General features: G+C 53.8%; 52 protein-coding genes, 1 tRNA gene and 1 other annotated feature (1 of these 54 running past the window's edge). Of the genes, 30 read left to right on the top strand and 23 right to left on the bottom strand.

The window, feature by feature from the left end:
* The 14 genes from galF to wzzB all read left to right on the top strand — a co-directional run.
* On the top strand, window positions 1-684 hold the 3' portion of the coding sequence (gene galF, locus F3J39_RS06810; protein WP_065648921.1) for a UTP--glucose-1-phosphate uridylyltransferase GalF. It extends 213 nt beyond the left edge of the window; 684 of the gene's 897 nt are visible here — the last part of the coding sequence; its start codon lies beyond the left edge, outside the window; its stop codon occupies window positions 682-684.
* A 44-nt stretch (window positions 685-728) separates the two neighbouring features.
* Entirely contained in the window at window positions 729-1742 is a 1014-nt protein-coding gene (galE, locus tag F3J39_RS06805; RefSeq protein WP_094111755.1) for a UDP-glucose 4-epimerase GalE, read from the top strand.
* A gap of 429 nt (window positions 1743-2171) precedes the next feature.
* Window positions 2172-3257 (top strand): dTDP-glucose 4,6-dehydratase, encoded by a 1086-nt coding sequence (rfbB, locus tag F3J39_RS06800; RefSeq protein ID WP_166713995.1) that lies wholly within the window; start codon window positions 2172-2174, stop codon window positions 3255-3257.
* Entirely contained in the window at window positions 3257-4144 is an 888-nt protein-coding gene (rfbD, locus tag F3J39_RS06795) for a dTDP-4-dehydrorhamnose reductase (protein WP_108569537.1), read from the top strand. Before rfbB ends, rfbD begins: the two co-directional genes overlap by 1 nt.
* A 46-nt stretch (window positions 4145-4190) precedes the next feature.
* Window positions 4191-5066 (top strand): glucose-1-phosphate thymidylyltransferase RfbA, encoded by an 876-nt coding sequence (rfbA, locus tag F3J39_RS06790; RefSeq protein ID WP_108569538.1) that lies wholly within the window; start codon window positions 4191-4193, stop codon window positions 5064-5066.
* 5 nt (window positions 5067-5071) lie between these two features.
* A complete protein-coding gene (gene rfbC, locus F3J39_RS06785) occupies window positions 5072-5629 on the top strand; it encodes a dTDP-4-dehydrorhamnose 3,5-epimerase (protein ID WP_108569539.1) in 558 nt (185 codons plus the stop codon).
* Between the two features lies 1 nt (window position 5630).
* Window positions 5631-6668 carry a glycoside hydrolase family 99-like domain-containing protein gene (locus F3J39_RS06780; protein WP_166713994.1) on the top strand — a complete coding sequence of 346 codons (1038 nt, stop codon included), beginning with the start codon at window positions 5631-5633 and terminating at the stop codon, window positions 6666-6668.
* Window positions 6665-7870, top strand: coding sequence for an oligosaccharide flippase family protein (locus F3J39_RS06775; RefSeq protein ID WP_166713993.1), 1206 nt, complete (start codon window positions 6665-6667; stop codon window positions 7868-7870). The genes F3J39_RS06780 and F3J39_RS06775 overlap by 4 nt, the downstream gene beginning before the upstream one ends.
* Window position 7871: 1 nt before the next feature.
* The gene (locus F3J39_RS06770) at window positions 7872-8870 is read left to right on the top strand and encodes a stealth conserved region 3 domain-containing protein (RefSeq protein WP_247648238.1); all 999 of its coding nucleotides are present in this window, start codon (window positions 7872-7874) and stop codon (window positions 8868-8870) included.
* A gap of 10 nt (window positions 8871-8880) precedes the next feature.
* Complete coding sequence (locus F3J39_RS06765) at window positions 8881-9948, top strand: EpsG family protein (RefSeq protein ID WP_166713992.1); 1068 nt, start codon at window positions 8881-8883, stop codon at window positions 9946-9948.
* A 3-nt stretch (window positions 9949-9951) separates the two neighbouring features.
* Window positions 9952-10707, top strand: a complete 756-nt coding sequence (locus F3J39_RS06760) for a glycosyltransferase family 2 protein (RefSeq protein WP_108569544.1) — start codon at window positions 9952-9954, stop codon at window positions 10705-10707.
* Complete coding sequence (locus tag F3J39_RS06755; protein ID WP_166713991.1) at window positions 10707-11789, top strand: glycosyltransferase family 4 protein; 1083 nt, start codon at window positions 10707-10709, stop codon at window positions 11787-11789. Before F3J39_RS06760 ends, F3J39_RS06755 begins: the two co-directional genes overlap by 1 nt.
* Window positions 11790-11889: 100 nt before the next feature.
* Window positions 11890-13299 (top strand): NADP-dependent phosphogluconate dehydrogenase, encoded by a 1410-nt coding sequence (gene gndA, locus F3J39_RS06750; protein WP_039385340.1) that lies wholly within the window; start codon window positions 11890-11892, stop codon window positions 13297-13299.
* Window positions 13300-13367: 68 nt separating this feature from the next.
* The gene (gene wzzB, locus F3J39_RS06745; protein ID WP_166713990.1) at window positions 13368-14375 is read left to right on the top strand and encodes an LPS O-antigen chain length determinant protein WzzB; all 1008 of its coding nucleotides are present in this window, start codon (window positions 13368-13370) and stop codon (window positions 14373-14375) included.
* Between the two features lie 39 nt (window positions 14376-14414).
* Here the strand turns inward: wzzB and F3J39_RS06740 are convergent, their stop codons facing one another.
* The 14 genes from F3J39_RS06740 to hisL all read right to left on the bottom strand — a co-directional run bounded on the left by F3J39_RS06740 (window position 14415) and on the right by hisL (window position 25970).
* Entirely contained in the window at window positions 14415-15530 is a 1116-nt protein-coding gene (locus tag F3J39_RS06740; protein ID WP_039385336.1) for a succinylglutamate desuccinylase/aspartoacylase family protein, read from the bottom strand.
* 111 nt (window positions 15531-15641) lie between these two features.
* Window positions 15642-16439: an ABC transporter substrate-binding protein gene (locus F3J39_RS06735; protein WP_039385333.1), complete on the bottom strand. Its 798-nt coding sequence runs from the start codon at window positions 16437-16439 to the stop codon at window positions 15642-15644.
* A gap of 64 nt (window positions 16440-16503) precedes the next feature.
* A complete protein-coding gene (locus tag F3J39_RS06730) occupies window positions 16504-16980 on the bottom strand; it encodes a YbaK/prolyl-tRNA synthetase associated domain-containing protein (protein WP_039385330.1) in 477 nt (158 codons plus the stop codon).
* On the bottom strand, window positions 16967-17302 hold the full coding sequence (locus F3J39_RS06725) for a helix-turn-helix domain-containing protein (RefSeq protein WP_039385326.1): 336 nt from the start codon (window positions 17300-17302) through the stop codon (window positions 16967-16969). Before F3J39_RS06725 ends, F3J39_RS06730 begins: the two co-directional genes overlap by 14 nt.
* Complete coding sequence (locus F3J39_RS06720) at window positions 17299-18615, bottom strand: HipA domain-containing protein (RefSeq protein WP_166713989.1); 1317 nt, start codon at window positions 18613-18615, stop codon at window positions 17299-17301. Before F3J39_RS06720 ends, F3J39_RS06725 begins: the two co-directional genes overlap by 4 nt.
* Window positions 18616-18733: 118 nt before the next feature.
* Window positions 18734-19345, bottom strand: coding sequence for a bifunctional phosphoribosyl-AMP cyclohydrolase/phosphoribosyl-ATP diphosphatase HisIE (gene hisIE, locus F3J39_RS06715; protein WP_071667989.1), 612 nt, complete (start codon window positions 19343-19345; stop codon window positions 18734-18736).
* Window positions 19339-20115, bottom strand: a complete 777-nt coding sequence (hisF, locus tag F3J39_RS06710) for an imidazole glycerol phosphate synthase subunit HisF (protein ID WP_039385316.1) — start codon at window positions 20113-20115, stop codon at window positions 19339-19341. The genes hisIE and hisF overlap by 7 nt, the downstream gene beginning before the upstream one ends.
* Window positions 20097-20834, bottom strand: coding sequence for a 1-(5-phosphoribosyl)-5-[(5-phosphoribosylamino)methylideneamino]imidazole-4-carboxamide isomerase (gene hisA, locus F3J39_RS06705; protein WP_166713988.1), 738 nt, complete (start codon window positions 20832-20834; stop codon window positions 20097-20099). Before hisA ends, hisF begins: the two co-directional genes overlap by 19 nt.
* The gene (hisH, locus tag F3J39_RS06700) at window positions 20834-21424 is read right to left on the bottom strand and encodes an imidazole glycerol phosphate synthase subunit HisH (RefSeq protein WP_039385312.1); all 591 of its coding nucleotides are present in this window, start codon (window positions 21422-21424) and stop codon (window positions 20834-20836) included. Before hisH ends, hisA begins: the two co-directional genes overlap by 1 nt.
* Entirely contained in the window at window positions 21424-22491 is a 1068-nt protein-coding gene (gene hisB, locus F3J39_RS06695; RefSeq protein WP_039385309.1) for a bifunctional histidinol-phosphatase/imidazoleglycerol-phosphate dehydratase HisB, read from the bottom strand. The genes hisH and hisB overlap by 1 nt, the downstream gene beginning before the upstream one ends.
* Window positions 22488-23564 carry a histidinol-phosphate transaminase gene (hisC, locus tag F3J39_RS06690; protein ID WP_108569548.1) on the bottom strand — a complete coding sequence of 359 codons (1077 nt, stop codon included), beginning with the start codon at window positions 23562-23564 and terminating at the stop codon, window positions 22488-22490. The genes hisB and hisC overlap by 4 nt, the downstream gene beginning before the upstream one ends.
* On the bottom strand, window positions 23561-24868 hold the full coding sequence (gene hisD / locus F3J39_RS06685) for a histidinol dehydrogenase (protein ID WP_145338958.1): 1308 nt from the start codon (window positions 24866-24868) through the stop codon (window positions 23561-23563). Before hisD ends, hisC begins: the two co-directional genes overlap by 4 nt.
* A 3-nt stretch (window positions 24869-24871) precedes the next feature.
* On the bottom strand, window positions 24872-25771 hold the full coding sequence (gene hisG, locus F3J39_RS06680; protein ID WP_039385304.1) for an ATP phosphoribosyltransferase: 900 nt from the start codon (window positions 25769-25771) through the stop codon (window positions 24872-24874).
* Between the two features lie 54 nt (window positions 25772-25825).
* Window positions 25826-25947, bottom strand: a sequence feature (His leader region).
* On the bottom strand, window positions 25923-25970 hold the full coding sequence (hisL, locus tag F3J39_RS06675; RefSeq protein WP_100396937.1) for a his operon leader peptide: 48 nt from the start codon (window positions 25968-25970) through the stop codon (window positions 25923-25925). (Overlaps the previous feature by 25 nt.)
* Window positions 25971-26151: 181 nt before the next feature.
* On the opposite strand from hisL, the gene F3J39_RS06670 reads away from it, so the two are divergent.
* Complete coding sequence (locus F3J39_RS06670; protein ID WP_039385302.1) at window positions 26152-26979, top strand: SDR family oxidoreductase; 828 nt, start codon at window positions 26152-26154, stop codon at window positions 26977-26979.
* Between the two features lie 33 nt (window positions 26980-27012).
* On the opposite strand, the gene F3J39_RS06665 is transcribed toward F3J39_RS06670, so the two are convergent.
* The gene (locus F3J39_RS06665) at window positions 27013-28290 is read right to left on the bottom strand and encodes an FAD-binding oxidoreductase (RefSeq protein ID WP_166713987.1); all 1278 of its coding nucleotides are present in this window, start codon (window positions 28288-28290) and stop codon (window positions 27013-27015) included.
* A 10-nt stretch (window positions 28291-28300) separates the two neighbouring features.
* Window positions 28301-29062, bottom strand: coding sequence for a gamma-glutamyl-gamma-aminobutyrate hydrolase (gene puuD / locus F3J39_RS06660; protein ID WP_166713986.1), 762 nt, complete (start codon window positions 29060-29062; stop codon window positions 28301-28303).
* Between the two features lie 209 nt (window positions 29063-29271).
* Here puuD and F3J39_RS06655 point away from each other — a divergent pair, with 209 nt between their 5' ends.
* From F3J39_RS06655 to F3J39_RS06645, 3 genes are all read left to right on the top strand, one after another.
* The gene (locus tag F3J39_RS06655; protein WP_039385294.1) at window positions 29272-30687 is read left to right on the top strand and encodes a glutamine synthetase family protein; all 1416 of its coding nucleotides are present in this window, start codon (window positions 29272-29274) and stop codon (window positions 30685-30687) included.
* A gap of 370 nt (window positions 30688-31057) precedes the next feature.
* Window positions 31058-32416 (top strand): APC family permease, encoded by a 1359-nt coding sequence (locus F3J39_RS06650; RefSeq protein ID WP_104085170.1) that lies wholly within the window; start codon window positions 31058-31060, stop codon window positions 32414-32416.
* Window positions 32417-33619: 1203 nt separating this feature from the next.
* Window positions 33620-36160: an autotransporter outer membrane beta-barrel domain-containing protein gene (locus F3J39_RS06645; protein WP_166713985.1), complete on the top strand. Its 2541-nt coding sequence runs from the start codon at window positions 33620-33622 to the stop codon at window positions 36158-36160.
* Between the two features lie 63 nt (window positions 36161-36223).
* On the opposite strand, the gene sbcB is transcribed toward F3J39_RS06645, so the two are convergent.
* Window positions 36224-37645: an exodeoxyribonuclease I gene (gene sbcB / locus F3J39_RS06640; RefSeq protein ID WP_166713984.1), complete on the bottom strand. Its 1422-nt coding sequence runs from the start codon at window positions 37643-37645 to the stop codon at window positions 36224-36226.
* A 198-nt stretch (window positions 37646-37843) separates the two neighbouring features.
* On the opposite strand from sbcB, the gene dacD reads away from it, so the two are divergent.
* The 3 genes from dacD (at window position 37844) to F3J39_RS06625 (ending at window position 40735) form a co-directional block, all read left to right on the top strand.
* Entirely contained in the window at window positions 37844-39010 is a 1167-nt protein-coding gene (gene dacD / locus F3J39_RS06635; RefSeq protein ID WP_186368973.1) for a serine-type D-Ala-D-Ala carboxypeptidase DacD, read from the top strand.
* Between the two features lie 174 nt (window positions 39011-39184).
* On the top strand, window positions 39185-40243 hold the full coding sequence (locus F3J39_RS06630) for an FUSC family protein (protein ID WP_039385281.1): 1059 nt from the start codon (window positions 39185-39187) through the stop codon (window positions 40241-40243).
* A 171-nt stretch (window positions 40244-40414) separates the two neighbouring features.
* Window positions 40415-40735 carry a DUF496 family protein gene (locus F3J39_RS06625; RefSeq protein ID WP_039385998.1) on the top strand — a complete coding sequence of 107 codons (321 nt, stop codon included), beginning with the start codon at window positions 40415-40417 and terminating at the stop codon, window positions 40733-40735.
* A 36-nt stretch (window positions 40736-40771) separates the two neighbouring features.
* On the opposite strand, the gene F3J39_RS06620 is transcribed toward F3J39_RS06625, so the two are convergent.
* On the bottom strand, window positions 40772-41839 hold the full coding sequence (locus tag F3J39_RS06620; protein ID WP_039385279.1) for a LacI family DNA-binding transcriptional regulator: 1068 nt from the start codon (window positions 41837-41839) through the stop codon (window positions 40772-40774).
* A 68-nt stretch (window positions 41840-41907) separates the two neighbouring features.
* A complete protein-coding gene (locus F3J39_RS06615) occupies window positions 41908-42693 on the bottom strand; it encodes a PhnD/SsuA/transferrin family substrate-binding protein (protein WP_166713983.1) in 786 nt (261 codons plus the stop codon).
* Between the two features lie 216 nt (window positions 42694-42909).
* On the opposite strand from F3J39_RS06615, the gene F3J39_RS06610 reads away from it, so the two are divergent.
* Window positions 42910-43932, top strand: coding sequence for an LLM class flavin-dependent oxidoreductase (locus F3J39_RS06610; RefSeq protein ID WP_166713982.1), 1023 nt, complete (start codon window positions 42910-42912; stop codon window positions 43930-43932).
* 170 nt (window positions 43933-44102) lie between these two features.
* Here F3J39_RS06610 and F3J39_RS06605 read toward each other — a convergent pair whose 3' ends face one another.
* From F3J39_RS06605 to F3J39_RS06595, 3 genes are read right to left on the bottom strand one after another with little or no spacing between them, the layout of a single operon-like run.
* A complete protein-coding gene (locus F3J39_RS06605) occupies window positions 44103-44930 on the bottom strand; it encodes a glycosyltransferase family 8 protein (RefSeq protein WP_104085166.1) in 828 nt (275 codons plus the stop codon).
* A 20-nt stretch (window positions 44931-44950) separates the two neighbouring features.
* Window positions 44951-46333 (bottom strand): D-arabinono-1,4-lactone oxidase, encoded by a 1383-nt coding sequence (locus F3J39_RS06600; protein WP_094112142.1) that lies wholly within the window; start codon window positions 46331-46333, stop codon window positions 44951-44953.
* A 60-nt stretch (window positions 46334-46393) separates the two neighbouring features.
* Window positions 46394-47053 carry a TetR family transcriptional regulator gene (locus tag F3J39_RS06595; RefSeq protein WP_104085360.1) on the bottom strand — a complete coding sequence of 220 codons (660 nt, stop codon included), beginning with the start codon at window positions 47051-47053 and terminating at the stop codon, window positions 46394-46396.
* Window positions 47054-47235: 182 nt separating this feature from the next.
* On the opposite strand from F3J39_RS06595, the gene F3J39_RS06590 reads away from it, so the two are divergent.
* A complete protein-coding gene (locus F3J39_RS06590) occupies window positions 47236-48111 on the top strand; it encodes a hypothetical protein (protein WP_166713981.1) in 876 nt (291 codons plus the stop codon).
* Window positions 48112-48235: 124 nt separating this feature from the next.
* On the opposite strand, the gene F3J39_RS06585 is transcribed toward F3J39_RS06590, so the two are convergent.
* Window positions 48236-48311: transfer RNA gene (locus F3J39_RS06585), tRNA-Asn, on the bottom strand.
* Window positions 48312-48829: 518 nt separating this feature from the next.
* Between F3J39_RS06585 and F3J39_RS06580 the strand changes: the two genes are divergently transcribed.
* The 7 genes from F3J39_RS06580 to F3J39_RS06550 all read left to right on the top strand — a co-directional run bounded on the left by F3J39_RS06580 (window position 48830) and on the right by F3J39_RS06550 (window position 57439).
* The gene (locus tag F3J39_RS06580; protein WP_039385265.1) at window positions 48830-49753 is read left to right on the top strand and encodes a sugar ABC transporter substrate-binding protein; all 924 of its coding nucleotides are present in this window, start codon (window positions 48830-48832) and stop codon (window positions 49751-49753) included.
* 33 nt (window positions 49754-49786) lie between these two features.
* Entirely contained in the window at window positions 49787-51271 is a 1485-nt protein-coding gene (locus F3J39_RS06575) for a sugar ABC transporter ATP-binding protein (protein ID WP_039385263.1), read from the top strand.
* Between the two features lie 14 nt (window positions 51272-51285).
* A complete protein-coding gene (locus tag F3J39_RS06570; protein ID WP_104085164.1) occupies window positions 51286-52317 on the top strand; it encodes an ABC transporter permease in 1032 nt (343 codons plus the stop codon).
* A gap of 341 nt (window positions 52318-52658) precedes the next feature.
* A complete protein-coding gene (gene nac, locus F3J39_RS06565; RefSeq protein ID WP_108569555.1) occupies window positions 52659-53576 on the top strand; it encodes a nitrogen assimilation transcriptional regulator NAC in 918 nt (305 codons plus the stop codon).
* Between the two features lie 123 nt (window positions 53577-53699).
* Window positions 53700-54659: an HTH-type transcriptional regulator Cbl gene (cbl, locus tag F3J39_RS06560; protein WP_108569556.1), complete on the top strand. Its 960-nt coding sequence runs from the start codon at window positions 53700-53702 to the stop codon at window positions 54657-54659.
* 60 nt (window positions 54660-54719) lie between these two features.
* A complete protein-coding gene (locus tag F3J39_RS06555; RefSeq protein ID WP_166713980.1) occupies window positions 54720-55553 on the top strand; it encodes a GNAT family N-acetyltransferase in 834 nt (277 codons plus the stop codon).
* Window positions 55554-55657: 104 nt separating this feature from the next.
* The gene (locus F3J39_RS06550; protein WP_166713979.1) at window positions 55658-57439 is read left to right on the top strand and encodes a thiamine pyrophosphate-requiring protein; all 1782 of its coding nucleotides are present in this window, start codon (window positions 55658-55660) and stop codon (window positions 57437-57439) included.
* Window positions 57440-57671: the final 232 nt, after the last annotated feature.

Here is a 57671-nt window from a genome sequence, read left to right as displayed (position 1 = left end):
GAGCTGGAAGCCCTGCTGGAAGCGCGCGTTAAGCGTCAGCTGCTGAGCGAAGTGCAGTCCATCTGCCCGCCAGGCGTTACCATCATGAACGTGCGTCAGGCCGATCCGCTGGGTCTGGGCCACTCCGTACTCTGCGCGCGTCCGATGATTGGCGACAACCCGTTTGTAGTTGTGCTGCCAGACGTACTGCTGGATGACTCTACTGCCGATCACCTGCGCTATAACCTGGCCGCCATGGTCGCGCGTTTTGAAGAGACCGGCCGCAGCCAGGTTCTGGCAAAACATATGCCGAATGAAGATCTCTCTGAGTATGGCGTGCTGACCACCGAGCAGCCTATCGACAACCCGGGCGATATCAGTACGATCACCAGCATCGTTGAAAAGCCGGAGCATGCCGCTGAGCTGAACTCTGACCTGACGGCAGTGGGTCGCTATGTTCTGTCTGCAGACATCTGGGCTGAGCTTGAGAAAACTGAGCCAGGCGCATGGGGCCGTATCCAGCTGACTGACGCCATCGCGTCGCTGAGCAAAACCAAACCGGTTGATGCCCAGCTGCTGACCGGTACCAGCTTCGACTGCGGCCGTAAACTCGGCTACATGCAGGCGTTTGTCTCCTATGGCCTGCGCAGCAACGCACAGGGCCGCGACTTCCGCGAAGCGATTCATAAGATTCTGGATAAGTAAGCATTCCCATACCGCGCAGCCTGCGCGGTTTCCAAGGAGTAGACATGGCTATTTTGGTAACGGGCGGGGCAGGGTATATCGGATCCCATACGGTACTGGCGCTGCTGGAGCGCGGTGACGACGTGGTAGTTCTGGATAACCTTTGCAATGCATCACGCGAAGCGATTAACCGCGTTGAAAAACTGGCGGGTAAAAAAGCGGTATTCGTTGAAGGCGATATCCGCGACCGCGCCTGCCTGCGCGATCTGTTTGCCAGCCACAGCATCTCTGCTGTGATCCACTTCGCTGCGCTGAAAGCCGTTGGGGAATCCACGCGTAAGCCGCTGGAATACTACGAAAACAACGTAGCCGGCACCGTGGTCCTGCTGGAAGAGATGCGTGACGCGGGCGTCTGGAACTTTATCTTCAGTTCATCAGCCACCGTATATGGTGCTGACGCCCCGGTTCCTTATGTGGAAACCACGCCGATTGGCGGCACCACCAGTCCTTATGGCACCTCCAAGCTGATGACCGAACTCGTGATGCGCGATTTCGCCAAAGCGGAACCCAAATTCAAAGCTATCGCGCTGCGCTACTTTAATCCGGTAGGCGCGCATGAGTCTGGCGAGATTGGCGAAGACCCGACCGGTATCCCGAACAACCTGCTGCCGTACATTGCGCAGGTGGCGATTGGCCGTCTCGACAAGCTCGGCGTATTCGGTAACGACTATGAGACGCCAGATGGTACCGCTCAGCGCGACTATATTCATGTTGTCGATCTTGCAGAAGGGCACCTGAAAGCGCTGGATCACCTCAGCAAGGTTGAGGGCTATAAAGCCTATAACCTCGGCGGCGGCGTCGGCTTCTCTGTGCTGGAGATGATCAAAGCGTTCGAAGCGGCTTCCGGCAAAGCGATCCCGTTTGAGTTCAAACCGCGCCGTGACGGCGACCTGCCCGCCTTCTGGGCCGATGCAACGCTGGCGAACAATGAACTCGACTGGCGCGTCACGCGCGGCATTGACGCGATGATGCGCGATACGTGGAACTGGCAGTCGAAGAATCCGAATGGATTCAGATAACTCTATAAGCCGGTAAGGCATATACAGTTAACAGAGACTTATGAATGGGGTAACTGCGGGTTAAGACCAACTCAGCGGTTATCCCATTTTGCGTTTCATAGATGCTAACAACCTGAAGCTGGACCCGATGCATATTTTTATTAACATGCAGTAAAAAAGCTGTTTAATAAATAGTCTGTTAACGCGTTCTGGCCTAATTTTTATTCAGCCACCTGACAAACTAACTCTTTAGCGCTTGTAACTCGTGTATCAACATACGAAAATCGAATCACTATTTTTAAACTGCGCCTTAACAATCGACATTTGTTAAATATGTTCTGTGCTTTTTGCCGGCTGCGCTGAAAGCAAAAGCGTATGAGTATTCTGGTAGCTGTAAGCCAGGGGCGGTAGCGTGGTTTTTTTCAGGATCGGCCAGGAGAGACGACAAGCGTGAAAATATTAGTTACAGGCGGTGCAGGCTTTATTGGTTCTGCCGTAGTGCGTCACATCATTGATGCTACGCAGGATTCTGTCGTCAACGTCGACAAGCTGACCTATGCCGGCAATCTGGAGTCGCTGGTCACCGTGGCAGATTCAGCGCGTTACGCTTTTGAGCAGGCCGATATCTGTGATGCACAGGCAATGGCAGCTATCTTTGCAAAACATCAGCCAGATGCGGTCATGCACCTCGCGGCTGAAAGTCATGTTGACCGCTCAATTACTGGTCCAGCAGCGTTTATCGAAACCAATGTCGTCGGAACTTACACGCTGCTTGAAGCTGCGCGTCAGTACTGGAACGCGCTGAGCGCAGAACGCAAAGCGGCTTTCCGCTTTCACCATATTTCGACTGACGAAGTCTACGGGGACCTGCCGCATCCGGACGAATGGCAACAGGATGCACCGCTGCCGCTGTTTACTGAAACCACTCCGTATGCGCCAAGCAGTCCTTACTCTGCGTCTAAAGCCTCCAGTGACCATCTGGTCCGCGCCTGGCAGCGCACCTATGGCCTGCCGGTACTGGTAACCAACTGCTCAAACAATTACGGCCCTTATCACTTCCCGGAAAAGCTTATTCCGCTGGTTATTCTCAATGCGCTTGAAGGTAAAACGCTCCCGGTATACGGCAAAGGCGATCAGATCCGTGACTGGCTCTATGTAGAAGATCATGCGCGCGCGCTTTACACCGTAGTCACGGCGGGCAAAGTGGGGGAAACCTATAACATCGGTGGTTATAACGAAAAGAAAAATATCGATGTGGTATTGACCATCTGTCAGCTGCTGGATGAGCTGATGCCTAAAGCAGGCTCGTACAGAGATCAGATTAGCTACGTCACCGATCGTCCGGGTCATGACAGGCGCTATGCAATCGATGCCAGTAAGATTACCCGCGAGCTTCACTGGAAACCGGCAGAGACGTTTGAGAGTGGCATCAGGAAAACGGTGGCGTGGTATCTGGCGAACAGCGAGTGGGTTGATAACGTTAAAAGCGGGAACTATCGCGAATGGTTGTCAGAGAACTATAAGGATCGCAACTAATGCACATCCTTCTCTTTGGTAAAACCGGACAGGTAGGCTGGGAGCTGCAACGTGCACTTGCGCCACTGGGAAAAATCACTGCATTAAGCACCCGTTCAACTGAGTGGTGTGGTGATTTGACGCAACCGGAAGAAATTCGCAAAAGCATACAAAACCTGCGTCCCGATATCATTGTCAATGCTGCTGCTTATACTGCAGTTGATAAAGCTGAATCTGAACCCGATCTCGCTGAACTGATCAACAGTATCAGTGTTAAAGTCATGGCTGAAGAAGCGAAAAAGCTTGATGCTATTCTGATTCACTACTCTACTGATTATGTCTATTCAGGAGAAGGGCAGAACCGGTGGCGAGAGAGCGACAAACCTGAACCACGTAATGTATATGGTAAAACAAAACTATCCGGTGAGCAGGCTATAACTGCAGCAGATATACAATACCTGATTTTTCGCACCAGCTGGGTATATGCGTCACGAAGCAATAACTTTATTAAAACGATGTTGCGACTGGGCAGTGAAAAAGAAGCACTCAACATCATCAACGATCAAATTGGAGCACCTACTGGCGCTGCGCTTATTGCTGACATTACGGCTCATGCATTACGCATGATTCAGGCTAATCCGGAACTGAGTGGAATATATAACCTCGCTGCAGCCGGTGAAACGTCCTGGTTTGATTATGCATCATTAATTTTTACAGAGTCAGAAAAATATAGCACCGGGCTTAAAATCAGGAAATTAATTCCCATCAAAACTGCTGAATATATCACTCCGGCAAAACGGCCACTCAATTCTCGCTTAGATTTATCAAGGCTTGAAAAAAGTTTTGGTTTGAATATGCCCCCCTGGCAGGATGGCGTACGCTACGTTATTCAAGAGATTCTTACGTAAGATACGTATTCATTAAACAGATCACATCAATACTCTGAGAAAAAATATGGCTCGTAAAGGTATTATCCTCGCTGGCGGCTCTGGCACGCGTCTGTATCCCGTAACAATGGCCGTGAGTAAACAGTTGTTGCCTGTCTATGACAAGCCTATGATTTACTATCCGCTTACTACACTGATGCTGGCCGATATCAGAGAGATATTGATTATCAGCACCCCGCAGGATACACCGCGCTTTGAACAGCTACTGGGCGATGGCAGTCAATGGGGATTGAAGCTTCAATACAAGGTGCAGGAGAACCCGGATGGTCTTGCACAGGCATTTATCATTGGTGAAGAGTTCATTGGCGATGACAGTTGTGCCTTAGTTCTGGGCGATAACATATTTTACGGACACGACCTTCCAAAAGAGCTAATGAAAGCGGTTGATCAAACTTCAGGAGCAACCGTATTTGCTTACCATGTCAACGACCCGGAACGTTATGGCGTTGTTGAGTTTGATGAGAATGATAAAGCTATTTCTCTTGAAGAAAAACCGAAAACGCCAAAAAGCAATTATGCAGTAACGGGTCTCTATTTTTACGACAACGACGTTGTCAGACTGGCCAGGAGCCTTAAGCCATCACCTCGCGGTGAGCTGGAAATTACAGATATCAATAATCTTTACATGCAACAAGGTAAACTTTCGGTTGCGATGATGGGAAGAGGCTTTGCATGGCTGGACACGGGTACGCATCAGAGTCTGATCGAAGCAAGTAATTTTATCCAGACAATTGAACAGCGACAGGGTTTGAAAGTGGCATGTCCTGAAGAAATTGCATACCGCAGCGGTTTTATAGATAAAAATCAGGTGGAAAAACTTGCTAAGCCATTGTCAAAAAATAGCTATGGGCAATATCTTCTTAAAATGATTAAAAGTGTATAAATAAGATGAATGTAATCAAAACTGAAATTGAAGATGTGCTTATCCTGGAGCCTAAAGTGTTTGGTGACGAACGCGGGTTTTTTATGGAGAGTTTTAATCAAAAAATTTTCAATGAGATTGTAGGTAAAGAAATTAATTTTGTTCAGGATAATCACTCCAGATCTGTTAAAGGCGTTGTCAGAGGATTACATTTCCAGGCGGCCCCTTATGCGCAGGGTAAGCTGGTTAGATGTGTTGCCGGAGAAGTTTTTGATGTTGCTGTGGATATCAGGAAGAACTCCAAAACTTATGGTAAGTGGGTGGGGGTAATGCTTTCTGCTGAAAATAAAAAGCAACTGTGGATACCTGAAGGATTTGCACATGGTTTTCAGGTAATCAGCGAAAGTGCAGAATTTGTTTATAAAGCAACTAATTTTTATAATGCTAATGCAGAGCATGGAATATCCTGGGATGATAGTGATTTAGGGATAAAATGGTTTGAAAACGGAAACGTGATGCTCTCTGCCAAAGATAATGAAAATATGTCATTTGAAAGTTACACAAAAATGGAATTGTGGGGTTAAGATGCCAAATAAAAAAATAATTGCTTATTATCTCCCGCAATTTCACGAAATAAAAGAAAATAATGAATGGTGGGGGCCTGGTTTTACAGAGTGGACGGCGTTAAAAAAAGCTAAAACTTACTTCAAAAACCAGGAGATTAGAAAGCCAGTTGAGCCACTGGGATACTATTCATTAGATAATAGTAAAGTAATGGAACAACAGTATGAGCTAGCCTGTGAAAATGGCGTAGAGGCTTTCTGTATCTGGACATACTGGTTTGGCAAGGGAGAGACTATACTTCAAAAACCATTAGAGAACATTTTAAAAGATAATGCCAGGGTTAAATACTGTATCGCTTGGGCTAATCATAGTTGGTTTAATAAAACTAAAGGTGTTTTATTGAAAGAGCAAAAATACCTAGGTGAAAAAGATTACAAAAACTTCTTTAAATATGTTTTGCCGCATTTTAAAAATGAATTTTATATAAAAAATAATAATAGACCAGTGGTTACTATCTTTGATCCGAATTCAATACCTGATTTAGATGTTTTTATCAATTGCTGGCAAGTGTTAGCGAAGGAAAATGGCTTCAATGGTATTTACTTCATTGGGGATTTTACAAAAGAAAATGATTCACATGCTAAGAAGTTGAATGCATTTTTAGATTCAAGAGTAATGTACAAAAATAGAACGTTAAGCCAGCGTATATTAGAAAAGTTGGTCCGTAAATACAAGTTCTCTTCATTAGGTCCAGTAAAGTATGACTATGAGAAAATGATAACGCCATTATGGAGTGATAAACCAACCGCTAAGAATGAAATTCCTATAATATTTTCAGGTTGGGATACAACTATTCGTCACGGTAGGTTGGGAGTTTATTACGATAAGTTTAACATGTCTAACTTTGAGAAAAATGTGCGCTCTGCACTAAAATATAATGACGAAGAAGAATATGTTTTCTTGAAGTCGTGGAATGAATGGGCTGAAGGCAATACAGTTGAGCCAGATAGTATTAACGGTAATAAGCCACTTGAAATCATAAGCAAATATGTTAAATGAAAAAGAATTTATTTTACCTTTTCATAGTTCAGGGGGTAAATTACTTATTCCCTTTAATTACGCTTCCATATTTAGTAAGGACTTTAGGTGAAGTTCCATACGGCCATTTGATTTTAGGGCAGGCATTAATCCAGTATTTTATAATTATTACTGATTACGGGTTCAACTTAAGTTCTACTAAAAAGATAACACAAGCAACAAACCATGATGAGCTTAGCAAGATATTTACAATTACAATTAATGCGAAGATTGTTCTTTTAATCTCATGCTTTCTTTCATTAATTGTTGTAGTAACGTTTGTACCAATGTATCAACATATTAAAACAGTATGCTTTATCCTTTTTCTGGCTGTTGTAGGCAGTGTTTCATTTCCTCTTTATCTATTTCAGGGGATGGAATTGATGCGAGGGATTACCTGGATATCTATTTTGGCGAAAATGATATCTTTTTTAATGCTAATCCTTACTGTAAAAGGGCCTGGTGATATTAGGTATGCCGCACTAGCTTTTTCTCTGGCATATCTCTCTATGGGCTTAATTAGCCTTTATATAATACGTAAAAGAAAGCTGGTAAAATATACAGGTTTTTCTCTCAGGCATAGTTTGATTGAATTAAAGTCAGGGTCGCATATATTTATCTCTCAAATAGCCATTAGCTTTTATACGACTTTTAATGTAATACTGGTCGGGCATTTTTACGATGCGCGTTTAGTAGCGATTTATTCAGCTGCTGACCGGCTTCGGGGTGCAGTTCAGGCTTTATTTATTCCGGTTCAGCAAGTTATCTTCCCGCGAATAAATAAAGATAGTAAACCCATAGGAGAAAAGCTTAAAAAATATGGCGGGATGTTCATTTTATTTTCACTTGCCATTTCCTTAGTGGTTTTTTTTGCAGGTGAAAAAATTGCAATATTATATTTTGGGGGGAATTTTTCTTATTCGGGCACATTGTTTAAGTGGAGTTCAGTTTTAATTTTCATAGTGTCGATTTCAATTGTGGTGGCGCAATGGGGGCTAATTACAATTGGTAAAGAAAAGAGCCTGCTAAAAATATATTGTCTTGGGGCTGTTTTCCATTGCATGTATACTCCTCTCATAACCATTCAATATGGTCTAATCGGTATGTTAGTATCGGTTATAATAACTGAGTTTATTTTGGTTTCAATAATGAGTCATACATTATTGAAATATATCAGAAGGTAATATGGATAAAATGATACAGGAAATAGATTTCATCATACCTTGGGTTACTTCCGATGACGAAGAATGGCAAAAAGATTTTAAGCTAAATTTCAAAGATGATAGCGGTGCTGATGCGAGAATATTGAGATACAGGGATAACCATTTATTAAAATATTGGTTTAGAGGTATTGAGAGTTTTGCTCCATGGGTCAGGAAAGTTCATTTTGTCACGTATGGCCATTTGCCTGATTGGTTAAATAAAAATCATAAAAAATTAAATATTGTTAGGCATGAGGATTATATAGATAAGAAGTTTCTGCCGACCTTTAACTCTCATGTGATTGAAAATAATTTGCATCGTATAACAGGACTAAGTGAAAAGTTCGTATATTTCAACGATGACACATTTTTGATAAACAAAATAGATGATTCATTTTATTTTAGAGATGGTTACCCTAATGATTGTGCAATACTTAATGCAGTAACACCTGGGGGATTATCACACATCATTTTAAATGATCTGGAAATTATAAATAGGCATTTTTCTAAAAACAAAGTCATTAAAAATAATCTGCGCAAATGGTTTAACATTAATTATGGAGTGAATTTATTAAGAACAATTTGTTTGTTAGTATGGCCCAGTTTTATTGGCATTAAAGATACACACTTACCTATACCGTACTTAAAAAAAACTTTTCAAGAGGTATGGGCGGCTGAAGGTAAATTATTAGATCAAACTAATAATTCAAAATTTAGAAATTTGAATGACGTTAACCAGTACTTATTTAGATATTGGCAGTTGGCAAGTGGCTCTTTTATTGCGAGGAATACGATGTCAGACTCGATTTATATGGACATAAGCACCAATAGTATTGAGCAACTCAAAGAGGCATTAAATGACAAAAGGCATAAACTTTTAGTGATAAATGACGGAGAAGTAGAGGATTTTGAATTAGTTACTAAAAGTCTCGACCTTATGTTTTCTGAGAAGTTCCCTCATAAATCAGCATTTGAAATATAATGGTTGTTCAATGTTTGAAACTTATAGTACATATATTTTAATATTATTCTTTTCATCGCTATTTGCATTTTGCTATCAAAAATCGAAAAGCCCACTTTCCTTTTTTTTCTTAATTTTAACTTTTCTTTGTTTATGGATTCCTGCTGCCATCAGGTTTGGTGTAGGTACAGATTACTTTAGATATCTCGGAATGGTGCAGTCTGTCAGGCTCGGATATATAGCAACAGAATACGGTTACTATATCATCAACTATATAGTTATGTATTTAAATATCAGTCCACAATGGGTTATGGCAATTACTAGTTTTTTAATTGTCTTCTTTGTCTTTCTGGCGATAAAAAAAGAACATTTTTTTATTGCAATTTTCATATTTGTTTGTCTTTTTTATTTGCCATCCATGTCTTTAATAAGGCAAGCCATTGGTGTTTCTATAATAGCCTGGGGTGTTAGTGAATATTTAAAAAGCAAAAAGAATACGTGTTTTTTTGCAATCATTATTGCTAGTTTTTTCCACATTTCGATGTTGATCTTGTTGCCAGTATATTTTGTATCAAGGTTAGGATTAAAAGCCAGACCCCAACTTTTGATTCCAGTTATTTTGGCTATGTTTTTTTTGTCAAATGAAATAATAAACTTCTTAAGTTTTCCATTTGTAGCACAATCAAAATATGGGTTTTATTTGAATAGCTATTTTGCGGAAAAACCAGAATTAGGTAGCGGGATAGGTGTTTTAATTAAAATATTTTTGCCTCTATGTTACCTTGTCAGAGCCAGGCATTTTCAAAAAATCCATAAAAATCATAATATTCTTGCGTGGTTAAGCTTTACTGTAATTGCTGCTAATCTAATATCTATTAATATTCATATATTTAGCAGGGTGGCAGATGTCTTTCTTTTTGTGAGTTTTGTTGCAGGGCCTTACGTTCTTCTTGGTTTTGATAGAAAGGTCATTAAGCAGTTATTTGTTTTTTTTACTATAATATTATTAACTGCGTTTTATATACGCACTGTTCAGGTAAGTATAAATAACGACGAAGGCGGCATTGGTATCTCCCCTTACCAAACTATATTCCAGTAAAATATGAAAAATGAATTGATTTCAATAGTAATGCCAGCATTTAATGCTGAGAAAACCATAATGGATTCTATACAATCTGTTATTGAACAAAGCTATACTCATTGGGAGCTGTTAATTTGTGATGATTCATCAACTGATAATACGAAAAGTATAGTCAATTCATTTAAAGATTCCAGAATAAAATTAATTGAAAATTCATTTGCTAAGGGAGCTGCCGGCGCAAGAAATTCTTGTCTTGAGAAAACTGCTGGAAGATTTGTTTCTTTTTTAGATAGTGATGACTTATGGCATAAAAATAAACTAAAGCGACAGTTATCTTTTATGATTGCCAGGCAGTGTCATTTTTCTTTTTGCAACTATAATGTTCTCGTTGATGGAAGGGTAAAAGGATGTTTTTTAGCTCCCGCTAAAATTAGCTATAATGATCTGTTAAAAACATGCTCTATTGGATGCTTAACAGTAATGCTGGATAAAAAATTTTTCCAGGAAGTGCTTTTTCCTAATACAGCTAAAGAAGATTATTACTTGTGGCTAAACTTACTACAAAACAAAAAAGTATGTGCTTACAATGTTAATGAAGTGCTCGCTACATACAGAATTTCTGAAAAATCTATTTCTGCTAATAAATTTAAAGAGATATTTCGTCAGTGGAAGGTCTTGTCGAGATTCGAATCAAACTACTTTAAGCGCGTTTATTATTTATGTTGCTACATAGTAAACGGATTGATGAAACAGCGTAAATACAGAGGCAGAAAATAATGAATAAAAAAGTTACATTTTTGATTGCCGATGTTACTTTTATTGGTGGGATTGAACGAGTCAATTCCCTACTCGCAAATAAATTTGCTAAAGATGATTTCGAAGTTAATATAGTTTCTCTGTATAATACTAATAATGTTATAAATTATACTCTCGATGCGGGGGTAAATTTAAGCTTTATAAATAATAAGCCATATTCAGGTAAGCCAAAGAGTCTTACCAGATTTTTTTCTCATATCAAATCATTATTCCGCTTGTATCGTAATATGCTGAAATATAAAGAGGGCGTGTTTATCATTAATACGTTCCCTCTTGCTTTTTTATTATATCCTTTTGCGTTTTTTCGTAATTGCGTTGTCATAGAGCATGTTCATTATTCTTATTATGGGAAAAAGGTGCAACTAATAAGAAATTTTATTTATAGGAAGTTTAAAAAAGTCGTATGTGTTAATAAAAATGACGTGTTATTATTCTCAAAATATCTTGATAATGTTTGCTTTTTACCTAACCCGCTAAGTTTTACCGCAGAAAAATGCACATCTCTTGATGAGAAGAAAATTATTGCTGTTGGAAGATTAGAATATCAAAAAGGTTTTGACCGGCTTATTGATATATTTAGCCAAGCCAATAAAAACGTTGCGGGATGGCAATTGCATATTTATGGGGTTGGCAATTATAAAAATGAGCTTAAAGATAAAATTCAAAGCTATGGCCTTGAAAACGTCAAGCTGATGGGTAGTGTTGATAATCTGGAAAAAATATATCCTGATTATTCTATCTTTGCCTTTAGCTCGAGATTTGAAGGTTTTGGCATGGTCCTCACTGAAGCAATGGAATGTGGTTTACCATGTATATCATTTGATTGCCCCACAGGTCCGGGAGAGATTTTAGAAAATGGTAAGTACGGGGTTTTGATACAAGATAATGATATTAAAGGCTACCAATTAAAATTAGAGCAGTTGATGCAAAGTAAGCCTTTAAGAGTTGAGTATTCTTCATTGTCTAAAATCAGATCGGCTGATTTTAATTTGGATCCAATTTTCGATAAATGGAAGTGTCTGGTTTCAGAAGCTAATAAATAGTAAGTGTATAATTTCTGTGTTCGTATATGATATATTGATTTAGCGTGTATCGAATAGTTTTTAAGAATTAAAACTATTCATTAAGACTTAAGGAGTCAAAATGTCTAAGCAACAGATCGGCGTAGTAGGGATGGCAGTAATGGGCCGTAACCTGGCTCTCAACATCGAAAGCCGTGGTTACACCGTTTCTATCTTCAACCGCTCACGCGAAAAGACCGATGAAGTCATTGCTGAGAATCCGGGTAAGAAACTTGCTCCGTTTTACACCGTAGAAGAGTTTGTTGAGTCACTGGAAAAGCCGCGCCGTATTTTGCTGATGGTGCAGGCGGGCGAAGCGACGGATAAGACCATTGCATCGCTGACGCCGCATCTGGATAAAGGCGATATTCTGATTGATGGCGGTAACACCTTCTATAAAGACACCATCCGTCGTAATCAGGAGCTCAGCGAGCAGGGCTTTAACTTCATCGGTACCGGCGTCTCCGGCGGTGAAGAGGGCGCGCTGAAAGGTCCTTCTATCATGCCTGGCGGTCAGAAAGAAGCTTATGAACTGGTTGCTCCTATCTTCGATAAGATTGCTGCCCGTGCAGAAGATGGCGACGCCTGCGTGGCGTATATCGGCCCGAACGGCGCTGGTCACTATGTGAAGATGGTGCATAACGGTATCGAATATGGCGATATGCAGCTGATTGCTGAAGCTTATGCGCTGCTGAAAGGTGCGCTGGGTCTGAGCAATGAAGAGCTGGCTGAAACCTTCACCGACTGGAACAACGGCGAGCTGAGCAGCTACCTGATTGACATCACCAAAGATATCTTCACCAAGAAAGATGAAGAGGGTAACTACCTGGTTGATGTGATTCTGGATGAAGCAGCAAACAAAGGCACCGGTAAGTGGACCAGTCAGAGCTCGCTGGATCTGGGTGAGCCGCTGTCGCTGATCACTGAATCTGTATTTGCCCGCTACCTCTCTTCACTGAAAACGCAGCGCGTTGCTGCCTCTAAAGTCCTGAGCGGTCCACAGGCGCAGGCAGTAAGCGGTGATAAAGCGGAGTTCGTTGAGAAAGTGCGTCGCGCACTCTACCTGGGCAAAATTGTCTCCTATGCGCAGGGCTTCTCACAGCTGCGTGCGGCATCAGAGCAGTACAGCTGGGATCTGCAGTATGGTGAAATCGCGAAAATTTTCCGTGCCGGCTGCATCATTCGTGCACAGTTCCTGCAGAAAATTACTGACGCCTATGCTGCCGATGCCAATATCGCCAACCTGCTGTTAGCGCCATACTTCAAAGATATCGCTGACCAGTATCAGCAGGCGCTACGCGATGTAGTGGCTTATGCAGTACAGAACGGCATCCCGACCCCGACCTTCTCCGCAGCTATCGCGTACTATGACAGCTACCGTTCAGCGGTGCTGCCTGCTAACCTGATTCAGGCGCAGCGCGACTACTTTGGTGCGCATACCTACAAGCGTACCGATAAAGAAGGTGTATTCCACACCGAGTGGTTAGAGTAACTGTCCTTAACACCTCCCGTCCGGGAGGTGTTTTTTTATGCTGATAATGATTGGCGAGTAATGAATTTATGAATGCAAACAATAAGCCCGGACTGAATAACGATCCGGGCGTTCTGGCTTCAAACAATAATGATGAAATAGATTTGCTCGACATAATTGTCCAGCTGTGGAAAGGCAAATGGATAATTATTGTGACGATGGTAGTGACGATGTTGTTAAGCATTGTCTATTTAAGCGTGGCGAAGGAAAAATGGACGTCTGAGGCCATTGTTACGCAGCCTTCAGCGGGACAGGTTGCCAGCTATAACGCCACGCTGAGCGTGCTGTATGCGCAAAACATTCAGGAAAAACCGTCAGTTACCGATCTGCAAAACCAGCTGTTCGGCCGCTTTAGCGCCTCAATGAATGCGCTCGCTGGCGCCCTGGCAAATCAGGAAGAGCCTGAAACATTAAAAATCAGTCAGGTGAATAAAGGCAGTAATGATGCGCTGACTATCTCTTTTGTCGCGCAGAGCGCAAAAGAAGCGCAGGCGCAGCTGAAAAAGTATCTTACGACTGTAAATAATGAAGTCGTCAGCGATTATGGTCAGGATCTAAAACATAGCCTGGGCGTAAAAGCCAAAGAGCTGAAAGAAATTCTGGATGCGCACAAGCAGATCGCCATTAACAAAAAACAGCATCGTCTTGATGTGATTAATCAGGCGCTGAAGGTGGCGGAAGCGGCCGGCCTCGCAAAATCACAGCTGAGTCAGGCAGAGTATCTCTCTGATGACACGCTCTATCTGCTGGGCAGTGAACCGTTACGGGCGATGGTAACCAATGAAGCGACCAAGCCGCTCGATTTTGATGATGACTATTACAGTGCCGAGCGCGCGCTGCTCTCTATTACGCACGTCACCATCAAGGCAGACAACCTGCAGTCGTTCCGCTATATCGCTGAAGCTGACCTGCCGATTCGCCGCGACAGTCCGAAAAAGACCCTTACCGTATTGTTAGCCCTGATCCTGGGCGGCGTGCTGGGTTCGGCTATCGTGATTGGCCGCAGCATCGTCAGCAACTACCGCAGTCGTCACTAAAATAAAAAAACCGGCCCCTGAGCCGGTTTTTTTATGCCGTCACATCACCAGCAGCTCACCGCTGCGTCCCGCACTTTCCCCCGCCAGCCGCACCGCCAGCATTCCGGACGTGACAAATTTGGTCAGGTTTCTGGCGTAGAGCACGCCGCCATACTCAGCAACCAGCGGCGTAATGTGGTCGCTGACCGGATCGATCACTTCTGCCACCACTTCCCCCGGTTTAATCCACTCACCCAGCTTACGCCGGTTCAGCAGCAGGCCGGAGTAGGGCGCATGAATATATTCACAGCCCGCCAGCGGCGTGGGCGGATGGCGCAGGGCAGGAGAGACGCCCGGATCGCCGCTGATATAGCCGCTTTCGGTGAGCGCATTAATGATTGCATCGGCATCTTTTTCCGCCTGTTCCGCAGAGACATCGGCGACGCCGCGCAGCTCCAGCGTCACCGGCAGCAGACCGCGCGGCATCGGGTAGTCATCGCCAAAGCGTTTTGCCAGCGTCAGCCAGGGTTCGCAGCACGCTTCGTCGAACGGCTCACCGCCGGAAATCTGCGCCAGCAGCTGCACCTCACTGCCGAGCCAGCGCGCCAGCGGTTCCACTTCAGACCAGGCGTGAGGCGTTGTATAGAGATGCGGCAGCGCATCCCAGTCGCAGTGCAGGTCGATCATCAGATCGGCCTGACTTGCCATACGCATCAGGGTATAGCGCTGCGACTCCAGCTCGGTTCTGGCTATCTGATCGCGGTAGTAAAGGTCGATGGCATCGCGGATCAGGCGTCTGTTTTCATATTCACTCTGCGTCAAAGACCCCGCCAGTTCAGCGGCCAGCTTCTCACCCAGCGCCGGAAAGCGCCGGTTAAAATCCTGGCCAGAGAGAGTATGAAAACGCCCCAGATGCGTGCCGTGCCAGTGCTGACCCAGCGCCAGCGGATTGGCTACCGGGACCAGTGTAATTTTGGCTTTCAGCTTGCCCGCGGACTCCAGCGCCAGCAGCTTCTGTTTGAGATACCAGGCAACCGCCATACCCGGCAGCTCATCGCCGTGCAGGGCGGCCTGAATATAGACGCGTTTTTGCGAGTCGGTACCGAAATGAAAGCTGACTATCTCTCGCTGGGTGCCCAGCGAGGCGCTCAGTAATGGATGATGTTGTTGTTGCATAGGGCGGCCGGTGTCCTGTTTCTGAGGCTGCAATAGCGCGCATGCCTGTTAAGGTGACTGAACAGAGTATAGTTCCGTTAAAAAAGCGGCGGCAAACGCGCCGCCGGAGATTCACGGCTGGACAGAGATATCTGTCGCGAAGTAGCGCTTCTGAATAGTGTCAAACGTGCCGTTTTTCTTCAGCTCATCAAACGCGCCGTTGAGCGCAGCTTTGAGTTCAGTGTCGCCTTTACGCAGGCCGATAGCGGTGCCGGGGCCAATCAGCGGGTCCTGTACAATCGGGCCGGCCAGCGCAAAATCTTTCCCCTGCGGATGCTTCAGGAAACCGATCGCCGCCTGCGCAGCGTCGGTAAACACCGCGTCCAGACGGCCGGAGATGAGGTCGCTTTCCACCTGAGCCTGGTCGCCATACGGCACCACATTGACGCCGTGCGGCTGCCATTTAGCGCGCGCATAACGCTCCTGCACCGTACCCTGTTCCACGCCCACGCTTTTGCCCTTCAGCGACTCTGCGGTCGGCAGCAGGCCGGAGCCTTTACGCGCTATCAGCTGCACGTGCGTGTCATACATCGGTTCGGTAAAGTCGATCTGCTTCAGGCGCTCTTCGGTCACGCCCATATCGGAGAGGATAGCGTCAAACTTGCGCGCCTTCAGCGCCGGGATCATGCCGTCAAACTGGCTTTCCACCCAGACGCATTTGGCCTGCATCTGCGCGCACAGCGCGTTGCCCAGATCGATATCAAACCCCACCAGCTTGCCCTGCGGGGTTTTGGACTCAAACGGCGGATAGGTCGGATCAACCGCGAAACGCACCTGATCAATCTTTGCCTGCGCGCCAAAAGCGCAGCCAGCCAGCAGCGCCAGCGCTGCGGTATTGCGCAGACGCGCGGTAAAACGGGAGTGTGCCATAAACGGGTTCTTCTGTTGTAAAAGCGGGTATTCCGAGAGTACCCCCCGCGGTGGCGGATGGCAATTAGAGGATTATTTTCATCACGTTACCATTATGCAGCCGCTGGTAATCGTTAATATTCAGCACTACGGATCTCTCCAGCACTCCGGCATTAAACGCGATTTCGCCATAGCGTTCAAACAACAGCGGATCGACTACCAGCCGTAAATCTTCATGAAAGCTAAACGGTGGAATCGCCCCAAATACACAGGCGGTCAGGGCATCCACTTCTGCCGGGGAGGCCAGCGAGGCACGACGTCCACCCACCGCAGCCGCCACTTTACTCAGGTCCGCCTGCCGATCGGCCGGCAGCACCGCCAGTACATATTGCTTGATACCGTTACCTTTGACATGGCACACCAGCGCTTTCGCACCCTGGCCCACCTCTGTACCTCGCAAAGCCGCCACTGCTTCACACTTCCCGTTCGCTGCATGCTCCAGCAGGCGATATTGAGCGCCGTGCTGGTCGAGCAGGGCGATAAGTTTTTCATGGGTGGTCATGGGATGCGCCCTGTTGAGCCAGCAGCGCAATCAGCGTTTGCCGCATGTGAGATTGTTGTGGCAACAAACCCATTTCCAGCCCCAGCGGCCTGAAAGCGCGATTCAGCACATTCAGGGTTACGCTCTCTTTATCCTGTTCGATATCTGACAGGGTACGCCGGCTGATGCCAGCCAGCGCCGCATAGCGATCCTGTGAAAATCCCAGCACCTGTTTGCGGAGTTGCATAAGTAACTTGCCGTGGCTGGCTTTTTCTTCAATCGACTGACGTAATAACGCCAGGAATAACGCTTCACGTTCAAACGGCGTCATGGTTTTCATCATAATTTCCACCCTGCGATGCGCTCATCCAGAAAATTGAAGCCAACGCCGGGCATTTCGAGAATTGACGCAGGCACACCGCATTGCGCCAGGCGCACCTTAAGACCAGTCAGCTTTTTCGCTAGTATACGTAGCGCCTCCAGTAACCTTTTCTCAGAGACCAGATAGTTCAGACGTTGTGCAATCAGATGCCAGTTGTAATGACCGCCTTCTTCATACGGTGAGCCCCATTGTGTAGTACGAACCACACCTTCAGGATCGGCTTTCATGGGCGCAAAGTCGTAAACGGGGGCAAGCCACATACCGCTGGGTTTTTTCAAAATAGCACTGTTACGGCCATGATTATCGGAGTTGCCAAAGGCAATGTTCAGCATGTCGCGTTTAACCCATTCAATAACCAGTAATTCGCGTTCTGCCTCTGCCAAATTCAACTTTTCTATCAGACAGTGAATGATGTCGAAATGGTTGAGATAGCTTCCCGGCGCTTTTTGCATCAGTGAGTAGACGGATTCCAGTCCATACAGGACTTTTCTGTTTTCAACGAACGCTATATCAAATCGTGGTAGCCATAGCGATGGGTAACGTGTGCCTTCGCACAACAGCATTTGCCTGGTATCAATAGTGTCTATGCCCAGTGCCTGAAGTTCATGATAGAAGTGATACTCGGCGCGCAGAATATCGCAATCAATCGGGCTGCGAGCACCACGCGGATATTTAACGAGATAAGAGGTATCCTGATTCAAAGGATCGTCTTGCCAGGTATCTATCCACACTTCCTGTTGTGCATTCCGGCGTAACAATAATTTTGGCGCTTCCCCGCCTGCACCCGTTGCACCGCCGCTGGCCGCGCCCATCTGCTGTGCGTATTCAAGAAAATCACTGTCGCGCTCAATAGCCCATTCTGCGGAAAAACGCCGGGTTGGCAGAGTGCTATTCACAGGAAGCTGTGGCAGAGACTCTTTAATACGCAGATTACCCACGGGGGCGATGGTACCCGCTTTCAGTAGTGCGTAATCCTGCTCACCTGCGGATTTGCCCTGCAGTCCCAGTTGGCTGATCCAATAACGACGGCTGGCACCGGCCGGAATAATATCATCCAGAAACCCAAACCAGGGCTGCGCAAAATGGCTACCGATTAGCATGACAGGATAATTCAGGCTACAACTGGCAATATCATTGCGCTCCAGGTGTTCTGCTGCATAGGTAAAGTCATAAGCCAGTAATGCTTCGCTGCCACGACCAAGCTGGGGGGCTTTAACATTGAGCATGGCAGCATCATGCCAGACTCCGTCAAGGCAAAGTTGTAAGGTCAGCATAACCAGCCTTCTTTGAGCAATATATTGCTCAATATTAGCTGGATTTGCTTTTTTTGAGAAGAATGCTGCTCAAAATAATTCCTGGTTACTAATTTTGAGCAGCATGTTGCACAATTGGTTACTTATGACGGACGCGCAAATTGTTAACGATCGCGCTTAAATCCAGATCCTGGTCCTGCAGCAGCACCATCAGGTGATAGAGCAGGTCGGAGGCTTCGTTGGTCAGTTCATGACGATCGTTCACCGTGGCCGCCAGCGCGGTCTCCACGCCCTCTTCGCCAACCTTCTGCGCAATACGCTTGGTGCCGCTGGCGTAGAGGCTGGCGGTATAGGAGCTGGCGGGATCGGCATCTTTCCGCGACGCCAGCAGCTGCTCCAGTTGATAGAGGAACGTCCACTCCGGGGCGGCAGGCGAGAAGCAGCTGGAGGTGCCAAGATGGCACGTCGGTCCGATGGGGTTCGCCAGCACCAGCAGCGTATCGTTATCACAGTCTGGCGTAATGCTCACCACTTGCAGAAAGTGGCCGGAGGATTCGCCTTTGGTCCAGAGCCGCTCTTTGGTGCGCGAGAAAAAGGTGACGTTGCCTTCCGCCAGCGTTTTTTCCAGCGCCGCCTCATTCATATAACCGTGCATCAGCACTTCGCCGGAGACGTTGTGCTGCACGATAACGGGCATCATGCCCGCGGTTTTGACCCAGTCCAGGCGGGCCAGTTGGTCTGCTGTTAACACGCGCGAATCTCCACACCGTTGTCGATCAGAAAGTTTTTCAGCTCACTGATATTAATAATCTGCTTATGAAACACCGACGCCGCCAGGGCACCATCAACGTTTGCCTGCGTAAAGGCGTCAAGGAAGTGCGGCATGGTGCCGGCACCGCCGGACGCGATTAGCGGCACGCTGCACACTTCGCGGACCTTCTGCAGCTGAACCAGATCGTAGCCGTTACGTACGCCATCCTGATTCATCATATTCAGCACGATCTCGCCCGCGCCGAGCTTCTGCACTTCCCGCACCCAGTCAAGGGTTTCCCACTGCGTAACCCGGGTGCGCGCTTCATCACCGGTATACTGGTTGACGTGATATTTACCGCTCGCCTCATCAAACCAGGTATCAATGCCTACTACTATGCACTGCACGCCAAAACGGTCGGCGAGACGGGTGATCAGCGTCGGATCGGCCAGCGCCGGGGAGTTGACCGAGATTTTGTCAGCGCCAAACTGCAGAATGCGCGCGGCATCCTCCTCGCTTCTGATGCCGCCCGCGACGCAGAACGGAATGTCGATCACTTCCGCTACGCGGGAGACCCAGCTTTTGTCGACCACGCGGCCATCCGATGAGGCGGTGATGTCATAAAACACCAGCTCGTCGGCCCCTTCCTGCGCGTAGCGCTGCGCCAGCGGCACAATGTCGCCGATGATTTCGTGATTGCGGAACTGCACGCCTTTTACAACCTGTCCGTCACGCACGTCCAGACAGGGGATTATCCGTTTTGCCAGCATGAAATCGCCTCCGCTACCGTAAATTTATCTTCCAGCAGGGCACGACCGACGATCACACCCTGCGCACCGCTGCCGCGCAGCGCGGCGATATCCGCCAGCGAGCCGATGCCGCCGGAACTCTGAAAGGCGATGTCCGGAAAAGCAGCAGACACCTCTTTATACAGCGCTACGTTAGAGCCGCTCAGCGTGCCGTCGCGTGAAATGTCAGTGCAGAGCACATGCTTCAGGCCCACCGGCTGATACCAGCTAATCACCTCTTCCAGCGTAACGCCCGCCGCTTCCTGCCAGCCGCTGATCGCCACTTCTTTACGGTTAGCCGCGTCGATGCGCACATCCAGCGCCAGCACGATGGCGTCGGCACCGAATTCGCTGAACCAGCTTTTCACTTCTTCCGGCTGTTTTACTGCCGTTGAGCCGACCACCACGCGCGTGGCCCCGGCGGCAAGCAGGGCGGCCACATCATCACGCTGGCGAATGCCGCCGCCAACCTGCACCGGTACGCTGACGCCGCGCAGCAGCGTGGTCAGCAGCGGGATCTGGCGCTTAGCCGGATCTTTTGCACCGGTCAAATCCACCAGGTGCAGCACACTGGCGCCCTGGCGTTCATACTCCTGCAGGCGCGGCAGCGGATCGCTGCCGTAGTCGCGCTGCTGACCGTAGTCACCCTGATGCAGGCGCACCACCTTGCCATCAATCAAATCTAACGCGGGGATAATCATTACATCTCCAGAAAGTTTTTCAGCAGCTGCGCGCCCGCTTTGCCGGAGCGCTCGGGGTGAAACTGCACGCCAAAGAAGTTATCTTTCTGCAGTGCGGCGGTAAAAGGCAGGCCGTAGTCACACTGCGCAATCGTGGCGGCGTTAACCGGCATCGCGTAGCTGTGCACAAAGTAGAAGTAGCTGCCATCCGGAATATCGCGGAACAGATGGTGTCCCGCTTTGGCGGTGATCTGATTCCAGCCCATGTGCGGCAGCGGCAGGCCCTGCGTATCCATCAGCGCCACCGGCTCATCAACGATACCCAGCGTGCTGATGCCGCCATTCTCATCGCTGCCGCGTCCCAGCAGCTGCATACCGAGGCAGATCCCCAGCACCGGCTGCGTACAGGCTTTGATCAGATCAATCAGCTCGCGCTCTGCCAGCTGGTTCATCGCCGCCTGTGCGGTGCCGACGCCCGGCAGCAGCAGTTTATCGGCGCGCAGTACCACATCGGCATCGCGGCTCACTTCAGGCGTATAGCCGAGGCGCTCAATCGCCCATCTGACCGACGAGAGGTTGGCGCAGCCGGTGTCGAGAATGACCACGTTCATCACAGCACTCCTTTTGAGCTCGGCAGGGTATTCCCCTCGACGCGGATCGCCTGGCGCAGCGTGCGGCCAAAGGCTTTGAACAAACTCTCCACGCGGTGGTGATCGTTACGGCCTTTGGTTTTCAGGTGCAGCGTGCTCATCATGGCGTAGGAGAGCGAGCGGAAGAAGTGCTCGACCATCTCAGTGCTGAGATCGCCTACGCGCTGATAGCTGAACTCCGCTTTGTATTCAAGATGCGGCCGGCCGGAGATATCGAGCGCGCAGCGCGCCAGACACTCATCCATCGGCAGCACAAAGCCGAAACGGCCAATGCCGCGCTTGTCGCCCAGCGCCCTGAGCAGCGCTTCGCCCAGCGCCAGGCCGGTATCCTCCACCGTGTGGTGATCGTCAATATAGAGGTCGCCTTTGACGTCGATATTCATGCGAAAGCCGCCGTGTACCGCGATCTGGTCCAGCATGTGGTCAAAAAAGCCGACGCCGGTGTTGATTTTGCTGCCGCCTTCACGATCGAGCCACACTTCCACTTTGATCTGCGTCTCTTTGGTGTTGCGGTTGACCAGCGCATAGCGGTCGCGTTTGGTGAGCTGCGCCTGAATGGAGGCCCAGCTCTCGCCTTCGGCGCCGTAGCGCAGGCCCTGAATGCCCATGTTTTCCGCCAGCTGCAGATCGGTCTGACGGTCGCCAATCACATAGCTGCTGGTTTTATCCAGCGCGCCCTCTGCCAGCCACGCCTCAACCAGCCGGGTTTTGGGTTTACGGCAGTCGCAGTTATCGGCGGGCAGGTGAGGGCAGATCAGCACATCGCTGAAGTTGATTCCCTGCGAGGTAAAGATCTGCATCATCAGCGTATGCGGCGCATCGAAATCGGCCTGCGGGAAGCTTTCGGTACCCAGACCATCCTGATTGGTGATCATCACCAGCTGGTAGCCCGCTTCCTGCAGCGCCAGCAGCGCGGGGATCACATCTTTCTCCAGCGCCAGCTTATCCAGGCGATCTACCTGAAAGTCAGACGGCGGCTCGGCAATCAGCGTGCCGTCACGGTCAATAAAAAGGATCTTCTGGCTCATGCTTGCTCCACAGAAAAGGCTTGCAGCGCGGCGATCAGGCGCTCGCACTCGGTTCGGGTACCAATTGAGATGCGCAGGCATCCGGCAAGACCGGGATTTTTGTTCTGGTCACGCAGAATAATGCCCCGATCCCACAGCGATTTAAACACGGCTGGCGAGTCGGTGAAGCGCGCGAGAATGTAGTTGGTCTCGCTCGGAAACACCTGCTCCACCACGGGCAGCTGCGGAAGCTGTTCATACAGCCATGCGCGGTTCGCGTTGAGTTCAGCGACATGCTGACGCATCAGCGCAATGCCCGCCTCGCTCAGCGCCTGCGCCGCAACGTCAGCGACCGGCGTGGCAAGCGGATAAGGTGCGATCACCTTCATCAGCAGATCGATAACCGGCTTGTTAGCCAGGGTGAAACCGCAGCGCAGACCCGCCAGCGCGAACGCCTTTGAGAGCGTACGCAGGATCACCAGATGCGGATACGCCTGCAGCCACGCCGCAAGCGTTGCGGCCGGGCAGAACTCAATATACGCCTCGTCTGCTACCACCAGCGCTTTACCGGCGGTCATGTCCAGCAGCGCCCGGATATCATCCTGATTGATCAGGTTACCGGTCGGATTGTTCGGGCTGCAGAGGTAAACCACTTTTACGCCATCGAGCTTACCGGCAATGGCCGGCAGGTTAAGCTGCCAGTTGTCCAGCGCCGGCACGGTACGGTACTCAATACCGATGGTTTCGGCGCTGACGCTGTACATACCATATGTCGGCGGACAGAACAGAATGGCATCTTTGCCCGGCTCGCAGAACGCGCGCATCAGCAACTCGATGCCCTCATCAGCGCCGCGGCTGACCAGAACCTGCTCCGGGGTTAAACCGGCGTAGGCGGCATAGCGCTCAATCACCAGCCGCGGCTGGCACTCCGGATAGCGATTCAGCGTCTGCTGTGACAGCTCAAACGGCACCGGCAGCGGAAATTCGTTAGCGTTCAGCCAGACATCCCCGTTGCCACCCAGGCGACGCGCTGACTGGTAGGGCGTCAGGGCGCGGACGTTAGCACGCGCTAACGTTTCAATTTCAGTGCTCATGCTTGCTCCTTCAGGGCGGCAACGCGCAGGGTAACGGCGTTTTTGTGTGCATCAAGCTGCTCGGCGGCGGCCAGGGTTTCAATGGTGGCGGCCAGGTTCATAAAGCCCTGCGGTGTCAGTTCCTGCACCGTCATCCGCTTCTGGAAATCTGCCAGTCCGAGGCTGGAACTGGTGGCGGTATAGCCATAGGTTGGCAGGACGTGGTTAGTGCCCGAGGCGTAGTCACCGGCAGATTCCGGTGACCAGTCGCCGAGAAATACCGAACCGGCACTGGTGATAGCATCGACCAGATCGCGCGGCTGGCGCGTCTGAATGATCAGGTGCTCCGGACCATACTGGTTTGAAATCGCCACGCACTGCGCCAGATCCTGCGCCACGATCAGGCGGCTGCTCGCCAGCGCCTGACGCGCGGTGGCGGCGCGCGGCAGTGCGGCCAGCTGCGCCTCAACGGCCTGTGCCACCTCTTCGGCCAGCCTCTGCGACGGCGTCAGCAGGATCACCTGAGAGTCAGGACCGTGTTCCGCCTGCGACAGCAGGTCAGAGGCGACAAACGCGGGCGTCGCCCCTTCATCTGCGATCACCAGCACTTCAGAGGGGCCGGCAGGCATATCGATAGCCGCGCCGTCGAGCCGCTGGCTGACCTGACGCTTCGCTTCCGTCACCCAGGCGTTGCCCGGGCCAAAGATTTTGTCCACTTTCGGCACCGATTCGGTGCCGAAAGCCAGTGCAGCAATCGCCTGCGCGCCGCCGACCTGAAACACCTCCTGCACGCCGCACAGCTGTGCGGCATAGAGAATTTCATCGGCAACCGGTGGCGGCGAGCAGAGCACTACGCGGCCGCAGCCAGCGATGCGCGCCGGCGTTGCCAGCATCAGCACGGTGGAAAAGAGAGGCGCAGAGCCGCCCGGAATATAGAGGCCTACCGACTGCACCGGCCGCGTAATCTGCTGACAGCGCACGCCGGGCTGCGTTTCGACATCCACCGCGGCCAGAATCTGGGCGTTGTGGAAGGTCTCAATATTGCGCACGGCAACCGCCATCGCCTGTTTAAGCTCGTCGCTCAGGCGTGCGCTGGCGGCCTGCATCTCTGCCGCAGAGACGCGCAGCTGGCTGATCTGCGCCTTATCAAACTGCGCGCTGAAGTCGCGCAGTGCCGCGTCGCCGCGCGATTTCACTTCCGCCAGCACGTTCTGCACGGTGGCGCTGACGGTGGCAGAAGCGGCAATGGCCGGACGCTGCAGCAGCGCCTGCTGCTGTGCGGCGTCGCACTGCTGCCAGCTGATTGGGGTCATCAGGGTGCTCATCGGTTACTCCAGCATTTTTTCAATCGGCAGCACCAGGATCGAGCTGGCGCCCAGCGCTTTCAGTTTTTCCATGGTTTCCCAGAACAGCGTCTCGCTGCTGACCATGTGCATCGCCACGCGGCTCACTTCGCCCGCCAGCGGCAGCACGGTAGGGCGCTCGGCGCCAGGCAGCAGGGCGATAACCTCTTCCAGCCGCTCGCTCGGCGCGTGCAGCATGATATATTTTGATTCGCGCGCTTTGATCACGCCCTGGATGCGCGTCATCATGGTGTCGACCAGCGCCTGCTTGGCAGCCGGCAGCTCGCCGTCGCGCTGGATCAGTACCGCTTTGGAGCGGTAGATCACCTCGACCTCACGCAGGCCGTTGGCCTCCAGCGTGGCGCCGGTAGAGACCAGATCGCAGATCGCATCAGCCAGGCCTGCGCGCGGCGCGACTTCTACTGAACCATTCAGCAGGCAGGATTTAAACGGGATACCCTGTTTGTCGAGATACTGTTTCAGCAGATGTGGATAGGAGGTGGCGATACGGGCGTTGTTCAGGCACTGCGGACCGGTATAGTCGGCATCTACCGGCATCGCCAGCGACAGGCGGCAGCCGCCGAAATCCAGACGACGCAGCGTAAAGTAGCGCGGATCCTCACCCTGCGAGCGGCGGGTCAGCAGCTCCTCTTCCAGCACGTTCTCACCGACAATGCCGAGATCGACCACGCCATCCATCACCAGACCGGGAATATCGTCATCGCGCACGCGCAGGATATCGATAGGCATGTTCTCCGCAAACGCAATCAGACGCTGCTGCTGAAGGTTGATTTTGATGCCGCAGCGCGCCAGCAGTTCGCGTGATTCATCACTTAAACGGCCAGATTTCTGCATAGCTATGCGTAAACGGGTGTTATCTAACATGGTTCCTGTCCTCTTATTTGATCCTGTCTGAACGTGTTACGTTTGCGTTCGCCCATAAAAAAACCCCCGGAAGATGATCTTCCGGGGGCTCTCTTTGCGTTCGCACCACTGGAAGATCCTGAACGTCTCCCAGCACACATCGCCTGAAAGACTAGTCAGGGTGATGGTGGTGATGATGGTTGAACTGAACGCGTGTCATAATAAATTCCGTTGCTGAATGAGTATTCATTTGCGTGCTGATTAACCTAGCGAAGATGGCGCGGCTTGGCAACCCTTTTTTAACGTCAGTTTACGGAACCTTCCGCAACACTTTGCGCTGGTTTGCCGGGCGGCGCCGCTCTAAGATGAGATAACGATGGCGCGCAACAGCAGGAGCAGAGATGAAACGAGTCGCGATTACGGGTCTGGGCTGGCTGGGGATGCCGCTGGCAATGGCGCTGACGGCGCGGGGCTGGGAAGTGACCGGCACAAAAACCACGCCGGATGGCGTTGAAGCCGCGCGGCGCTGCGGCATTGAGGCGTATCAGCTGAAACTGACGCCGGAAATTGAGTGTGATGCTGACGAACTTGAGGCGCTGATGCAGGTGGATGCGCTGGTGGTTACGCTGCCGGCCAGCCGCACCGTGCAGGGGGCTGACGCCTATATGCAGGCGGTACAAAACGTGGTGGACACGGCGCTGGCAAGCCGGGTGCCGCGCATTATTTTCACCAGCTCCACCTCGGTCTACGGCGCAGGTGAGGGGATCATGAAAGAGCAGAGCGCGCTCCAGCCGGAGACAGTCGCCGGCAAAACACTGGTCGAGCTGGAGCACTGGCTGCACGGCCTGCCGGGCACCAGCGTGGATATTCTGCGGCTCGCCGGTCTGGTGGGGCCGGATCGCCATCCTGGTCGCTTTCTGGCCGGGAAAACCGGGCTGGAACAGGGCAGTCACGGCGTGAACCTGGTGCATCTGGATGATGTGGTAGAGGCGATTATGCTGCTGCTGCAGCGGCCAAAAGGCGGGCACACCTACAACCTCTGCGCGCCGCATCATCCGTCGCGGGATACGTTTTATCCTGACGTGACAAAGAAGCTGGGCCTGGTGCCGCCCACGTTCAGTGCGCAGTCCGGCCGCCCGACCGGCAAACTGATTGATGGCACAAAAATCTGCGATGAGCTCGGCTTTGAGTATCGCTACCCCGATCCGGCACGCATGCCGCTGGCATAAACCCGGCAGGAGATCTGCGTCTCCCGCTGCGGCTCAGACGCCCAGCCGATCGCGCAGCGCATACCATACGGCGCCCATTGCCGTCAGAGGAACTTTAAACCGGCGTCCGCCAGGGAATGGCAGATGCGGCAGCCGGGCAAAGGCATCAAACCGCTCCGCCTGACCGCGCAGCACCTCGGCAATCAGCCTGCCGGCGAGATGCGTGCAGGTTACGCCATGGCCGCTGTCGCCCTGCATAAAATAGGCGTTCCGCTCCAGCTGACCAAACTGCGGCATCCGCGACAGCGTCAGCAGAAAATTACCGCTCCAGCGGTGGCTGATTTTGATATTGCGCAGCTGCGGAAATGTGCGCTGCAGCTTGGGCAGGATCAGAGCGTCAATGTCAGCTGGTTCGCGCGCGCCATATACCACGCCTCCGCCATACAGCAGACGGTTATCCGCGGTAAGACGAAAGTAATCGAGCAGATAGTTACAATCTTCCACGCAGTAGTTGTTAGGCAGCAGCCCGAGCGCCTGGTCGCGGCTCAGCGGTTCAGTGGTCACAATCTGCGAGCCGCACGGCATGCTTTTGCGGCTCAGGCGCGGCTCCAGCTGCGCCGGCAGATAGGCGTTGCCGGCAAAGATCACAAAGGTAGCATGCACCTCCCCGTGCGCGGTGGTAATGCGGTGCGGTGCGCCGTAGTGCACGGCGAGGGCGGCGGAGTGTTCATAAATACGCCCGCCGTGGCGGCGGATCGCCTCCGCTTCTCCCAGCGCCAGGTTCAGCGGATGCAGATGCGCACCGCGCTTATCCAGCAGACCGCCGACATAGCGATCGGTAGCGATTTCCCGCCGGATGCCGCGCTCATCCAGCAGCTCCAGGCTCTGATTGCCGTAGCGCGCCCAGCTCGCCTGCTGACGATGCAGGTGGCCCATCTGCCGCGGGTTGAGGGCAGCGAAAATACCGCCCGGCCGGTAGTCGCAGCTGATGGCGTAGCGATCGATACGGTCGCGGATAATATCGGCACCCTCAAACATCATGCTGCCGAGCATCGCGGCGGTTTCTTTACCGTAGCGCTGCTCGATCACATCCACGTCGCGGCTATAGGAATTAACCACCTGACCGCCGTTACGTCCGCTGGCACCAAAGCCGATGGTGGCCGCCTCCAGCACGACCACTTCGTAGCCCGCTTCGGTCAGAAACAGCGCCGAGGAGAGACCGGTAAAGCCGCCGCCGATAATACAGACGTCGCACTGAATACTCTCCTGCAGCGCAGGCCAGGGGGCGTGCGGATTAGCGCTGGCTGCGTAATAGCTCTCCACTTGGTGCATCACATCCTCCTCAGGGTCGTGCCTGGTGATAATCGCTGGCGGCCTGAATAAAAGCAGCAAACAGCTGGCGTGAAACCGGGTTCTGCTCAGACTGCCACTCCGGATGCCACTGTACCGCCAGCGCAAAAGGGTGATGACGCAGGCTCACCGCCTCAATCACGCCATCTGCGGCGCGTGCTTCTATGCGCAGCTGCGGACCCGGCGTGCGTACGCCCTGCGCATGCAGTGAGTTAACGGCGAAGGGGGCCTGGCAGTCAGGCAGCTGACTCAGCAGCCCGCCCGGTTCCGGCGTGACCAGATGCGCCGCAGCGTACTGTTGCGACAGCGGCCGGGCGGGGTCTTCACGGTGATCCTGAAACCCGTCAACCTGATGCAGCTGACGATAGAGCGCGCCGCCATTGGCGACCACCAGCTCCTGCAGGCCACGACAGATACCCAGCAGCGGCATCTGCCGGCTGGTGGCCCAGGTAATGGCCGCAAAGGCCAGGCGATCGCGCCCCGGATCGCTGTGCGCTTCACTGCCCGCTTCGCCATAGTGCCAGGGTTCAATATTGCTGGGGCTGCCGGGCAGCAGCAGGCCGTCCAGCAGCGCCATGCTTTGCGCCAGCAGCTTTGGTGCCTGCAGCAGCTGATGCGGCAGCGGCAGCGGTACGCCACCGGCCGCGACCACCGCATCCGGATATTTATTGTGCAGCGTCTGAGCGGGGTGGGGACCGGCCATGTTCTGGCACATCACTATTCCGATCAGCGGTTTTACAGCATCTGTCATCATCGGGTTACCACGCTGAGAGTGCTGACGCTCTGCCGGCAAATTCAGGCAGGCGTTTAAGCGAGCCTGTTATTCTCAATCTAATCTGCCCGCGCCGAACTGCAAACCAGATTGTTACATTTGCACACTATTTGTGTTGGCGCTATGTTAGAGCTGTAGTTCGGAATTAAAGCATCGCGCAAACCTCATTAACGGTAACTGGCGGGTGGTATATGACGAATATCGTGGAAGTAGAAGATTTCACGCGGCACAGTGAAGAGAAGCGAACAAGCGCGTTCCAGCTGGAGGTGAAAACCTGGCTGGAACGCCATCCCGAAACGCAGTATGTCGATATCCTGTTAAATGATTTAAATGGTGTTTTTCGCGGTAAGCGCATTCCGGTTGCCGCGCTGCCAAAGCTGGAAAAAGGGTGTTACTTTCCCGCCTCTGTTTTTGCCATGGATATTCTCGGCAACACCGTTGAGGAAGCCGGTCTCGGACAGGCACTTGGCGAACCCGACAACCTCTGTATTCCTGTTCCTGGCACGCTTATCCCTTCTGCTTCCGATCCGCAACGCATTGCCCAGCTGCTGCTGACGATGTGCAACCAAGATGGCACTCCCTTTGACGTTGAACCCCGAAACGTGCTGAACCGGCTGTGGCAGCAGCTGCGCAATCGCGGGCTGTTTCCGGTGGTAGCGGTAGAGCTGGAGTTCTATCTGGTTGATAAGCAACGTGACGCCGGCGGCTTTATTCAGCCACCGTGCTCGCCGGGCAGCGCAGAGCGCAACATGCACTGTCAGGTTTACTCCGTGGATAATCTCGACCATTTTGCTGACGTGCTGCGCGATATCGACGCGCTGGCGCAGCGGCAGGGGATCCCGGCCGATGGGGCACTGGCAGAAGCCTCGCCGGGGCAGTTTGAGATCAATCTGCATCACACGCAGGATATTCTCAAAGCGTGTGATGACGCGGTTCTGCTGAAGCGGCTGGTGCGGCAGGTAGCGGAAAATCACGGTATGACCGCCACGTTCATGGCGAAGCCCTATGAAGAGTATGCCGGCAGCGGTATGCACGTACATATCAGCATGCTCGACGCGGCGGATCATAACGCTTTCTCTCTCGATGATGGCAGCAACTCGCCGCTGCTGAAGCGCGCGCTGGCGGGCATGATTGACCTGATGCCGGCGTCAATGGCGCTGCTGGCGCCCAACGTCAATGCTTACCGGCGCTTCTCGCCAGAATCGTTTGTGCCGCTGCAGGCGTCGTGGGGACATAACAATCGCACCGTGGCGCTGCGCATTCCGTGCGGCGACAAAGAGAACCATCGCGTGGAGTATCGCGTAGCGGGTGCGGATGCAAATCCCTATCTGGTCGTGTCAACAATTCTTGCCGGTATTTTGCACGGTCTGGATAATCAGCTACCTTTACCTCATGCGGTGACCGGAAACGGACATGCGGCGGAAGGGCTGGCACTGCCGATTCGCCAGAGCGACGCACTCTATGAGTTTGAGAGCAGCTACCCGCTGCAGAAGCTGCTGGGAGAGCGTTTCAGCCGCGTGTGGCATAGCTGCAAGCAGTGTGAGCTGCGCGAGTTTGAGCGATTGATCACCGCTACAGAGATTGACTGGATGCTAAAGAACGCCTGACGCACAGAAGAATTGCGTTAACGTCTTGTGTCGATGGTATAAGTTGGGGCAAAATATGCCCCCTGCAAAAGACAGAACATAGCCGACGCATTGAGCGTCGGTTATTTTTTTGCATAATGTTTTTAATACATACATAACCGAGGCCGGACACGTATCCGGATAGATAGACACCGAAACACGCTTCTGCGTGAGATTTGAGGAACAAAGATGGGACTGTTTACAATTGCACCAGCACTGGCTGGTTCTCGCTTTCGTGATGATTACGGCGCGGCGACAATCGCAAACACTAATATCACTTCTCACTGCAGCACGTTGCGCAGTATCCCTGTGGTACAACTGACATCAGTTGCTGCTGTAGGGGGTCTGAACAATGTCGCTTAATACCTCTGCCGCACCTCAGCGTGCACATCTGAAAAAAACTCTGACCCTGCTTCCGGTCGTCATGATGGGCCTGGCGTATATGCAGCCAATGACCCTGTTTGATACCTTCGGCATTGTGTCAGGTTTAACCGACGGCCACGTCGCCACCGCCTATGCTTTCGCCCTGATTGCGATTCTGTTTACGGCTGTGAGTTACGGTAAGCTGGTACGCCGCTTCCCATCTGCGGGCTCCGCTTATACCTATGCTCAGAAAGCCATCAGTCCGCACGTCGGCTTTATGGTGGGCTGGTCATCGCTGCTGGACTATCTGTTCATGCCGATGATCAACATCCTGCTGGCAAAAAGCTACTTTGAGTCGCTGGTGCCGGGCATTCCGTCGTGGATTTTCGTTGTGCTGCTGGTGGCCTTTATGACCATCTCCAACCTGCGTGGTATCAAAACCGTGGCCAACTTTAACAGCGTCATCGTGGTGCTGCAGGTTGTAGTCATGGCCGTGATCACCGGTATGGTGGTTTACGGTGTGGCGCACGGTATTGGCTCCGGTACGCTGGTGAGCACGAAGCCGTTCTGGTCTGAGCATGCTCAGGTGGTGCCGATGATCACCGGTGCGACGATTCTCTGCTTCTCGTTCCTCGGCTTTGACGGCATCAGCTCGCTGTCGGAAGAGACCAAAGATGCTGAACGCACCATTCCGCGCGCCATTTTCCTGACGGCGCTGATTGGTGGTGTGATCTTTATCGCGGTCTCCTATTTCCTGCAGCTCTACTTCCCGGATATCTCGCGTTTCCAGAATCCGGACTCGTCACAGCCTGAAATCATGCTGTTTGTGGCCGGTAAAGCGCTGCAGATCGGGATCCTGATCTTCTCCGTGGTGACCGTGCTGGCGTCAGGCATGGCAGCACACGCAGGCGTTTCACGTCTGATGTACGTGATGGGCCGCGATGGCGTCTTCCCGCAGCGTATCTTTGGCTTCGTGCATCCAAAATATCGCACGCCGTCACTGAACGTACTGCTGGTCGGCGCGGTGGCACTGCTGGCTATCAACTTTGATCTGGTGACCGCTACGGCGCTGATCAACTTTGGTGCGCTGGTCGCGTTTACCTTTGTTAACCTCTCTGTGATCGCGCAGTTCTGGATCCGTGAGAAGCGTAACAAGACGCTGAAAGACCATCTCAACTATCTGGTGCTGCCTGTGATGGGCGCGCTGACGGTGGGTGCACTCTGGATCAATCTCGAAGAGACTTCCATGGTGCTGGGTCTGGTATGGGGCGCAATTGGTATCATCTACCTGGCGTTCGTGACCCGTACTTTCCGTAATCCGGTCCCGCAGTTCAGCGAAGAAGTGTGATGTTCGTGACCGGGTGCGCAGCGATGCGCACCCGGTCTGCTCTCTGCAGTACCTGCCTCCTGATATCCGTTACCTGCGCCTGCCGTTTCCTCTCTGTGCTTCCAACTCTTTGTTCATCATTACTCGTCCCTCAGCAGCAGCATAATGACGCCACTATCCCGGCGGGCCGGGCGATGGTGAAACCTAACGCTCACTGCTACATCGTCGATAACACGCCACACAGCTTTATTAAGCCACTGAGCCGCGTAATGAAGTCTGCTAACACCTTTTCGCGAATAAATCACAGTTTTTTATTTTATTCACAACTTAATAAAATAAAAAAACATCAATAAGAATATCTGCCCGCGTGCTTCTGCTAATTCATAAGCTGACTTATGTAAAGTTGCTTTATTTTTTGACTAAATTGATTGTGCTTTATTTAGCAGGATTGAATAATTATCAATATTACTCTCTGTGTCCTTTTAAAAGGAATATTAAATGGCGCTTCTCAGGCTCGTTACAGCGACAGGCTGTCAATTCATCCTCGGGGCTGCTCTCTGCAGCGTGCCTGTCTCCCGGGCTCAGGTTTCTAACTCAGGCGATTCATCTCTCACCTGTCAGCCATCGGGAGGCTGTTCAGGCAATATTGGTATTTTAGCCACGGGAACGGCAACCCTCTCTGATGGATCGTTTTCCAGCCTTTCAGACATTATCAGAGTAGGCCGGTTTGGCACGTTTTTGCTGACTGGCGCGACTACTCATCTCACTTCTTTTGACATGAGCCTCGGTGACAGCAGCGCGCCGGGCGCAGGTTCAGTGCTGGTGAGCAATGGCGGCCGTCTCTATCTACAGCGAAGTGAGATCTATGGTACCGTGACGGCCAGAGGCAGCGGTTCACACTTTAACTTGTATAACTTCGATAATAATTATTCATTAGATAAGGGATCGGTGCTCAATATACTGGATGGTGCAACAGGCAATGTTGCGCAAATAAACGGTTTAATCAGTGACGGCAGCACAATTAACGTTTCTGGTAAAGGTTCATACCTGAGGATGCATTCAAGCATACTCGTGGATGACCAGCGGTTAACAAACAGTACTATTAATATAGACAATGGCGGCCTGCTCGATATACGGGCGGGGACCAGTAGTAATGCCCCTCCAAAAAATATAATAGCGAACGGGAGTTTAATAAGCGTCAACGGCGCGAACTCAACTCTGCAGGTGGCTGACCTGATTGCCACTGGAACCAACCTGCAGGTTCTGAACGGTGGATTAGCCGATCTGACGGGCAATATGGTTCAGACCGGGGGGCGCCTGCTGCTTGCCGGAGGCGGCACTCTGACGGCAAATACCTTCAGCTTAACCGGAGGCTCAGGCTCAGCCCCGGCAACCCTCCAGATTGGTGATGCCACAAATGGAATAAATGGGCCAGGCGTGATCAATACCCGTTTAACCCGTTCAATTGCCCTGGCTTCAACGTCATCATCGCGTGCAGGCGTGGTATTTGATCACACCGGTTCAGATTATGTTTTTACCCATGCTCTCACAGGCAACGGGGATGTCGCCGTGTTATCCGGCACCACTACTTTGGCTAATCAGAACAGCTATTCAGGCACCACCTCTGTAACCGGCGGAGTGCTGCGCGCGGGAGCGGCCAACGCCTTAAGCAGAAACTCCCGCTATCGCCTGTCAGGCACAGGTACGCTGGACCTGAATGGCCTAAGCCAGGATCTGGGGCAGGTAACCAACGACGGCACCGTCATCGTAAGCGGTTCAGCATCACCAACCGTTGTGAATATGAATGCAGGATATACAGGCAGCGGACGGCTGTCAGTGGCTGGCGAGAATACAACGCTTAATATTACCGGACCGTTTACAAATGTGGGCGCTGTTGAGGCGGCATCCGGCGCAAAAATCACTGCAGCTGCGCTGACTAATAATGGCCGGGTCATGCTCAGAGATACCGGGACCACGCTCACGCTCGCAGACGGGCTGACCAGCAATGCTGACTTCAGCGTCACTGGCGGCGCAGCAGTTACCACCCGGCGCGTGACGAACGGCGGCACTATGCTGCTGAGTGGCGCAGGCAGCAGCATGCGTCTCTCCGGCCAGTATGACAACGCCGGCATCCTGCAGCTTGAAGAGGGTGCTGGCTTTACGTCAGGCACTTTCGTTAACGACGGCACCGTGCTGATTACCGGCAGCGGTACGCAGCTTCACACTGACACCCTGACAAACAACAGCACCGGTCTTATTGACCTTAACGGCTTTAGCCGGACGCTGGGCGACATCATCAACGCCGGTACCATCAACCTTGCCGGGAGCAGCGCCGGTGCGGTGCTGACCGTAAATGGCAACTACACCGGCTATAACGGCCTGCTGCTGTTTGGTACTGAACTGGGCGACGACAGCGCCACTTCAGATCGGCTGATCGTGACCGGTGATGTAACCGGCACTACCCGGGTCCGGGTGAATAATCTGGGCGGTAGCGGCGCAGAGACGCTGAACGGTATTACGTTGATTGAGGTAGAGGGCAGCGCGGACAGCAGCGCCTTTACGCAAGAGGGCCGCATCGTGGCGGGCGCCTACGACTACCGTCTGGTGCGCGGGAACCGGGACTGGTATCTCACCAACCGTACGGATCTTGAAACCGGGCTTCCCATTATTCCGGATGAAGAAGAGGGCAACGGCAGCGGTGGCGATAATGGTGGCGGTGATGGTGATAGCGGCAGCGGTGATAACAGCGGTGGTGATAACGGCAGTGGCAGCGGGGGCAGCAGCGGTAGCGACGGCAGCGGCAAAGGCGTCATGGTGCTGCGTCCGGAGGGGGGCGCCTATGCGGCAAACCTGGCCACGGCTTCGACGCTGTTCGACACACGCATGAACGACCGCCAGGGCACCTGGTACCTTGATCCGGTCACGGGGGAAGAGAAGCATACTTCGCTGTGGCTGCGCACATCGGGCGATCATAACCGCCTGAACGCGGGCGGCGGACAGCTTTCAACCCGCGCTAACAGCAGCGTGACGATGCTGGGCGGTGATGTGGCGGCGACGGAAACGGCGCGTTTTGGTCTGATGGCGGGCTACGGCAACAGCAAAAGCAACACCGCATCAACCATCACCGGCTACCGGGCCCGGGGGCAGGTTAACGGGTACACTACCGGCCTTTACGGGACCTGGTTCGCGCAGGGCACGGACGAAAGGGGCCTGTGGGCAGACAGCACGCTGCAGTACAGCTGGTTTAACAATAGCGTGGATGGTGAGGACGAGGCGGGCGAGTCCTACAGTTCAAAAGGGCTGAGCGCATCACTCTCCACCGGCTATGTGATCCCGCTGGGCGAAGGAGCGCGCACGGCATTCTTTCTGCAGCCGCAGGCGCGGGTGAGCTGGTCAGGAATTAAGGCGAATGATCACACCGAGCGCAACGGTACGCTGGTGCAGGGTTCAGGCCAGGATAACATAAGCAGCAGCCTGGGGATGAAGGCGTTCATGAAAGGTCACTCGCAGCTGGACGACAACACCGGACGCCAGTCCGGGCTGTTCGCGGAGGTGAACTGGATCCACAACACGCGCGAGTACGTGGTGCGGATGGATGGCGTCAGCGTTTCGCAGAACGGCAGCCGCAACATCGCGGAGGCGCGCGTGGGAATAGACGGGGCGCTGGGCGGCGGCTTGGGCGTAAAAGGCACCATCGGACAGCAGGTGGGTGATAAAGGCTGGTCAGATACGGCGGCGGCGATAAGCATCAGTTACCGGTTCTGAGCCTGTGCGGCCTGATACGGGCCTGCGGCGGCAGGCAACACCCTGCCGCCGCAGCGCCTCTCCTCAGGAGACCAGCGCCTGAGCGTAGTGATAGAGCGCTTTCAGCTGCGCCATCTTATCCGCATCCTCTTCGTGCAGGCTGGCGAGCGACTCCAGCTCCAGCAGAAACGCCTGTACCCGCTCTGGATTTAACGCTTCGCGGCGATGCTGCAGCCAGCGCTGCTGCTCGCGATCGTCGAGGGTGCCGGGGAAATTACGCGCCCGGTAGCGGAACAGCAGCGGATTGACGCGCGCGTCGTTAAACGTAAGATCCAGCGCGGGCAGGTTCTGCGGCGCCGTCTGACGCAGAATATTCATGCCGGCGCGATCGGCATCGCTGAAGAAGCCGTCATAGAGCTGCGCATCAACATCCTCCGACGGCGTAAACGGCTCCGCTTCAGCAAACAGCGTCACCACTTTTTCGCGTACGTCGACGTGCTGGCGCAGCAGGGCGAGGTTCGCCAGACAGTGCTGGCGATCGATCCCGAGCCGCTCCGCATCCTCCGGGCGAAGCGTACTGGCCGGGGCCAGCACCGGGCACTTATTGATGTGCACCAGCTTGATCGGCACCGGAGCCGCATCGCCCAGTTCGCTCTGCCGCGTATAGAGGCGCTCGCGCAGCGCGTCCGGCTCCAGTTCCAGCAGCGGCGTCATATCACCCGCCAGGTCCGCCACAATCAGCGCATTTTTATTATCAGGATGCCACGCCAGCGGCACGATCCAGCTGGTATTGCCCCGCGCGGCGCCAAACATACCGGAGACGTGAACCAGCGGCTTCATCTGCGGAATATCAATCAGGGTCATCAGCTTCTGCTTATTACGATGCGCAAACAGAAACGCATACAGCTTTGGCTGCTTCTCTTTGACCAGTTTTGCCATCGCCAGCGTCGCCCATACATCCGACATCGCATCGTGCGCCTGTTCGTGCGCCACGCCGTTGGCTTGCGTGAGATGCTCCAGCTTAAAGCTGGGAAAGCCCTCATCATTTTCCGGCCAGACAATCCCTTCCGGGCGCAGCGCATAGCAGGCGCGCATCACATCCAGCAGATCCCAGCGCGAATTGCCGTTCTGCCAGCTCCAGCCGTAGGGATCAAAAAAGTTGCGGTAGAAGATGTTGCGCGTGACTTCGTCGTCAAAGCGCACGTTGTTATAGCCGATCACGCAGGTATTGGGCTGGGTAAACAGCGCGTGGATACGTGCAGCAAACTCCGCTTCCGTAACGCCGCGCGCGCGCGCAACCTGCGGCGTAATGCCAGTGATCATCACCGCTTCCGGCTGCGGCAGATAGTCATCTGCAGGCTGACAGTAGAACACCTGCGGTTCACCCACCGGGTTAAAGTCGGCATCGGTGCGCAGGCCGGCAAACTGGGCCGGACGATCCAGCGACGGGCTCTTCCCGAAGGTTTCATAATCATGGAACAGAAAGGTGAACTCAGAGGCGGGCACGGCGTTATCCTGGATTGAAAAATCAACCCACAGAATAGTCGGGCGTTTCAGTCAGTACAACCCTCATCCGCTGTACTGCGGGCGGACCTGAGTTTTTTCTGTACGGGACATACTTTTTTTCAATTTATTCAGATATCAAAGCGCTATTTGCCGTACAACGTGCGGCGGTAAATTCATTTTTAAACTGAGGACGATGTGTTGAAAAGGCGTGTGTGGGTAACTCTTTCTGGATTAGTGTTTGTGGCATCAATAGCGCAGGCGGAGGACAGCCTGGCGTTTCCCGTGACGGCGCCGGGTATTGATGCCGCATCATGGGTATTAATGGACGCTACCACCGGGCAGATCCTCACTGCCGGCAATCCGGATGCGGAGCGTAATCCCGCCAGCCTGACTAAACTGATGACCGGCTATGTGGTTGATCGCGCCGTCGATCAGGGGAAAATTACCCGGGATGATGTTGTCACCGTAGGCAAAGATGCCTGGGCGGCCGGAAATCCGGTGTTTAAAGGCTCTTCGCTGATGTTCCTCAAGCCAGGCGATAAAGTCACGGTACGCGATCTGATGCGCGGGGTCATTATCGACTCCGGCAACGACGCCTGCGTGGCGCTGGCAGACTATGTCGCCGGCAGCCAGGAAAGTTTTGTCACCATGATGAACCACTATGTACAGAAGCTCGGTCTGACGCATACCCATTTTGAAACCGTGCACGGCCTCGATGCGCCGGGCCAGCACACCACAGCGCGCGATCTGGCGGTGCTGTCGCGCGCCATTATTAATGGCGAGCAGGACTTTTACGCCATGTACAGCGAAAAGACCCTGAGCTACAACGGCATTACGCAGAACAACCGTAACGGCCTGCTGTGGGATCAGCATCTGCATGTCGACGGCATGAAAACCGGGCATACCGAGAGCGCCGGGTTCAATATCGTCGCCTCCAGTGTTGAAGGGCGTCACCGGCTGATTGCGGTGATCATGGGCGGCAAAAGTTCCAAAGGACGCGAAGAGCAGGCGCGCAAGCTGCTGACGTGGGGGCAGAGCAACTTCGATACCGTGCAGCTGTTCCATGCCGGTAAGAAGATCGGCAACGAAAACGTCTGGTACGGCAATCCGCATAAAGTCGAGGTAGGCACCACGCAGGATATCTATCTGTCTCTGCCGCGCAGCGAAGTGGCTAACGTGATGGCGAAATATGTTATCGATCGCAAAGATCTTACCGCGCCGCTGAAAGCGGGCGAGCAGATTGGTGAGATTCAGGTACTGGATAAAGACAAACAGCTGGCGAGCTATCCGCTCTATGCGCTGCAGACGGTTGAAGAGGCGGGCATTCTTACCCGTATCAGCGACTACGTGAAGCGTAAACTCTGACAGGTTTAACCGTGGCGTTATCGCTGCGTTTCTTTATTGAAAGCAGAATGTAACGCCACGGTTACCTGATACGTACGGATAGAAAAAAAGCGGGAAAAAGCGGCGGCAGGGGCTGAAGCCAGCTGCCATGCCAGGGTAACATAGCGCGCAAATTTTTCCCGTTTCCGGATCACCATGTTACGCGCTGACAAGCCTGTCTCGTCGATTGAATTCTGGTTCTACCGCCACTACCGCGCCGTACACGGCGTGCGTATCGCTATCGCCTTTGTGCTCTGCTTTCTGTTTGTCAGGCTGACAAATATTCCTGAAGGTACCTGGCCACTGATTACGCTGGTGGTGGTAATGGGACCTATCTCAACCTGGGGAAACGTGCTGCCGCGCGTGATCCAGCGCATCAGCGGAACCTTTGCCGGGCTGATTTCCGGACTGATTGCGCTGAAGCTGGAACTTATCTCGCTGCCGCTGATGCTGGTCTGGTGCTTTGCGGTAATGATTGTCTGTGGCTATCTGACGCTGGGCAAACATCCCTACATGGCGCTGCTGATTGGCATCACGCTCGGCGTGGTAGTAGGGGCGCCAGCCGGTGATTTCACCGTGGCGCTGTGGCGCGGCGGCGATGTGATTTTAGGCTCGCTGATGGCGCTGCTGTTCAGTGCCATCTGGGCGCAGCGCGCCTATATCCACTGGCGTATACAGCTTTCAGATGCGTTTGTCAGCATGGCAAAGATCCATCACGCCGGCTTTTCCCCTAATCTGGTCGAGAAGCCACGTCTCAATACGCGCTTTCAGAAGCTGCTCAGCAGCGTGATCAGAATGCGCGCGCTGCTTGAGCCCGCCAGTAAAGAGACGCGTATTCCAAAATCGGTGTTTGAAGCGATCCAGACCATCAACCGTAACATGGTCAATACCATGCAGATGCAGATTGAAGCCTGGTGGGCCTCACGCGAGAGTCATCTGCTGCTGCTCAGTGCACCTGCGCTGCGGCGTACCCAGCAGATGACTGAAGAGACGCTGAACGCGCTGGCGCTGCTGCTGCAAAAAGGCGAGACGGAACAGGTTATCGCAAACAGCCACGCCCTGGAGGAGATAGTGCAGGAGCTGGAGGCGCTGATCGCCAGCGGCAGCGCGCAGCTTGAAACCACGGCGATTTACGGCTACGTCTGGCTGAGCCTGGAGCAGGCGCGGCAGCTGGAGCGCATGACCGATCTGGTCCGGCTGGCGCTGCGTAAATAGTTTTCTCCGGCAACCACTTAGTGCGAATCGCCCTTTCTTTGCGCTAAGATAAGAGCCAGTCTGAAATTTGCTGTGAGAATTGCTAACCCGGCTCAACAGCCGCTAAGCTACAACTCTTGACGTTATATGACTATTCCGCCTGCTGCTGCAGGCCTTAAGAAAGGTGCCAACATGGAAAATGCCAAGCAATCATTTCAGGACGTGCTGGAGTTTGTGCGTATGTTTCGTCGTAAAAACAAACTGCAGCGCGAAATTCACGATAACGAAAAGAAAATCCGTGATAACCAGAAACGTGTGTTGCTGCTGGATAACCTGAGTGAATATATCAAACCCGGCATGAGCGTGGAGGCGATCCAGGAGATTATCGCCTCTATGCGCGTGGACTATGAAGATCGCGTGGATGAGTACATCATTAAAAACGCCGATCTGTCGAAAGAGCGTCGCGACCTGTCGAAAAAACTGAAAAGCATGGGTGAGCCGAAAGGACACTAAGTGCGGCAGTAAGGTTTCACTGTGACGAGGTCGCCATTATGGCGACCTTTTTAATGCCTGCGCCAGGACCTGCAGCTGGCGGGCAATTTCGCTGTTATCCAGGCCATCCTGCTGCGGAGCGGCCGTGGTTTCGCGCAGAATCAGCCCGGTCTCGAGCAACGGCGCAGGCAGCGTCTCTCCGGCCAGCTGCGCCAGGATCCGGTCCACGCTGATACGCCCAAGCTGCTGCAGATCCTGCCGGATGGTGGTCAGCGGTGGCTGATACCAGGCGCTCTCTGCGGTGTCATCGTAACCAATCAGCGAGATATCCGCCGGGATCGCCACGCCGTGTTGGTGTAGCGCGCGCATCGCACCCAGCGCCATCTGATCGTTAGCCACCAACAGCGCCTGCGGCAGCCGATCCGGCAGCAGGGTGAGCAGTGCCTGATAGCCGGACGCCGCGCTCCAGTCACCCTCCAGAACACAATAAGGCTGCAGCTGATGCTGTGCCAGCGCCCGCTGCCAGTCCGCAAAACGTGCGCGGGCAGAGGCTGAGCGCGCCGGACCGTTCAGCACGCCAATTTCACGATGCCCCAGCGCCACCAGATGATCCACAGCCTGCCGCGCCCCGCAGCTACTCTGATACTGACACTGCGGCACCGGCGCGCAGGTTTCGACATCAAGAAACAGGGCGGGTTTACTGCCGCACTGCTGCTGAATCTGCGCCGCCTGTGCGGCATCCAGCGGCAGGTTAATCAGCAGGGCATCAACGCGCTGCGCCAGCAGCTCATTGACCGTATCGGATGCGGCGCTCTGCGCGTTAGCCATGGCGATCACCAGGTGATACCCCGCCGCCGCGGCCCGCTGCTGAATCGCAGAGGCGATCTGCGCCGGCGCCATCAGCGCCAGATCGCTGGTGGCCAGTCCCAGCGTGCGCGTTGCCTTTCCCGCCAGCTGCTGCGCCACCCGGTTGGGTACGTAGCTGAGTTCTGCCATCGCCGCCTCTACCCGGGCGCGCGTGCGTGCCGAGACCTGCGACGAATGGTTCAGTACCCGGGAAACCGTTTGATAAGAGACGCCGGCCAGGCGGGCGACATCATCCAGCGTTACAGAGCGCGCGGTCATTACATTCTCCTGAATTGACTGCGGCGAGTGTAACAAATTTTCCCGTTAGTCACCTGTTCCCGCGTTGTTCAGAGCCGGGTAACGCCCATGGCTGCCGCCTGCTGCTCCCACGCGAGCACCTCATCATAGTAGCTGCGGCGGGGCACGGAGAAACCGGCCAGCAGGTTAGCCTGCATCAGCGGTTTAAAATCCTCAACGTTGGCCAGTTCAAATAAGGCGCTGCGCAGTTTTTCCAGCAGCAGGCTATCGGTGCGGGAAGAGGTAATAAGCGGCAGGGCCGGGCAGAGCGGCGTCTCGCCAATAATTGTCACATCGGCCAGCGCCTGCGGCTGATACTTCTGCAGCAGCGCCCAGGTAATGCAGTCAATGGCGGCGATATCCGCTTCATTGCGGCGCAGCGCCGCCAGCGACTGCTGATGGCTGCCGCTGAAGTGCGTTTCGGCAAAAAATTTACCGTTCTCTGCAAGCGGTGCGATCGCATAGCGCAGGGCGTTGTAACCGGAGTGTGAGTCAGCGCTGTTGCATACGGCACGGCGTCCGCGAAAATCTTCCAGCATGCGGGCGTTCTCCGCCTGGCGCACCACCAGCCAGCTGCGATAACGCAGATCCTGGCAGCCCGCTGCGCACGACTGCATCGTACCAACCAGCTGTACCTCCGGCAGCTGACTGACCAGCGCATAGCCGCAGGTCTGGCTCAGCAGCAGATTGTCGTCGCGCCAGTGGGTAAGCAGATCGTCCGGGGCGACCACCTCTGCTGTCACATCGCGTTTTGCCAGCAGTTTCAGCAGCGCGCTGGTTGTTGTCGCCGTCGTCGCGCTGTCGATGTCATACATAGGTAAAGAGATAAGGTGCATAGGGCATCCCTGAGTGCATCAGCCTGTTCGGCAAATCAGTGTTTAAGGATAGCTGAGATTGATAAGCGAGAGGGTGGCTGCGGTTGTACAAAAAAGTTGAAGATGCGCACGAAAACTATTGGCTATCACTGCCTGCCGCGCTGGCGTACCCTTTGTTTATCGATTTATGCACACGTAACGCCAGGCGGTCCTGTCGCCGGCGGGGAGCACTGAAACATGAAAAAAATTGGCTTTCTCTCATTTGGTCACTGGACGCCGTCACCCTATTCTGCCACCCGTTCGGCGCAGGATGTGCTGCTGCAGTCTATCGACCTTGCGGTGGCGGCAGAAGAGCTGGGGGCCGACGGCGCCTACTTCCGCGTCCACCATTTTGCCCGTCAGCTGAGTTCGCCGTTTCCGCTGCTGGCGGCGGTGGGGGCGAAAACCCGCCGCATTGAAATCGGGACTGGCGTTATCGATATGCGTTATGAAAATCCGCTCTATATGGCAGAAGATGCGGGCGCAGCCGATCTGATCTCTAACGGCCGTTTGCAGCTCGGACTGAGCCGCGGTTCACCGGAGCAGGTGATTGAGGGTTATCGCTACTTTGGCTTTGATCCCCGCGCCGGCGAGAGCGATGCAGATATGGGACGCCGGCATACCGAGGCGCTGCTGGACGTGCTGCGCGGTGAGGGGTTTGCAAAGCCAAATCCGCAGCCGATGTTCCCGAACCCGCCAGGGCTGCTGCGCCTGGAGCCGTTCTCTGAAGGGCTGCGCGAGCGTATCTGGTGGGGCTCCGGCTCAAACGCCACTGCCGTCTGGGCCGCAGAGCAGGGGATGAACCTGCAGAGTTCTACCCTGAAAGATGATGAAACCGGCGAACCCTTCCATGTGCAGCAGGCGCAGCAGATCCGTGCCTACCGTGCAGCCTGGGCTGCCGCAGGCCATCAGCGCACGCCGCGCGTGTCGGTGAGCCGCAGTATTTTTGCGCTGATGAATGATACCGATCGCGCCTATTTTGGCCGCGGTGGTCAGGATCAGGATTCAGTCGGTTTTCTGGATGAGAAGACGCGCGCCATCTTCGGCCGCAGCTATGCAGCCGAGCCGGATCGCCTGATAAAGATGCTGGCAGAAGATGAAGGCATCGCAGAGGCAGATACGCTGCTGCTGACAATTCCAAATCAGCTCGGCGTTGATTACTGCGCGCACGTTATCGACAGCATCCTCACCCACGTCGCCCCGGCGCTCGGCTGGCGTTAACCGGCCGTTTGAAACCAGGGCCGCATAAATGCGGCCCCTACGTTGCATTATCATTCATGGCGCCCTGGCCGCGTATAAAACCAGGGCCGCATAAATGCGGCCCCTACGGTACACCATCATTGTAGGGGCGCCATTCATGGCGCCCTGGCCGCCGATGAAAACCGGCGCCGCTATGCGGTACCGCGCTCCCACCACAGCTTGTCCAGCGCATAATAGCGGTCGCGCTCTTCTTCTGGCTGATTGAGATCGCGCTTCCACGGCTTGGCGAGGATATAGTGCAGGTTTTTAACTTTATCCTGCTGCCACATAGCGCTGTGCTGAAATGGCAGCGTCTTCAGCGCGTTATAGATATAAGAGAGCGGCAGCCAGCGTCCGGCAAACACCTCATTCAGCAGATCCTGCTCGGAGAAGGGATAGCGCTTAAGATCGTCAATCTCCTGCACTTTCTGCTGCAGCCAGCTGAACACAGCGTTATCCGGTTTCAGCACCAGGAAACCGCCATTGAGATAAGCATCAAGCGTGGCGGGCGCCGTTTCACCCCGGTCATGCCAGGTATAGTGACAGTTTTCCGGCTGCCAGCTGGCCGGATAGCTCGCAATCTGGTTTGGATTACAGCGGCAGGCGTGGCAGGCGGCCAGCGCATACTTACCCATATCCAGCGTAAACAGCTCATCCATATTCTGCAGGACCAGCATATCGGCATCCAGAAAGACCACGCGCTCATAGTCGGTCAGCTCCCACGCGCGTAGTTTACTCCACACCTCGCCAAACTGTGCCGAGGCGTAGTGCTGCTCCAGCGCGCTGTCAGGCATCAGCGGTGCGACCGGATGGATCACGCAGCCCGCAGCCTGCAGCGCAGCGCGCGTGTCAGCATCGATTGCATCCGTTACCATCACAACCAGCGGCCAGCGGGTTTCACTGCGCTGAAGCGAACGGTGCAGCGCTTTCACGCCAATAACATAATCGGGCTGCGTCAGCAGCGTTACCCAGGCGAACATACTCTCTCCCTGTACAAACATCAGTCAAAAAGCGCGGTGGTATAGTCGTTACTGAAACGACGGGCAGGATCCAGCGTCTCACGCACCGCGCGGAACGCATCCCACTGTGGATAGATATCGCGCCACTGATAGCGCTGCGGATCGTAATATTTCCCCCAGTGCGGACGTCCGCCTTCGGCAGCCAGCAGCTTCTCCACCTCCGTCAGAAAATGCAGGCCCTCCTGCGACAGCGAGCCATCATCCGCGTAGTAGACCACAAAGCCAAAGAAGCAGGAGGGCTGCTGATGTGACGGGCTCAGCCAGCCCTCCGAGGCGCCGGTGCAGCGCAGGATAATCGGGTAGTGCATATGCGGCTGATGCTCAGCGTACCAGGCTTTGATTTTGCTGATAACCTGCGGCGTTCTATCGAGCGGCACGGCAATTTCTACGTTGATCTGCGGCACCGCAATACCGCGACAAAAAAGCTGATAAATATCGCCGCTGACATCGGTGAAATCGCGGAACCGGGTGACGGTGCGGAACTGTTTACCGCCTTTACCGTGGATTTGCGTATCGCGGTGCATTTGCGCCAGCGTCTGATCGATCGTATGGTTCAGGCTGCTGTCGGCGTTATCGCCATGCTCAATCACCTGACGTCCGTTGGCGTGCCAGGCCTGCGTATCCTCATCGCTCGCCTGTTCAGCGTTCCAGACGTGCATCAGGTTGTCATCGACAAACCACCAGGCTTTGCTCAGCTCATAGTCGCTATTCCACTTCAGCAGATCCTGCTCCAGTCCATCGGCACTGACGGCAAACTTGTAGCAGGTAAATAAGCGAAACGGCTGGGTGCGCAGCGTAACCGCCGTCACGACGCCAAGCGAACCCAGTGCAACCTGCGCTGCCGGAAACTCGGGCTCACCGCGCGTAAACTCGCGTACGCTGCCATCAGCCAGCACCATACGGATGCGCAGCGCTTCATCGGCCAGTGAACTCTGCTGTAAACCCTGACCGTGAGTGCCGGTCGCCAGCGCGCCGGCCAGCGTCTGAACGGCAATCACGCCCGGCGAAGAGGCGAGCATGCGATCGCGTGCGGTTAAGGTGTCGTAAACTTCCTGCAGCAGCGTACCGGCTGCAAAAGTGATGGAATTGTCATCTTCAGCCACCACGCCGGTAAAGGCGCTCAGGTCGAGCAGCAGGTCATCAGGCTGCACGCAGAGCATCCGGCCTGGCGACAGCCGGCTGCCGACCAGACGCACTTTTCCGCGCGTATCGCGCAGCAGCTGCTGTAGCTCAGCTTCCGTTTGCGGCTGATGCAGCTGCTGACGCTGGCCCACGACAGAGTTCTGCGCCCAGTTCCACAGGGCCGTATCATGTTCAGTATCCTGGGTGTTGCGTAACGGATAGAGAAGGGCATCTTTGTTCACTTCAGTGTTCCTTAGTCTCAGGTCTGTGACGGTCCCGTTGATGAGATCAAGCGTAGACCATCACAGCGAACCCGCAGACGACGGGGCCTGGCGAATGTAACGCAGCGTTGCCGCCACAGCCAGCTGGCGGTTGCGGCGGATGGTTTCCGCTTCGCTGTCGTCAGGCGTGAATAGCGTATGAAAGGTGTAGCGGTTCGACACATGATGCACGCAGATACTGCTGATCAGGCGGTGCACATCCACGCTGTTAAGGTCGCGGTAAAACAGCCCCTGCTGCTGGCCACGCGTCAGTATCGCTTCAAGCAGATCGAGCGCGCTGCGGTTAAGCGTTTTGATCCGCTCAGACTGCATGATATAGCGCCCGCGCAGCAGGTTCTCGCTGCAGACCAGCCGCATAAAGTCCGGGTGCGCCACATGATAATCAAAGCTCGCCTCAACCAGTTTGATCATCGCCTGTTCCGGTTCGAGTGTGGCAAGCTGCAGGCTGGTTTCATGCTCGCGCATGGCGCGATACACCTGCTCCAGCACCTCAATGTAGAGCGCTTCTTTGCTGGTGAAGTGATAAACCACCATGCGTTTCGTGGTCTGCGCCAGCGCTGCAATCTGCTCCATGCGCGCGCCCGGCAGGCCATATTCGGCGAAAACAGAGAGCGCAGCCGCAATGATACGGCGCTTTAATCCTTCCGGATCGTTTTTGCGTTTACCGGGGGTCTCAGACATGGTTCTCACAGCGTTGATTAAAAACCCCATGATAACACAGGCATACTCCAGCCCGGACAGCAGTACGTGTGGCGCGAAGCCAGCGGTGAATTTCAGGCCGTAAGGAGCGAATTTAGAGAGCGCGCAGAGAGGAGATCATTTTTACTATAGGGCTGTTTTTTAGACGCAGTTCAGGAGAAATTATGTCAGTTCCCTCTTTAATCAGTACCAAAGAAGCTTCCCGGCTTAGCGCCTATGCGATGGGCATCGGCAGTGAATTGAATATGAAAGATGTTACCCGGCCAAAAAGTATGCTGGAGCGTGTTGTTGATATTTTTACATTTGGCGGAGTCAGAAGAGAAAAGGAGGAAGTCTATAAGTCAGTGATAGCTCAACTCAGAACCGAACTTCGTGATAGAAAAGTTACGCCAGATTCACTGCAAAATATGGAAAAAATAGAGCTACATCTTAATAAAATGGATATTACGTTAAGGCCTGATAGCCGGTATAACGCAATGCAGATTATCGTATCCAGAGGAAGCGAAAAGGCAGAGGGTTTTGTACCTGACAGCAATTTTACTGCTCTCTGTTCATCGATCATGCTCAGAGAAAAATTAGGGCTCAGCAGGGATAATGATCTTCTTATGCCATCAGGAGAAATTAATCTTACAGATATTCATGAAGCTAATTTGAATGCGAAGGATATTTTTTCGATTCTTAGTAATGCGCCTCCTCAGATAAAATTAATTACAACTGAAGAGAATACAGATAGGTTAAAACGTGAATATGATGAATTATCAGGAATGAATAATAATACTAAACCTTCTGTTAGCAATGAACCAGAACCAAAGATAAATACCTTAGAAAAAAGCATAACAAGCAATGATATAGTTTCTTTTATCGAATTTCGAAAAAATTCTGAGTCTGATCTCGGTCCTGCTACAGGATATTCTTCGAGTATATATTCAGACAGCGACACGTTGAGTCAATATTCCACGCTTGAAGGAGATACCGAAAGCAATACAACTCTTTATCACAATATGCGAAACCGCAAAGACATGTCGATTAAAGTGAGTTAATTCTTCCATTGCTACCAAAGCCTGACCCTTCAGGCCAGCCTGGTACACTACCAGCCAGTACCACATCAAAACGCAACATAGCAAAAAGCCCGCTCAGGTTTCCCTGAGCGGGCTTTTCTAATTCTGGCTCCTCTGACTGGACTCGAACCAGTGACATACGGATTAACAGTCCGCCGTTCTACCGACTGAACTACAGAGGAATCGTGTGAACGAGGCGAATAGTAGCGAGCGCGATCCCGCTTGTCAAAGCTGTACTGCACACTTTTGGTTTAAGTGCGCGCAAAAGCACCATTCTGCTGCTTTTCTGCCTGATATGGTGGCAAAGCAAACTGCCAACAGGATCTCACTTCAGAGGCATTTCCGCTGAGATGTTAGAGGCGTGTCAAATTTTTGCGGTTTGCTGATTTTAAAACAACCGTTTCAGTGCTTTTATGATGAAAATTTCATATGAAGCAAGTATGAAACAAATGAACTGCTTATCATCACGCCGGAAACTATTTTTTACCCGGCGGCGGTGACAGCAAAATTAACCTGTTGATAAGGAGCGCGTTCTTCAGAACAACATCAGCTGGCTTCAGCGCGAAAAGTGCAACTATCCAAAATCTGTACCCAAAAATAACGCCAGCCGCGGTGCGCAAAGGCAAAAAATTTTTTTCATTTACCTGATGCATCATGCTGTGCGTGCGTTAACCAACAATAAGAAGGTAGAAGGTGCCCTATGAAATTTAAAAAAGCGTTAGTCACTTCCCTGTTGGCCTGCATGTTGCCCGCTGCGGTTATGGCGAAAGATCTGCAGGTTGGCGTCTCAATGGCGCTGTTTGACGACAATTTCCTGACCATTCTGCGCACGGCCATGCAGAAAGAGATGCAGAAAGATAACGTAAAAGGCCAGCTGGAAGATGCCAAAGGGGATGTGTCACAGCAGCTGCAGCAGGTACAGAACTTTATCGGACAGGGCGTGGACGCCATCATCGTCAACCCGGTGGATACCAACGCCGTGAAACCGATTATGGACGCGGCGAAAAAAGCCAACATTCCGCTGATCTTCGTTAACCGTAAACCTGCCGGTGAACTCACGGACAAGATGGCGTATGTCGGCTCAGACTCCGAGCTGGCGGGTCGCCTGCAGATGGAAGCGCTGGCTAAAGCGATGAACGGCAAAGGCAACGTGGCGATCCTGATGGGCGATTTAGCGAACGAATCAACGCGCGACCGCACCAAAGGGGTGGAAGCGGTGGTCGCGAAATATCCCGATATCAAAGTGGTGCAGAAACAGACCGCAAAATTCACCCGTAACGACGCGGTGGATGTGGTCAGCAACTGGATGACCGCCGGCGATGACATCCAGGCTATCGCCTCTAACAACGATGAAATGGCGATTGGCGCACTGCAGGCGCTGGGTAAAAACCCGAACCATATCCTGATCGCCGGCGTGGATGGCACCCCGGATGCGCTGCAGATGCTGAAAAACGGCAAAATGGTCGCCACGGTTTTCCAGGATGCCAGCGGGCAGGGTGCAGGCGCAGTGCGGGCTGCGGTAAGCCTCGCAAAAGGGGAGAAAGTTGAGAAAGTGATCAACATCCCTTACCAGCTGATCACCAAAGAGAACATGGCGCAGTTTGAGAATCGCAACCAGAAATAACCGCTCTCCCCTTAAGCCGTATGGAGGTGATGTATGACCGCTTTTGCGCTTGAAGCCGAAGGCATCAGCAAGTTCTTCCCCGGAGTGAAGGCGCTCGATAACGTCTCACTGCGAATCAGGCCGGGGTCGGTACATGCCCTGATGGGCGAGAATGGCGCAGGCAAATCCACGCTGATGAAATGCCTTATCGGGATTTACCGTCCCGATAAGGGCACTATTCGCATCAAAGGGGAACCCGTGCAGTTTCAGGACACCATGGACGCGCTGCGTTCCGGCATCTCGATGATCCATCAGGAGCTGAACCTGGTGCCGCATATGACCGTGGCGGAGAACATCTGGCTCGGGCGTGAACCGATGAAGTTTGGCTTCGTCGATCACGCCCTGCTAAACCGCCAGACGCAGGAGTTGCTCAACAAACTCAATATTCGCCTCAAAGCGGATCGCATGGTGGGCGAGCTGAGCATTGCGGCGCAGCAGATGGTGGAGATTGCCAAAGCGGTATCGTGGAACTCTGACGTGGTGATCATGGATGAACCCACCTCCGCGCTGACCGAAACTGAAGTGGCGCACCTGTTCACTATCATTCGCGACCTGCGGGCGCAGGGCAAGGCGATTATCTATATCAGCCATAAGATGGATGAGATTTTTACCATTACCGATGAGATCAGCATCTTCCGCGACGGCACCTGGGTCGGCAGCAACGATACCAGCGCGTTTACGCGGCAATCGCTGATCACCCAGATGGTAGGGCGTGAGCTGACCCAGCTGTTCCCTAAATTCAACGGCACCATCGGCGACGATGTGCTGACGGTGCGCGGCCTGAGCAGCAAAGAGCGCTTTAGCGATATCAGCTTCAGCGTGCGCAGGGGAGAAATTCTGGGCGTGGCCGGGCTGGTGGGCGCAGGGCGCAGTGAGGTGATGGAGAGCCTGTTTGGCATGGAGAGCTACGACAGCGGTGAAGTGCTGATTGACGGCGTGCCGGTCAGCATCGATTCGCCCTCCACGGCCATCGAGAAAGGCATGGCGTTTCTGACTGAGGATCGCAAGAAGTCAGGGCTGTTTTTGGTTCTCTCAGTAATGGAGAACATGAGCATCGTTAACATGCCCGGTTACACCGGCAAAAGCGGCTTTGTCAGCCATGTGAAAATGGCGCAGGACTGTATGGAGCAGATCCGCAAGCTCAATATCAAAACCCCGACCATGGATCAGATCATCAATAACCTCAGCGGCGGTAACCAGCAGAAAGTGCTGATTGCGCGCTGGCTGCTGGCACAGCCGAAGATCCTGATTCTGGACGAACCGACCCGCGGCATCGATGTGGGAGCCAAAGCAGAGATCTACCGCCTGATCAGCGAACTCGCTAATCGCGGCGTCGCTATCATCATGGTCTCCTCTGAGCTGCCGGAAATTCTCGGCATGAGTGACCGCATCATGGTGATGCACGGCGGGCGCATAACCGGCATCCTCAGTAAAGAAGAGGCCGATCAGGAAACCATTTTGTCGCTGGCATCTGAGTGAGGCTTGAGATCCCTATGAATAATGTAAAAGCTACGGCCCCGCAGGCCACTGAACAAAGCTCCTTCTTCAGTAATCTGCGCCATAAACTGCCAAAAGATACCGGCATTTTTGTGGTGATGTTAGGCATTGCGCTGATTTTTGAAATTGCCGGCTGGTACGTACGCGACCAGTCTTTTCTGCTCAACACCAACCGTTTAGTTCTGATTGTGCTGCAGGTCGCCATCATCGGTATTATCGCGGTCGGCGTTACGCAGGTCATTATCACCACCGGTATCGATCTCTCCTCCGGCTCCGTTATCGCCCTGACGGCGGTGGTGGCGGCAAGCCTGGCGCAAACCTCAGAAAGCCTGTCGCCGATGTTTCCCTCGCTGGTTAACCTGCCTGCGGCTATCCCTATCGGCGCCGGTATTGGCGTCGGGCTGCTGTGCGGCGTCATCAACGGCGTGCTGATCACCCGCACCGGTATTCCGCCCTTTATCGCCACGCTGGGGATGATGGTGTCCGCGCGCGGTCTGGCGCAGTACTATACGCAGGGTAATCCGATCAGCTTTCTGTCAGACAGCTTTACCTCGATTGGTCAGGGCGCCATGCCGGTTATCATCTTCCTGGTGGTGGCGTTCCTGTTCCACATCGCGCTGAAACATACCCGCTACGGCAAATATGTCTATGCGATTGGCGGCAACATGACGTCAGCTAAAGTGTCCGGCATCAACGTTAACAAGTATCTGATCATTGTCTACACCATCGCCGGCGCGCTCTCGGGCCTGGCAGGCGTCGTACTGGCAGCACGCGTCAGCAGCGGCCAGTCAAGCATGGGGATGGCGTATGAGCTGGATGCTATCGCCGCAGCGGTTATCGGCGGCAGCAGCCTGATGGGTGGCGTGGGGCGTATCACCGGCACGCTGATCGGCGCCGTGATCCTGGGACTTATCAAAAGCGGCTTTACCTTCGTGGGCGTGGACGCCTATATACAGGACATCATCAAAGGCATGATCATTGTGGCTGCGGTTTCCATTGATATGCATCGCAACCGCAAAAAACGCTGAGTCACCTCGCTCTGCGACACGGCTGACCCCGGCATAACCGGGGTCAGGCCGGAGGCGGCACGGGACGCTACCACCTCTCCGTCATCACTTTTTTGCACGTCTGCCTTGCAGGTTTTGCACCAGCAGAGTGCATGCCATCCTCCGCTTTACCCGCCCGCTGCGGCATCAGCACGCTCTGTTTCCTTTCAGGTAATCACAAAAGCTTATTTTCCAGTCTCTTAATTACCACTGCCCGCCGTTTTTTTCCGCGATGAAATAACTGGCCTGCTTATTGCAAAACTCTGTTTATCGGCCAGCAGGCTAAGCGCCCTTCAGGGGTTAACCGGATTGACGGAGGCAACATGAACTTAAGACGGCTGAAATATTTTGTGAACATCGTCGATATCGGCAGCCTGACCCGCGCCGCCGAAGTGCTGCACATTGCGCAACCGGCGCTCAGTCAGCAGGTGGCGACGCTGGAGAGCGAGCTGGATCAGCAGCTGCTGATCCGCACCAAGCGCGGCGTAACGCCCACCGACGCGGGTAAAATCCTCTATGCGCACGCCCGCACCATATTGCGCCAGTGTGAACAGGCGCAGGCCGCCGTCAGCAAAGCGGGCCAGACGCTGAGCGGACAGGTTTCTATTGGTCTCGCACCCGGCACGGCCGCCTCTTCTCTGACCATGCCGCTGCTGCAGACCGTGCGCGAGCAGTATCCGGACGTGCTGGTGTATCTGCATGAAAACAGCGGCAGTTCGCTGAATGATAAAGTGCTGAACGGTCAGCTCGATATGGCCGTGCTCTACGATCGCTCGCCTGCGGCTGGCGTGACCAGCCTGCCGCTGCTGAAAGAGGAGCTCTATCTGGTCGGCGCCACCGCCTGTCCGGGATCGGCGGTGGATCTGGCCGACGTGGCGCAGATGAACCTGTTCCTGCCGCGCGACTACAGCGCGGTACGCAAGCGGGTAGACGAAGCGTTTTCACTGCGCCGCCTGAGCGCGCGCATCATCGGCGAAATTGAATCGATCGCCACCCTGACCGCCGCGGTCTCCAGCGGGCTGGGCGTAACCGTGCTGCCTGAATCCGCGGCCCGGGCGCTGGTCAGCTCAACGCACGCCTGGATGGCGCGCATTACCTCACCGTCGCTGACGCTGCCGCTGTCGCTGAATATGTCTGCGCAGCTGCCGCTCTCACCTGCGGCGCAGGCGGTCAAAACCATACTGCTGTCGCTGCTGAATAAGCCAGCGGTTGCCGATCGCGAGCTGATGCTGGTGGGCTAAAAACCACAGCATCGCGATAACGCTCCTTATTACTAAACCGCATAACAGGCGGTTTTTTATTATTTGTTGTATTGACGCCTGCTCCCTACCATGGCGAAAACCGTGCCAGAAGGGGGAGAGGGTGTGAATTTCCAGCAACTTAAAATTATTCGGGAAGCCGCCCGCTGCGACTTCAATCTGACTGAAGTCGCCAACACGCTGTTTACCTCGCAGTCCGGGGTCAGCCGGCATATCCGCGATCTGGAAGATGAGCTGGGCGTAGAGATATTTATCCGGCGCGGAAAACGTTTGCTGGGCATGACGGAGCCGGGCAAAGCGCTGCTGACCATAGCCGAACGCATTCTCGATGAGGCGGGCAAGGTGCGGCGTCTGGCCGATGTGTTTACCAATGAGACCAGCGGCGTGCTGACGATTGCCACCACCCATACCCAGGCGCGTTACAGCCTGCCGCGCGTCATCAAAGCGTTCCGCCAGCTCTATCCCAACGTGCGGCTGGAGCTGAATCAGGGCTCGCCGCAGGAGATTGTCGCCATGCTGCTGGCCGGCGAGGCGGATGTCGGTATCGCCTCCGAACAGCTGGTTAACCACGCCAGCCTGGCGGCTTTCCCCTGGTTCAGCTGGCATCACTCGCTGCTGGTGCCGCCCGGGCATGAACTGCTGCAGCAGCAGCCGGTGTCGCTTGAAAACCTGAGCGCCTGGCCGTTAATCACCTACCGGCAGGGGATCACCGGTCGTTCACGCGTGGATCGGGCGTTTCAGGCGGCCAGCCTGCGGCCCGATATTGTGCTGAGCGCGCAGGATTCTGATGTGGTGAAAACCTATGTTGAGCTGGGGCTGGGCGTTGGCGTACTCGCCGATCAGGCGTGTGATATCTATCAGGGCGAAAACCTGGTCAAGATTGATGCCCGTCACCTGTTTGAAGCTAACACCGTCTGGCTTGGTCTGAAGCGCGGACAGCTGCAGCGCAACTATGTCTGGCAGTTTCTGGAGCTCTGCAACGCTAATTTGTCGCTGGAGGAGATCAAGCGACAGGCGCTCTCCTATGAGAGTGAAGAAGAGCCGGCGCTCGATTTTCAGATCTGAGGCTGTCAGGCTCGGCAGCGGTGTGGCACTCTTCTTCTGCATTCACTAAGGGAGAACCGCATGAGCATGACGTTGCGTGATATTACGGCGGCCGACGCCGCGGCGGGCCATGCCCTGACGCAGCAGGCGGGCTGGCCACACCGTCCTGAGGACTGGCAGCAGCTGATTGCGCTGGGTGAAGGCGTGGTGATGGAGGAGGCGGGACGACTCTCCGGCTGCGCGCTTGGCTGGCGCTGGGGAAGCAGCGCAGCCACCATCGACCTGGTGGTGGTGGATCAGCAGGCGCGCGGACGCGGTATCGGCCGCAAGTTAATGCAGGCGCTGATTACGCGCTTCGCCGGCTGCACGCTGCGCCTGCATGCAACGGAAATGGGTAAAGGGCTTTATGCACAGCTGGGATTCAGGGAGTGCGGTCAGGTATGGCAGTACCAGACGGCGGCATTAGCCGCGCCTCCCGCTATAGCGCTGCCGCCTGCGCTAAGCCTGGAGCCGGCATGCAGCGCAGCCTGTGCGGAACTCTGCACGCCCGACTGGCAGGCGACCGGCCTGCAGCGTGCGCGTCTGCTGCAGCAGTTGCTGCCCGGTAGCGTGCTGGCACGCGATGCGCAGGGGATACAGGGCTTTGCCAGCCTGCGTCGCTTTGGTCGCGGCTGGACCATCGGCCCGGTTATCGCCCGGGACGGCAGCGTGGCGCAGGCGCTCGTTGCCACGCTGCTGCAGACGCTGACCGGTCAGTTTGTCCGGCTGGATACGCCCGACGCCGGGCTGGCGGAGTGGCTGGCAACGCTGGGTCTGCAGCAGGTCGATGCGCCGCACATTATGGTGCACGGCACCCCCTGGCGCCCGACAGAGGAGATGCACTGTTTTGCGCTGGTCTCCCCGGCGCTGGGTTAGGCAGCCAGCGGGCGCAGTCAGGCCATAATCCGGCAGATCCTCTGCACGCCCGTTTCTGTCAGCTACCCTTAAAAGCTGACAACAGCCTTTAAGGGAGCAGCGGGATGAGTAAAAAAACCAGCGATTTTTTTGTCGAGCGCCTGCAGGCGTGGGGCGTCACGCGCATTTATGGCTATCCGGGCGATGGCATCAACGGCGTGCTGGGCGCTATCCAGCGCGCCAATAAAGCGGGCGCCGGAATTGAGTTTATCCAGGTGCGGCATGAAGAGATGGCAGCATTTATGGCTGCCGGCCACGCCAAATTTACCGGTGAGCTTGGCGTCTGCCTCTCTACCGGCGGGCCGGGTGCCACCCACCTGCTGACCGGTCTTTACGATGCCAAAATGGATCATGCACCGGTGCTGGCGATCGCCGGACAGGCTGAAGTGACCGCGCGCGGCGCCAGCTATCAGCAGGAGATGAACCTCGATCGCGTGTTTGCTGATGTCGCTAATTTCGTACAGGAAGCGGCCGCACCGGCGCAGATCCAGCATCTGGTCGATCGCGGCGTGCGTATCGCAAAAGCGCAGAACGGCGTGGCGGTGCTGATCCTGCCAAAAGATATTCAGGATGAAACCTGGCAGCCGCCGCAGCACGCGCACGGTTTTACCCACTCCGGTCCTGGCTATCAGCGTCCGAAAATCGTGCCGTATGAAGCAGATCTGCAGCGTGCGGCAGACGCCCTCAACGCCGGCAGCAAGGTGGCGATCCTGATCGGTGCAGGTGCGCGCGGCGCGGCAGTGGAAGTGGTGCAGGTTGCGAACCTGCTTGGCGCGGGCGTCGCCAAAGCGCTGCTGGGTAAAGATGTGCTGCCGGACGATGCGCCGTTTGTCACCGGATCAATCGGCCTGCTTGGTACTAAACCGTCGTGGGATCTGATGCAGGAGTGCGACACGCTGCTGATGATCGGCACCGGCTTCCCGTGGACCGAATTTTTACCCGCTGAAGGTAAGGTGCGTGCGGTACAGATTGATATCGATCCGGCGATGCTGGGCCTGCGCTACCCCTGTGAAGTCAACCTGCACGGGGACAGCGCCGAAACGCTGCGGGCGCTGATCCCGCTGCTGCAGCACAAAAGCGATCGCCACTGGCAGGAGCAGATTGCGCTGCAGGTGCGCGACTGGTGGCAGCTGATGGAGGAGCGGGCGCTGGCGCCAGCTAATCCGGTTAATCCACAGCGGGTGGTGTGGGAGATGTCGCCGCAGCTGCCGGATAACGCTATTGTCACCTCAGATTCCGGCTCCTGTGCCAACTGGTTTGCGCGCGACTATCGCGTGAAGCAGGGGCAGCGCGCCACGCTCTCCGGCGGTCTTGCCTGTATGGGTGCCGCCGTACCGTTCGCTATCGCCGCTAAATTTGCTTATCCCGATAAACCGGTTGTGGCGCTGGTCGGAGACGGGGCGATGCAGATGAATAATATGGCTGAGCTGATCACTATTCAGAAATACTGGCAGCAGTGGGACGATCCACGGCTGATCGTCTGCGTGTTTAACAATCAGGATCTTAATCAGGTGACCTGGGAGCAGCGCGTGATGGAAGGCAATCCGCGCTTCGAGGCGTCACAGCAGCTGCCCGATGTGCCCTACGCGCGTTTTGCCGAGAGTCTTGGCCTGCAGGGGATCGTGGTGGATAATCCGGATGAGTTAGCCGCCGCGTGGCAGCAGGCGCTGAGCGCAAACCGCCCGGTGGTGCTGGAGGTGAAAACCGATCCGGAAGTCGCACCGCTGCCGCCGCATATCACCTTTAAGCAGGCGAAATCCTTTATGGCCTCCATGGTTAAAGGCGATCGCGGCGTGGCACAGATTATCGGTGACACCGCCAGTCAGCTTATCCGCCCCAAACGCTGATTCCGTCGTAGGGGACGCATTCATGCGTCCCTGACGTCGTTTATGCGCCGTGCCCGGTTATTACCAGGGCGCCATAAATGGCGCCCCTACAGATTATGTGCGGATGCGATAAATAACGTATCCCCCGGTGCTCGCAGGGGACGCATTAATGCGTCCCTGGCGTCGTTTATGCGCCGTGCCCGGTTGTTACCAGGGCGCCATAAATGGCGCCCCTACAGATTATGTGCGGATG

Source organism: Pantoea sp. Acro-807, assembly GCF_011752675.1.
GTDB lineage: Bacteria > Pseudomonadota > Gammaproteobacteria > Enterobacterales > Enterobacteriaceae > Pantoea > Pantoea eucrina.
The sequence above is the reverse complement of the archived record's forward strand: the minus strand, read 5'-3'. Positions and strand labels throughout refer to the sequence as shown.

Excerpts from the sequence above, each read along its gene's own strand:
- F3J39_RS06720 (WP_166713989.1), bottom strand. The coding sequence starts at position 18,615 with ATGCTGACCTTACAACTTTGCCTTGACGGAGTCTGGCATGATGCTGCC.
- F3J39_RS06760 (WP_108569544.1), top strand. The coding sequence starts at position 9,952 with ATGAAAAATGAATTGATTTCAATAGTAATGCCAGCATTTAATGCTGAG.
- wzzB (WP_166713990.1), top strand. The coding sequence starts at position 13,368 with ATGAATGCAAACAATAAGCCCGGACTGAATAACGATCCGGGCGTTCTG.
- F3J39_RS06650 (WP_104085170.1), top strand. The coding sequence starts at position 31,058 with ATGTCGCTTAATACCTCTGCCGCACCTCAGCGTGCACATCTGAAAAAA.
- rfbC (WP_108569539.1), top strand. The coding sequence starts at position 5,072 with ATGAATGTAATCAAAACTGAAATTGAAGATGTGCTTATCCTGGAGCCT.
- F3J39_RS06555 (WP_166713980.1), top strand. The coding sequence starts at position 54,720 with ATGAGCATGACGTTGCGTGATATTACGGCGGCCGACGCCGCGGCGGGC.
- F3J39_RS06740 (WP_039385336.1), bottom strand. The coding sequence starts at position 15,530 with ATGCAACAACAACATCATCCATTACTGAGCGCCTCGCTGGGCACCCAG.
- F3J39_RS06735 (WP_039385333.1), bottom strand. The coding sequence starts at position 16,439 with ATGGCACACTCCCGTTTTACCGCGCGTCTGCGCAATACCGCAGCGCTG.
- hisH (WP_039385312.1), bottom strand. The coding sequence starts at position 21,424 with ATGAACGTGGTCATTCTCGACACCGGCTGCGCCAACCTCTCGTCGGTC.
- F3J39_RS06620 (WP_039385279.1), bottom strand. The coding sequence starts at position 41,839 with ATGACCGCGCGCTCTGTAACGCTGGATGATGTCGCCCGCCTGGCCGGC.
- rfbD (WP_108569537.1), top strand. The coding sequence starts at position 3,257 with ATGCACATCCTTCTCTTTGGTAAAACCGGACAGGTAGGCTGGGAGCTG.
- F3J39_RS06575 (WP_039385263.1), top strand. The coding sequence starts at position 49,787 with ATGACCGCTTTTGCGCTTGAAGCCGAAGGCATCAGCAAGTTCTTCCCC.
- hisC (WP_108569548.1), bottom strand. The coding sequence starts at position 23,564 with ATGAGCACTGAAATTGAAACGTTAGCGCGTGCTAACGTCCGCGCCCTG.
- F3J39_RS06765 (WP_166713992.1), top strand. The coding sequence starts at position 8,881 with ATGTTTGAAACTTATAGTACATATATTTTAATATTATTCTTTTCATCG.
- F3J39_RS06770 (WP_247648238.1), top strand. The coding sequence starts at position 7,872 with ATGGATAAAATGATACAGGAAATAGATTTCATCATACCTTGGGTTACT.
- F3J39_RS06730 (WP_039385330.1), bottom strand. The coding sequence starts at position 16,980 with ATGACCACCCATGAAAAACTTATCGCCCTGCTCGACCAGCACGGCGCT.
- galE (WP_094111755.1), top strand. The coding sequence starts at position 729 with ATGGCTATTTTGGTAACGGGCGGGGCAGGGTATATCGGATCCCATACG.
- F3J39_RS06625 (WP_039385998.1), top strand. The coding sequence starts at position 40,415 with ATGGAAAATGCCAAGCAATCATTTCAGGACGTGCTGGAGTTTGTGCGT.
- F3J39_RS06610 (WP_166713982.1), top strand. The coding sequence starts at position 42,910 with ATGAAAAAAATTGGCTTTCTCTCATTTGGTCACTGGACGCCGTCACCC.
- F3J39_RS06655 (WP_039385294.1), top strand. The coding sequence starts at position 29,272 with ATGACGAATATCGTGGAAGTAGAAGATTTCACGCGGCACAGTGAAGAG.
- gndA (WP_039385340.1), top strand. The coding sequence starts at position 11,890 with ATGTCTAAGCAACAGATCGGCGTAGTAGGGATGGCAGTAATGGGCCGT.
- F3J39_RS06670 (WP_039385302.1), top strand. The coding sequence starts at position 26,152 with ATGAAACGAGTCGCGATTACGGGTCTGGGCTGGCTGGGGATGCCGCTG.
- F3J39_RS06755 (WP_166713991.1), top strand. The coding sequence starts at position 10,707 with ATGAATAAAAAAGTTACATTTTTGATTGCCGATGTTACTTTTATTGGT.
- rfbA (WP_108569538.1), top strand. The coding sequence starts at position 4,191 with ATGGCTCGTAAAGGTATTATCCTCGCTGGCGGCTCTGGCACGCGTCTG.
- puuD (WP_166713986.1), bottom strand. The coding sequence starts at position 29,062 with ATGATGACAGATGCTGTAAAACCGCTGATCGGAATAGTGATGTGCCAG.
- hisF (WP_039385316.1), bottom strand. The coding sequence starts at position 20,115 with ATGCTGGCAAAACGGATAATCCCCTGTCTGGACGTGCGTGACGGACAG.
- F3J39_RS06590 (WP_166713981.1), top strand. The coding sequence starts at position 47,236 with ATGTCAGTTCCCTCTTTAATCAGTACCAAAGAAGCTTCCCGGCTTAGC.
- F3J39_RS06630 (WP_039385281.1), top strand. The coding sequence starts at position 39,185 with ATGTTACGCGCTGACAAGCCTGTCTCGTCGATTGAATTCTGGTTCTAC.
- F3J39_RS06580 (WP_039385265.1), top strand. The coding sequence starts at position 48,830 with ATGAAATTTAAAAAAGCGTTAGTCACTTCCCTGTTGGCCTGCATGTTG.
- hisB (WP_039385309.1), bottom strand. The coding sequence starts at position 22,491 with ATGAGCCAGAAGATCCTTTTTATTGACCGTGACGGCACGCTGATTGCC.
- hisD (WP_145338958.1), bottom strand. The coding sequence starts at position 24,868 with ATGAGCACCCTGATGACCCCAATCAGCTGGCAGCAGTGCGACGCCGCA.
- F3J39_RS06550 (WP_166713979.1), top strand. The coding sequence starts at position 55,658 with ATGAGTAAAAAAACCAGCGATTTTTTTGTCGAGCGCCTGCAGGCGTGG.
- F3J39_RS06615 (WP_166713983.1), bottom strand. The coding sequence starts at position 42,693 with ATGCACCTTATCTCTTTACCTATGTATGACATCGACAGCGCGACGACG.
- nac (WP_108569555.1), top strand. The coding sequence starts at position 52,659 with ATGAACTTAAGACGGCTGAAATATTTTGTGAACATCGTCGATATCGGC.
- hisA (WP_166713988.1), bottom strand. The coding sequence starts at position 20,834 with ATGATTATCCCCGCGTTAGATTTGATTGATGGCAAGGTGGTGCGCCTG.
- F3J39_RS06665 (WP_166713987.1), bottom strand. The coding sequence starts at position 28,290 with ATGCACCAAGTGGAGAGCTATTACGCAGCCAGCGCTAATCCGCACGCC.
- F3J39_RS06775 (WP_166713993.1), top strand. The coding sequence starts at position 6,665 with ATGAAAAAGAATTTATTTTACCTTTTCATAGTTCAGGGGGTAAATTAC.
- F3J39_RS06595 (WP_104085360.1), bottom strand. The coding sequence starts at position 47,053 with ATGTCTGAGACCCCCGGTAAACGCAAAAACGATCCGGAAGGATTAAAG.
- F3J39_RS06725 (WP_039385326.1), bottom strand. The coding sequence starts at position 17,302 with ATGATGAAAACCATGACGCCGTTTGAACGTGAAGCGTTATTCCTGGCG.
- F3J39_RS06605 (WP_104085166.1), bottom strand. The coding sequence starts at position 44,930 with ATGTTCGCCTGGGTAACGCTGCTGACGCAGCCCGATTATGTTATTGGC.
- hisG (WP_039385304.1), bottom strand. The coding sequence starts at position 25,771 with ATGTTAGATAACACCCGTTTACGCATAGCTATGCAGAAATCTGGCCGT.
- F3J39_RS06570 (WP_104085164.1), top strand. The coding sequence starts at position 51,286 with ATGAATAATGTAAAAGCTACGGCCCCGCAGGCCACTGAACAAAGCTCC.
- F3J39_RS06780 (WP_166713994.1), top strand. The coding sequence starts at position 5,631 with ATGCCAAATAAAAAAATAATTGCTTATTATCTCCCGCAATTTCACGAA.